Consider the following 57,671-nt stretch of genomic DNA (forward strand, 5'->3'; position numbering starts at 1 on the left):
CCCCCGATGCGGGCGCGTGACGTCAATCACGCTTCACGAGCCGCGCATCGTCTGCTACTCAGTCCAGCGCCTTCCCCGCCTTTTCCTCCATGCAGCGAATCGCGAGCAACGTCATCGCACCACAGCCGATCGCATACCATGCCGGCGCATTCGGATTCCCGGTTGCCGCGATCAACCACGTGACGAAGAACTGCGCGAAGCCGCCGAAGATCGCGACGCCGACGCTATACACGAGCGCACCGCCGGTCGCACGCACGGCCCGCGGAAACAACTCGCCAAGCATCGCGCCGGTCGCACCGATGTTGATCGAATGCACGATCGACAGCGCGGCGATGATCGACAGCAGCGACACGGCGCCCGGCCAGCGGTTCAGCGCGATGAACGCCGGATAGATCGCGGCCATCAGCACGATGCGCGTCCACCAGACGATCCGGTTGCGCCCGAACACGTCGGACAGGTGGCCGCCGATCGGCGTCACGAGCATCAGGATCGCCCCGGCGACGCAGCCGGCCGTCATCGACAGCCAGGTCGGCAGGTGCAGCACCTGCACGCCGTAGATCGCCATGTAGAACACGATGATGTAATGGATCGACGTGCCGCCGATCGTCACGCCGAGGCCCGCGAACACGGCCTTGCCGTGATGGCGCAGCACGTCGGCGAGCGGCAGCGATGCGACCGGCTCGTCGTGCGCGGCGGCGGGCGCGGGCACCGCCGCAGGCACTTCCTCGACGGTGCGGCGCAGCCAGTAGCCGAGCGGCACGAACAGCGTGCCGATGATGAACGGCACGCGCCAGCCCCAGTTTTCGAGTTGCGCGGCACTCAGCGTCGACGTCAGCGCCACGCCGGTGAGCGCGCCCGCGAGCGCGGCGAGCCCCTGGCTCGAGAACTGGAACGACGCATAGAAGCCGCGACGATGCTGCGGCGCCTGTTCGAGCAGCAGCGTCGTCGATGCGCCGACTTCGCCGCCCGACGCGAACCCCTGCAGCAGCCGTGCGAGCACGAGCAGCAGCGGCGCGGCGATGCCGATCTGCGCGAAGGTCGGCGCGACCGCGATCGTCGCAGTGCCGAGCGCCATCAGCAGCAGCGTGAGGATCATCGCCTTCTTGCGGCCGGCGCGGTCCGCATACATCCCGATCACGAGCCCGCCGAGCGGACGCGTGACGAAGCCGACCCCGAAGCTCGCGACCGCGAGCATCAACTGCCCGAACGACGAATGCACGGGAAAGAACAGCTTGCCGATCAGGAGCGCGAAGAAGCTGTAGACCGTGAAGTCGTAGAACTCGAGCGCGTTGCCGACGGCCGCGGCCGCGATCAGCCGGCGCTTCTTCGCGGCGGCGCGGGCATCGACCGGCGTGCCGGCGAACGGAAGAGCGGACGTTTCCATGGGGTTCCCCCGGGTTGAGCGCGAAACTGCGTGGTGAAGGGCCGTCAGGCCGCGAGCCAGGCTTCGGCGACGCGGACCCAGTAGCTCGCGCCGATCGCGAGGATGTCGTCGTTGAAGTCATAGCCGGGGTTGTGCACCATGCAGCCGCCCTTGCTGCCGGTCCCGTTGCCGATGAACGCGTAGCAGCCGGGGCGCGCTTCGAGCATGAACGCGAAATCCTCGCTGCCCATCAGTGGCGCGGCGTCGGTTTCGACGCGTTCGGCGCCGAGCATCTGCTGCGCGATGTCGGCCGCGAACGCGGTCGGTTCCGCGTGATTGACGAGCACCGGGTAGCCGTAGTCGTAGTCGACTTCCGCGGTGACGCCGAAACTTTCCGCCTGGCCTTTCGCGAGCGCTTCGATGCGACGCGCGAGCAGCGCGCGCACGTCGGCGTTCAGCGCGCGCACCGACAGTTTCATCACGACGGTTTCGGGAATGATGTTGAAGGTTTCGCCAGCCTGCACGCTGCCGACCGTGATCACCGCCGCATGCTGCGCGTCGACCTCGCGCGCGACGATCGTCTGCAGCGCGACCATGATGCTGCCCGCGGCGGACATCGGATCGCGCGCGAAATGCGGCATCGCGCCGTGACCGCCGACGCCGCGCAGCGTGATCGTCACGCGGTCGGCCGACGCCATCGCGGCGCCGGTGCGGAACGCCATGTCGCCGGCCGCGCGGCCCGGCATGTTGTGGATTGCGAAGATCGCGTCGCACGGGAAACGGTCGAACAGGCCGTCGTCCATCATCGCCTTCGCGCCGCCGAAATTTTCCTCGGCCGGCTGGAAGATCAGGTTCAGCGTGCCGGAGAACTGACGCGTCGCCGCGAGATGGCGCGCCGCGCACAGCAGCATCGCGGTGTGGCCGTCGTGGCCGCATGCGTGCATCTTGTTCGCGTGGCGGCTCGCGTACGGCAGGCCGGTGGTTTCCGCGAGCGGCAGCGCGTCCATGTCGGCGCGCAGCCCGACCGTGCGCGTGCCTTGCCCTTCGCGCAGCACGCCGACCACGCCCGTCTTGCCGATGCCGCGATGCACGTCGTAGCCCCAGCCGGTGAGCAGCTCGGCGACGAGGTCGCTCGTGAGCGTTTCTTCGAATGCGAGTTCGGGATGGGCGTGGATGCGGCGGCGCACCTCGACGAGCTCGGGGGCGATCGCGGCGATGCCGGGGATGACGGGGTTCACGGCTTGCAGCATGGTGTCTCCTGTGGGGCGGGGGGAGCGTTTGACGCGCATATGACGACCAAGCATATAAATTTCTTTTGGGTACCAGAAGCTGCTAAATTGCTTTGGTGCACACCGTCGGTTGCCGCTCGGGAATACCCTGAGCCACTGCGTCGCGCCGCGCACAGGGTTTCCACGAATCACGCATTGCCCCATGAAATACCATCAGCTGAAAGCGTTCGTCACCGCCGCGGAGGAAGGCAGCATTCGCGCGGCCGCGCGGCGCCTGAACGTGTCGCCGGCCGCGCTGACGAAGGCGGTCAAGGAGCTGGAGATCGCGCTCGGCGTATCGCTCGTCGTGCGTACCGCGCGCGGCGTGCAGCTCACTGCGTTCGGCCAGCAACTGCAGGTGCGCGCGCGGCTGATCGTCGCCGAAATGCAGCGCGCCCGCGACGACATCGAGCAGGCGCAGGGCGCAATGACGGGTTCCGTCGCGGCGGCGATCACGCCCGCGGCGGCGGTGACGATCCTGCCCGACGCATTCCGCGCATTCCGGCGCCGCTTTCCGGTGGCACGCGTCAATCTGGTCGAAGGGTTTCCGGGCGTCGCGCTGCCGCGTCTGCACGACGGTTCGCTCGATTTCGCGGTGGCCGTCGTCGTGCCCGAACTGCTGGCCGCCGAGTTCGATCATGCGGAGCTCTACGCGAGCCGCTCGCTGATCGTCGCGCGCAAAGGGCATCCGCTCGCGTCGGCCACATCGCTCGCCGATCTCGTCGAGGCCGACTGGCTGATGAATCCGTCGCCGGAAAGCTCCACGCAGGTGCTGTTCAACTCGTTCGTCGCGTACGGGTTGCCGGTGCCCGCGCGTGTCGTCGAATGCCCGAGCTTCGGTCTCGCGCACAGCCTGATGACCGGTTGTGACCTGATCGCATCGATGCCCGAGCAATTGCTGCAAGGCGAGTGGGCGCGCGATCAGCTCGCGGTGCTGCCGATTCGCGAGCGCTTGCCGGCCGTATCGGTGCAGGTCGTTACGCGCCGCGACAGCCCGCTGACGCCGGCCGCAGCGATGCTGCTCGATTGCCTGCGCGATTCCGCGCGACGCAAGGGGCTGCGATGAACACATGCCCTGTGCGGATCGCGTAGTGATCCTGATGATTGCGTGCCGGGCATGCGCCGGCCGCGTGCCATTGCGGTGTGCGTCGCGCAAGCCGGTATCATAGCGACCGGCCCGCCGCTCCGGCCGGCCTCCTACTCCATCGCCATCAAGCATCCAGCAATCAGAGGCATCACATGACCAGTGCAACCCAATTCGACAACGTATCGGTCGTCAAGCGCGCGAACGTCTATTTCGACGGCAAGTGCGTGTCGCATACCGTGCTCTTCCCGGACGGCACGCGCAAGACGCTCGGCGTGATCCTGCCGTGCGCGCTCAACTTCGGCACGGATGCGCCCGAATTGATGGAAGTGCAGGCCGGCAAGTGCCGCGTGAAGCTCGACGGCAGCAGCGAATGGCAGACCTACGGCGCCGGCGAATCGTTCTCGGTGCCGGGCAAGAGCCGTTTCGACATCGAAGTGCTCGAAACGCTCGATTACGTCTGCAGCTACCTGTAAGACCCGCGCCCTGCGCGCGCGGTAAAGAAAAAGCCCCGCCGAAGCGGGGCTCGTCGCAAGCGGATGGCGCAAGGCCATCCGAAGCGCCTGTTCTCGTTACATCGTTACAGGCAGGCGTTGATGTCGCCGGCGGACGCTGCATCGCCGCGCACGCCGACCCAGGTCTTCGCACCGGGCTTCCACGACGGACGAACCATCGCGGCGGCGCCGTTCGGCGGCTGCTGGCCCGGCGCGTACACGTCGGTCGCGAGGCCGTTGGCCAGCACGTTCTGCGAGATCACCTGTTGTTGCGACTTGTCGGCCCAGGTCTTGGCGATGCACGCCGAGACATCGGGCGCGTCTTTCTGGCTTTGTCCCACGTTCTGCACGGCAGGTTCAGCGGCATGAGCAGAAATTGCCACGGTCAATGCGATGAGCGGTAAGTATTTCACGTTCACGTTATCTCCCTCGAGTCGTGATTGATTGAGTGGGATGCGCAGCAGTGCTGCGTGCAAGTGAGATCGCATCGGGCAGGCACGGTTCCGGTGATTCCGAAACAAGTTGTTAACGCGCTTGCCAAACGGCGGCTCGGATGCTGCGCATGTTGCTGCGGCGCGGCATGCGTCATGTACGGCTCGACGTCATGCGGCGCGCGGTCGGTGCGCTGCCCGGTCGTGGTGTGGTGAGTGGATGGTCGCGGCGGGCGGCATGTGCGTGCATGCCGTGCCGCGACTCTTTATCTGATGGCGAAGTGGAATGGCTAATGAATGGCCCCGTCGCATGAGCACCATGATGACAAACTTTCGTCTGGCGAATTGTTAACCAACTTTAAACGAAGGACAGCGGCGGGAGGCGATGCAGCGCGCGACGGGCGCGCGGCATCGTGCAGCGAGGAGAGGTGGGGAAGCGATGCGCGGCGGGTGCCGCGCATGCGGGCCGTGTCAGCCGGCCTTGCGCGAACTGAAGTCGCGCAGGTTGACCGGGACGACCGGACGGAAGCGCTCGCGTTTGTGTTCGTCGTCGAAGTGCTGGAGCGCCGGCTTGATCAGGTCGCTGCGCGACACGATGCCGGTGATGCGCAGCGATTGCTCGTCGGCGACCACCGGCAGGCGTTCGAGGCCGAGCATCGCGAGGCGCGACGCGACGACACGGCAGGGTTCGTGCGCCAGCGCGACGGCCGGCGCGCGGTCGGCGAACGCGGCCGAGATCGGTGTGTCGGCGCCGGCCCGCGCGCGCTGTGCATCGAGCGTTGCACGGTCGACCAGGCCGAGCAGGCGGCCGTTCTGCACGACAGGGTATGCGCGGTGCGTCTGCGTCGCGCCGAAGTATTGCGTCTCGACGGTATCGAGCGTCGCCGCGCCGTCGATCGCGACGAGCCGATCGGCCGACGTCATCACTTCGCCGATGTCGTGCCGCTCGAGCGGATCGACGCCGTATTCGCGATAGATGTGATAGCCGCGGCGCGCGATCTTTTCCGTCATGATCGAGCGCTTCATCACGACGGTCGCGAAGCCGTGCGCGACGAGCGTCGCGGCGAGCAGCGGCAGCAGCGCATTGGCGTCGTGCGTGAGGCCGAACGCGAACACGATCGCGGTGAGCGGGGCGCCGAGCGTCGCGCCGAGCGTGGCGGCCATGCACACGAGCGGCCACAGCGCCGGATCGCCGCCCGGCAGCACCGGCGACAGCACGGTGCCGAGGCCGGCGCCGAGCATCAGCAACGGGGCGAGCACCCCGCCCGAGGTGCCGGAGCCAAGCGCGATCACCCACATCACGGCCTTCACGATCAGCAGGGCGAGCGCGATCTTCAGCGCGATGTGCTGGTGCAGCAGGTCGCCGATCACGTCGTAGCCGACCCCGAGCGCGCGCGGTTCGAGCCAGCCGCCGATGCCGATCACGATCGCGCCGAGCGCCGGCCACCACATCCAGTGCACGGGCAGTTTCGCGAAGGTGTCTTCGACGCGGTAGAGCGCCGCCGACAGGCCGCACGCGAGCATGCCGGACAGCAGGCCCGCGACGATGCACGACAGCAGCGCGACGGGCGTCGGCGCGGCGGTCGTCAGCGGAAACAGCGGATCGACGCCGAAGAACACCGTGCGTGCGAAGCCTGCCACCGCGCACGCGAGCGCGACCGGCAGGAAACTGCGCGGACGCCATTCGAACAGCAGCAGCTCGACCGCGAGCAGCACGGCGGCCACCGGCGTGCCGAACACGGCCGTCATGCCCGCGGCCGCACCGGCGACGAGCAGCGTCTTGCGTTCGGCGGCGGTCACGTGCACGCATTGCGCGATCAGCGAGCCGAGCGCGCCGCCCGTCATGATGATCGGGCCTTCGGCGCCGAACGGGCCGCCGCTCCCGATCACGACGCCGGACGACAGCGGCTTGAGGATCGCGACCTTCGGCGACATGCGGCTCTTGCCGAACAGGATCGCCTCGATCGCTTCCGGAATGCCGTGGCCGCGGATCTTCTCCGAGCCGAAACGCGCCATCAAGCCGACGATCAGCCCGCCGATCACCGGGACCGCGATCACCCATGCGCCCAGCGTGTTGGTCGCGGGCGAATGCTCGGCGAACGAGAACTGCCGGAAGAAGAACAGGTTCGTGAACAGGCGGATCAGGCTCAACAGCACGAACGCGGCAAGCGTGCTGAGCAGGCCGATCCCGGCGGCCAGCAACGCGATCCTGGGCAGGCGTGCGTTGGTCGAGAAATCGCGTTTGTGTGGGGCGTTCATCGGAGTGGGAGTGAGAGTGGCAAGGGCAAGGGTCAGGAATCGATCTGGGGAACCTGGAACGCGCCCTTGAGCGACTTCAGCTCGGCGCGATGCATGGCTGCGAGACGGGCGAGCAGCGTTTCGCCGGCCGGTTCGAGGTGGACTTCGACCTGGCGGCGGTCGGCTTCGCTCGGCTTGCGCTTCACGAGCCCGAGCGCTTCGCAGCGCGTCACCAGCGCCACGACGCCGTGGTGCTGCGCCTGCAGGCGTTCCGCGAGCTCGCCGATGGTCGCCCATTCGCGATGCGGATAGCCCTTGATGTGCAGCAGCAGCAGGTATTGCAGCGGCGTCACGCCTTCGCTTTGCGCGGCGCGTTCGGAGAAGCGCTCGAAGCGGCGCATCTGGTAGCGGAACTCGGACAGTTGCTGAAAATCGCTTTTCGCCAGCGCGCGTCGGGTATCGGTCATCGAGGTCGGGCAGTCGGTTACGGTGGCGATTAATATATCACAACATGACATAAATGGACGCAATCGTGCGGAATGGCTGCATTCCGCGTTGCGCGGGCGGGTACGGGGCGTGATGCGCGCTACGCGGCCTCGAGCATTTGGGTCTGCTGATAAAGGCCCGTGACGAGATCCGTCTGCGTGATGATGCCGACGAGCCGGTCCGACGCATCGACGACCGGAATATGGTGGTGGCCCGAATGCGTGAACAGCGGCACGAGCGCCGTGATCGGCAGCGTTTCCGGCACCGACGCGACGTCGCGCGTCATCACGGACGCGACGCTCGCGGGCCGGCCGCCGAACGATTGCGGCAACCGTGCGGACAGGCGCTGCCACAGCGGGGCCGGACGGCGCGGCGGGCGCGTGAGGTCGGCGCGCGTGACGATGCCGATGAGGCGGCCTTCGCCGTCGACCACGGGCAGCGCCTTCACGCGATGGCGGTCGAGCAGCGTGAGCGCGGCCGCGACCGACGTCGACGGCGCGACCTCGATCGCATGTTTCGTCATCAGGTCGGCGCACTTCAACTGGCCGAACGTGCGCGTATAAGCCTGCATTTCGGTTTCGCGCAGCAGCGTTTCGAGATCGTCCGGATCGACGTCGAGCCATTCGCTGCGACGCTTCAGCACTGCATCGAGGTCGCCGCGCGTGAAGCCGCCGCGCGCCGGTGCGGCGGCGCCGGCCTGCGGTTTCGCTTCGGGCCGCACGCCGCCGTGCGGGTAGCGGTGCCCGGTCAGCGTGTGATAGACGAGCGCGGCCGACAGCAGGATCGCCGATTGCAGCGCGATCGGCTGCAGGACGAAGCCGAAGCCGAGCGCATGAATCGCCGGGCCGCCGACCACGGCCGTGAGCGCGACGGCGCCCGACGGCGGGTGCACGCAGCGCAGCGCGAACATGCCGCCGATCGCGCAGGCGATCGCGACCGCGGCGGCCGTGATCGGATCGACGATCCATTGCGCGCACGCGACGCCGACCGTCGCCGCGACGAGATTGCCGCCGATGATCGACCAGGGCTGCGCGAGCGGGCTTGCCGACACCGCGAACAGCAGCACGGCCGATGCCCCCATCGGCGCGACGAGCAGCGGCACGAGGCCCGGCACGCCGGGCAGCAGCCGCATCGTGACGCCGACCGTCGCGATGCCCACGAGCGCACCGGCGCACGAGCGCAGGCGCTCGCGCCAGCCGAGGGTCATCGGATGGGGTATGAAGCTGTGCAGCCATTGCCGCAACGTGCGGCGCGACGGGGAGGAGCCTGACGACATGGACGGTAAGCGGTAAAAATCGACAACGCGGGGGGGCGCGGCGACGAGCGTCGAATTATATCGTGTTGTGATACAAATTGCCGCGCCGCATCATGCCGTTGCACGCGCGCGACGCGCAAGCCTTGCAAATTCCTTTCATCCCATGAGAGCTTGCGCATGCGTAACCGCGCAAATTTGTCTGCAGCGGCGTACAATTCGGCGCACTGAATTCCCCCGTCATGCCAGAACCCCGTCCGCGATGCCCGCTCTCCTGCCTTCCCCCCGGCCCGGTGATCGATTCGACGTGGTTCGCGGCCGTGTTCCGTTGCGCCTCTGACGCGAGCGCCGCCGACGCCTCCCCACTGACTCTCCCCAAGCCAATTCAATGGACATGCTCGAAAACATGCGCCTGTTCGTGCGCGTCGTCGAAGCCGGCAGTTTTACCGCCGTCGCGAAGGAAATCGACGCGACCACCGCGCAGGTGTCGCGCGCGGTCTCGAACCTCGAAGCCCACGTACAGACGCGCCTGCTGCATCGCACGACCCGCCACCTCGGCCTGACCGAAAGCGGCGAGCGCTATTTCGAGCGCGCGAAATCGATCCTCGCGGAACTCGACTACGCGAACGCGGAGGCGCGCAACGCGCTGCTGCGGCCGAGCGGCAAGATGCGCATCCATGCGATGACGGGGCTCGGGCAGAGTCATGTCGTGTCGTCGATCGTGCGTTACCAGGAGGACAACCCCGACGTGTCGGTCGAGCTGACGCTGGCGCAGCGGATGCCGAACCTGGTCGAAGAGGGGTATGACGTGTCGATCGTGACCGCGTCGCAGTTGCCCGATTCGGGCTATGTCGCGCAGACCTGCGGCACGAGCTGCAGCGTACTCGTCGCGTCGCGCGAGTATCTGGCCCGGCACGGCACGCCGCAGACGCCCGACGAACTGCCGAACCACGTCTGCCTGCGCCTCGACACGCCCGCCTCGCCGGCCGGCGAATGGCGGCTCGAGCGCAGTGACGGCGAGGAAGCCGTCTACGAGCTGCAGCCGGCGCCGTTCCAGGTCAACGTGCCGGACGCGCTGTGCGTCGCGGTGCGGGCCGGCCGCGGAATCGCATGCGTGGCGCTGTATACGGTGCTCGACGATATCCGCGAAGGGCGCCTGATCCGCGTGCTGCCCGATTACCGGCTGCAGACGGTGAGCGTCTATGCCGTCTACGCGACGCGCCGCTATCTCGATGCGAAGATCCGCACCTTCCTCGACCACCTGCGCACGACGCTCACGCCCGCGCTGGAGAACGATCTGCGCGAACTCGACCGGCTGACGACCGAGCACGTGCCGAGCAGCCGCCAGCGCGCGTGACGGCGCCTGCGTGCCGCCGCGGCGCTCATGCGGCCGGCGCGATGCGGATGCGCTCGAAGCGGCCCGCGAGCCACACGTACGCCGCAATGCCGATCAGCCCGTGCGCGGCGACGAACCACAACGCACCGGCGAACGAACCCGTGCTCGCGACGAAGTAGCCGATCACGAGCGGCGTGACGATTCCCGCGATGTTGCCGAGGCCGTTGAACACGCCGCCGCTCAGCCCGACCATGCCTTCCGGCGCCGTGTCGGCGAGCACGGCCCAGCCGACCGCCGCAAGCCCCTTGCCGAAGAACGCGATCGTCATCAGCGTGATCACGATCGCGTTTGACGATGCGCCGTTCGCGAGCACGAGCAGCGTCGCCATCGCCATCCCCGCGACGAACGGCGTCTTGCGCGCCCGCGACGGATGCATGCCGCGCCGGATCAGCCAGTCCGACAGCACGCCGCCGAGCACGCCGCCCGTGAAGCCGCAGATCGCCGGCAGCGCGGCGACCCAGCCGGCTTCCATGATCGTCATCCCGCGCCCCTTGATCAGGTAGATCGGGAACCACGTGATGAAGAAGTAGGTGAGCGCCGTGATGCAGTACTGGCCGATGTAGATCGCCCACAGGTTCCGGTGGCGGAACAGTTGCGACACGTCGTGCCACGACACGCGCGGTCGCTCGCGCACGCGGTTCGCCTCGAGATCGACGAGCGCGCCATGGGCGCGCAGGTAGTCGCGCTCCGCGTCGGTCACGCGCGGGTGGCCGTGCGGCTCGCGATACCACGCGAACCACAGCGCGGCGAGCGCGATGCCGAGTAGCCCCATCCACAGGAATACGTGTTCCCAGCCGAGCGCATGCGTGAGCCACGCCATCGCCGGCGTGAACAGCACGACGGCCATGTATTGCGCGGAATTGAACAGCGCCGACGCGGTGCCGCGTTCGGCGGTGGGGAACCAGCAGGCGACGATCCGCGAATTGGCCGGAAACGCCGGCGATTCGACGAGACCGAGCATGAAGCGCATCACGAACAGCGCGAGCGTCGCGGCCGCGCCCTGCAACGCGAACCCGCCGACCGTGCCCTGCAACATCGTGAATACCGACCACAGCAACAGGCTCAGGCCGTACACGCGCCGCGCGCCGAAGCGGTCGAGCAGCCAGCCGCCCGGAATCTGGCCGATCGCATAGGCCCACGCGAACGCCGAAAAGACGACGCCGAGCTGCACGGGCGTGAGTCCGAGGTCGTGCGCGACGCCGGTGCCGGCGATCGACATCGTCGCGCGGTCCGCATAGTTGACGACGGTGACCGCGAAAATCAGCGCGAGGACCGCATAACGGACGCGGCCGATCGTGCGCGACGCGGCGGGCGATGCGGCGAGCGCAGCGCCGCTGGATCGATTGGACATGCATGTCTCCTGGCCTTCGTCGTGCGAAGGCATCGGTGTTGTAACGGGAAGGGACGTGCCGCGCTCAGCGCGTGACGCTGGTCGGCGGGCGCTGGCCCGCGAAGCACGCGGCGAGGTTGGCGAGCACGATGCGGCCCATTTCCTCCCGCGTTTCATGCGTGGCGCTCGCACGGTGCGGCTGCACGACGACGCGATCGAGTTCGAGCAGCGCGGCCGGCACGTGCGGTTCGTTCGCGAACACGTCGAGACCGGCGCCGGCGATCGTGCCGTCGGCCAGCGCGCGCACGAGCGCGGCTTCGTCGACCAGCTTGCCGCGCGCGACGTTGATCAGGAATCCTTGGGGGCCGAGTGCCGCGAGCACGTCGGCCGTCACCAGCACGTTGCCGTGATCGGCCGAGGCCGCGATCACGAGCACGTCGCTGTCGCGCGCGAGCGCGGCGAGGTCGGGTACGAAGCGATAGCCACTGTCGCGCTGCTCGCGCGGGCCGAAGTAGCTGACGGGCATCCGGAACGCCTGCGCGCGTTGCGCGATCGCGCGTCCGACGCGTCCGAGTCCGACGATGCCGAGCCGCTTGCCCGTGACCTGCGTCGCGAGCGGCTGGGCCGCCTTGCCCCAGCGGCCGGCGCGCACGATCCGCTCGCCGGCGCCGAGGTCGCGCAGGGTCATCAGGATCAGCCCCAACGCCATGTCGGCGACGTCGTCGGTCAGCACGTCGGGGGTCGTGGTCACGTGGATGCCGCGCGCCCGGGCGCGCTCGAGATCGACCGCATCGGTGCCGATGCCGTTGATCGCGACGATCTCGAGCGCGTCGAACCGGTCCATCAGCGCGGCGGACAGGCCGTTCGCGCCGCCCGTCACGACGCCGCGAATGCGCGGCGCCACGCGATCGAGCAGCGCGTCCGGTTGCTCGGCCGCATACAGCCGATGCACGGTGTAGCGGGCGGACAGTTCGGCGTCGATGGTGGCGGGCAGCGGCTGGGTCAGCAGGATGTCGATGGTCATGAAGGTCTCGGTCGTCGTGCGCGGCGCGGGCCGTGCATCAGGTGGAACCGAGTATAGAAATCGCATCGATATCGGTCTAACATCAAAAGACTATCGATTGATTCAAGATTTGGATGATTGAACTGCACCAGCTTCGCTGCTTCGTCGCGGTCGCCGAAGAACTGCATTTCGGCCGCGCGGCCAGGCGGCTCTTCATGACCCAGCCGCCGCTCAGCCGGCAAATCCAGTTGCTCGAGCACGCGCTCGGCATCGCGCTGCTCGAGCGCAGCAGCCGGCAGGTGAGCCTGACCGCGGCCGGCGAACGCTTCCTGCGCGACGCGCGGCACATCCTCGAATTCTCCGCGCGCGCCGAGCAGGCCGCGCAGCGCGTCGCGCACGGCGGGGCCGGGCGCATCACGCTCGGTTTCACGGCCGTCAGTGCATACCGGATGATCCCGGTGCTGCTCGCGCACGCGGCGCATGCGTTGCCGGACGTCGACGTCGAATTGCGCGAAATGGTGTCGACCGTGCAGATCGACGCACTCGCGTCGCGGATGCTCGACGCGGGTTTCGTGCGCCAGCGCGCCGCGCGCCAGCCGCTCGAATACCGGCTCGTGCAGCGCGAACCGATGCTCGTCGCGGTCGCGGAAGGCGCGCCGCTCGCGGCCTATGAGCAGATCGGCCCCGACGAGCTCGACCGGCAGCCGTTCATCGCCTATTCGCCGAACGAGGGCAAGTATTTCCACGACATGATCTCGGGGATGTTCGCGGGCGCCGGGCGGCTGCCGAACTACCTGCACTACGTCGGCCAGACGCATACGATCCTCGGTCTCGTGCGCGCGGGGCTCGGCGCGGCGCTGGTGCCGGCGTCGGCGCGCGAGCTTCATGTGGACGGCGTGGTGTTCCGGCCGCTGGCGGGCGTCAACGCGGCGGCCGAGTTGTATCTCGCGTGGCGCGCGGACAACGACAATCCGGCGCTGCCGGTGTTCAACGCGATGGTCGAGCGGTTTCTGACCGAGAGCACGGACGATCCGGGCGTTTAGCGACGCGCTTGCCCGCACGAACGGGCGCTCGCGTACCGCGAAAAGTCGGTCGTCTGATGATTGAAAACATGATCTCGAATTCTTTTCGGCACCTCCGGAATACGTAGAAAAACGGCGATTTTTCATACGAATTTCGCCTGAAACGAGCCGCATACCCTTCAGATTTTCCATCTCGAACACGGGGAAACCCCCATTTTTCTCTTATCGGTCGTCGTATTACTGTATCGATACACTAAATCGATACAGTCGCGTCGCGAGACGCACTCGCACAGGAGACGACTCATGAATACCTACACCCGGCGGCGCTTTCTGCAGACGGTGTCCGCCGCCACGCTCGCGGCCGCGGGCGGCTTGCCGGAAAGCGTGCGCGCGCAGCAGCCGGTCGTCACGCTGCGCTGCTCGTCGTCGATGCCGGCCGACCAGAACGCCGCGCACTACGTGTGGTACGAGCGTCTCGCCGCGAACCTGAAGGCGAGCGTGGGCGACGCGATCCGGGTCGACTACTTTCCGAACAGCCAGCTCGGCAAGGAAAGCGACGTCGTGCAGCAGGTCAAGATCGGCGCGATCGACATGATGATCGCGGGCTCGTCGATCTGGGCCACGGTCGCGCCGGAGCTCGGGATGCTCGATCTCGGCTACCTGTTCGACAGCTACGCGCACGTCGCGAAGGCGCTCGACGGCTCGGTCGGCACGAGCCTGAACGCGCTGCTGCAAAAGCGCGCGGGATGCTCGGTGCTGACCTGGGGCTCGCATTTCGGCGGGCGCTGCGTGTTCACGAAGCAGCCGGTGACGGCGCTGTCCGGCCTGAAGGGGACGAAGCTGCGCGTGCTGCCGACGCCCGCGTTCATGGATACCTTCAAGGCGATGGGCGCGGTGCCGACGCCGATTCCGTTCGGCGAGCTGTACATGGCCGTGCAGACGGGCGTCGTCGACGGTCTCGAACACGATCCCGCCACGGTGCTCGCGAGCCGCTTCGACGAGATCGTGAAGTCGTGCTGGCAATCGCGCCACGTGTTCGCGGCGATGACCGTCGTGATGGGGCGGCGTGCGCTCGACCGGATTCCGGCCAATCTGCGGCCCGCCTTCGACCGCGCGGTGGCCGACGCGACCGTGCAGCAGCGCGCGATTGCCGCGCAGAAGGCCGCGCAGGCGGAGCAGGCGCTGAAGCAGCGCGGCATGGCGTTTTACCCGCTGGCCGATGGCGAGCGCGCGGCGCTGCGGCAGACGATGCAAGACCGCCTGTATGCGGCGTTCGCGAAGCAGTATCCGGCCACCGCGCCGCTGTTTCCGGCGATTGCCGCCGCGCGGGGGTGAGCGATGGACATGCACTCCGTGTCGGGCGCCGCGCCGGCTCCCGCTGCCGGCCAGCCGGCGCATCGCGTCGCCCGCGTGCTGGATGCGGCGCTGCGCCGGCTCGAGTATCTGTCGGCCGTGGTCCTCGCCGTCGACGTGCTGGTCGTGTTCGTGTCGGTCGTGTTCCGCTATTTCCTGCACGACCCGGTCGACTGGGCCGAGGAAGTGGCCAGCGCGCTGATGATCGTGCTGGTGTTCTTCGGCGCGGCGACGGTGCTGGGGCGCAGCCAGCATGTCGGCATCGACGTGTTTCGCGGCCGGCTGCCGGCACGCTGGCAGGGCGCGCTGATCCAGGTCGGCCACTGGATCGTGGCGGCCGTCGCGCTGAACCTGCTGGTGTCGTCGTGCCAGTTGCTCGCGGATTCGTACGACCAGCTGACGACGGGCGGCCTGCCGGGCTGGATCAACGGGTATCCGATGATGTTCGGCGCGCTGTTTATGACCGTATTCGCGCTCGCCAATGCGCTGAACGCGCCGCGCCGCCGGGTGATCGGCACGTTCGTGTGCTGTGCGGCGCTCGCGGGCGCCGTGTACGGCTGGAACGCGCTGTGGCCCGCGCAGGCGGTCGCGCCGGGCACGCTGCTGGTCGCGGGCTTCGTCGGCGGGCTGGTGCTCGGCGTGCCGATCGGGTTCGTGCTGGCGTTTTCGGCGCTGCTGTATTTCCTCGCCGATCCGACGCTGCCGCTGCTCGTCTACTCGCAACAGGTGATGGCCGGGGCCGACCACTTCGTGCTGCTCGCGGTGCCGTTCTTCGTGCTGGCGGGGCTGCTGATGGAGACCAACGGGATGTCCGCGCGGCTCGTCGAGCTGCTGCTGCGGATCTTCGGGCGCGTGCGGGGCGGGCTCGGCCTGATCGTGATCTTCGCGACGGCGTGCTTTTCCGGCGTATCGGGCTCGAAACTGGCCGATATCGCGGCGGTGGGCGGCGTCGTGATGCCGGCGGTGCGCCGCGCGCGGCAGGACCCGAACGAAACCGCCGCGCTGCTCGCGTGCAGCGCGGTGATGGCCGAGACGATTCCGCCGTGCGTGAACATGATCATCATGGGCTTCGTCGCGAACATCTCGATCGCCGGGCTGTTCGTCGCGGGGATCGTCCCGGCGGCCGTGCTGGCCGCGTCGCTCGCGGTCGTGACGGTGATCACCGGGCGCAAGATCGACGTGGCCGAGGTGTTCGGCGAGCGTCGCGCATGGCTGCCGCTGGCGGGCGGCGCGCTCGTCGCGCTGGTCATGGTCGCGATGATCGGCAAGGGCGTGACGTCGGGGATCGCGACGTCGACCGAAGTGTCGGCGTTCGCGGTGGTCTACGCGCTCGTCGTGGGCTGGATCGCGTTTCGCGAACTGACGTGGCGCTCGGTCGGCCGCGTGTTCGTGCGCGCCGCATCGATGGCGAGCGGTATCCTGTTCATCGTCGCGGCGGCGTCGAGCGTGTCGTTCGCGCTGTCGATCGAGCAGATTCCGGCCCTCGTCTCGGGCACAATGACGGCGTTTGCCCATCAATACGGCGCGACGATGTTCCTGCTGCTGGCGGCGCTGCTGATGATCGTGTTCGGCGCCGTGCTCGAAGGCGCGCCCGCGCTGATCATCTTCGGGCCGCTGCTCGCGCCGATCGCACTGCAGCTCGGTATCAATCCGCTGCATTTCGGCACGGTTGTGGTGGTGGCGATGGGGTTCGGGTTGTTCGCGCCGCCGGTCGGGCTCGGGCTGTTCACGACGTGCGCGATCACGGGCACCGAGGTCGGGCGCGTAGCTCGGCCGATGGTGAAATACCTGCTGGTGCTGTTCGCTGCCCTCGTGGCGCTGATCTTCGCACCGGCGTTTTCGTTGTGGCTGCCGGCCCATTTCGGCCTGTAGCCCGTTCCATGCAAGACGACATGAGTACGATTCAGGACGTGGCCCGTCATGCGGCCGTTTCGGTCAGCACGGTTTCGAACGTGCTCAACGGACGCACCGACCAGATGAAGCCGGAAACGCTCGAACGCGTGAAGGCGGCGATGGACGCGCTGCAGTACCGGCCGAGCACGCTCGCGCGCCAGCTCAAGACGGGGCAGACGCCGCTCGTCGGGCTGCTGGTGCCGTCGATGGCGAACCCGATGTACGGCTACATCGCACGCGAGATCGAGGCCTGCGCGCAGGAACGGTATGGCCATCGCGTGCTGATCGGCAACACGTACCGCGATGCGCGCAAGGAGGCGTCGTTCTTCGACGATCTCTATGCGCACGGCGTGCGGCGCGTGATCGTGATCTCGTCGCTCGCCGACGAAAGCCACCTCGAGCGTGCGGCCGAGCGGGGGATGACGGTCGTCAGCTACGACCGTCGCGCGACACCCGGCGAGCAATCGAAGGTCGATCACGTGACGGCCGACAACGAGGCGGCCGCGCGGCTCGCGACGCGCCGGCTCGTCGAAGCGGGCCATACGCGGCTCGCGTTCGCGACGGTGGCCGGCGTCACCGTGAGCCGCAGCGACAAGATCCGCGGCTTTCTCGCCGTGGCGAGCGAGGCGGGCGGCGCCACCCAGGCGCGCGTGCTCGACGGCGGCCCCGCGAACGAATACGGCGACTCGGTGATCGTCGATGTCGGGCGTGCGCTCGGCGTCGAGCTCGCGGCCGATCCGGCGCGGCCGACCGGCATCGTCGCGGTCAACGACCTGTTCGCGCTCGGCCTGATGGCCGGGCTGCGCGACGGCGGCTTGCGGGTGCCGGACGATGTCTCCGTCATCGGGATGGACGGTCATTTCCTGTCGGCGATCTCGTGGCCGGCGCTCACCACGGTGCAACTGCCCGTCACCGAAATGGCCGGCGAGATGGTGCGGCGCGTGATGCGGCAAGAGGGCGACGCGCCGGCCGCATCCGGGCAATGCGTGTTCGCGGACGTGACGCTCGTGGAGCGCGCGTCGGTGGCGTCGCCGCCGACGCAGGCGGCCGGCACGCGGGGGGATTACGCATGACGCGCGTCTACGTCACGCATCCGGCCGGGATGATCGACCACTACTACGGCGCCAGCGCGTTGCGCGCGCTGCGCGCGATCGCGGACGTCACCTGCAACCCGCACGATCGCGAACTCGACACGGACGAGCTGATTGCCGCCGCGCAGGGATGCGACGCGATCATCGCGTACCGGCAGACGCCGGCGCCTCGCGCGCTGTTCGCGGGGCTGCCGGCCCTCGCCGCGTTCCTGCGTTGCGCGGTCGACATCCGGACGGTCGACGTCGCCGCGGCAAGCGCGTTCGGCGTGCTGATCACGCAGGCGAGCCCCGGCTTCGGCCCGGCCGTCGCCGAATGGGTCGTCGGCGCGATGATCGAGCTTGCGCGCGGGATCGGCGGCTACGCGGACGCGTATCACCGCGGCGCGCCGCCGGTGCCCCGGATGGGGCGAGAATTGCGCGGCAGCACGCTCGGCCTGATCGGCTATGGGCAGATCGCGCGCCATCTCGCCCCGGTCGCGACGGCGCTCGGCATGCGCGTGCTCGTCAGCGATCCATACGTACGGGTCGACGCGCCTCCGCTCGAACAGGTCGACTTCGCCACGCTGCTGCGCGACGCGGATTTCGTCGTCTGCCTTGCGCCGGCCACGCCGGCCACCGCGAATCTGATCGATGCGGCGGCATTCGCCGCGATGAAGCCGGGCGCGTGCTTCATCAATGCGTCGCGCGGCGAACTCGTCGACGAACAGGCGCTGGCCGACGCGCTCGCCAGCGGGCGGCTGGCCGGTTGCGCGCTCGACGTCGGCCGCGCGGCGGACCAGATGCCGACGCCCGCGCTGGCCGCGCATCCGCGCGTCATCGCGACCCCGCACATCGGCGGCCTGACGCTGCCGGCGATCGAGCATCAGGCGCTGGAGACGGTCGACCAGCTTGCTGCGTTGCTCGACGGACGCGTGCCGACCGGCGCGGTCAACGCCGCGCAGGCGACGCGGCTCGCGCGCTGGCGCGCATCGCATGCGTCCGTCGCACCGGGCGGGCGATGACGCGCGACGAGGCGGGCGGCACGCGGTTCGCCAACGCGTGCGATTGCCATATCCACATCTACGACGATGCGTATCCGCTCGCGCCGACGGCGACGTTTCGACCGCCCCATGCGCCGGTGGCTGCCTATCGGCGCATGCAGCAGGCGCTCGGCCTCACGCGTGTGGTCGTCGTGCAGCCGACCGGCTATGGCTTCGACAACCGGTGCACGCTCGACGCCTTGGCCGCACTGGGCCCGCAGGCGCGCGGCGTCGCGACGGTACCGGTCGACGTGCCGGAGGCCGAGCTGGAACGTCTGCATGCCGCCGGCATGCGCGGCGTGCGCTTCATGATGCTGGCGGGCGGCACTGCGCAATGGCGCGATCTGGAGCGGATGGCCGCGCGGATCGCGCCGCTCGGCTGGCATATCGACCTGCAGTTCGACGGCCGCACGCTGGGCGAGATCGAGGCGACGCTGTCGCGGCTGCCTGCGCGTATCGTCATCGATCACACGGGCAAGTTCCTGACGCCCGTCGCGCCGGATGCGCCGTCCTTCCTCGCACTGCGACGCCTGCTCGATCGCGGCCACGCATGGGTGAAGCTGTCCGCGCCGTACGAGACGTCGCGATCCGGCGCACCGGGCTACGACGATGTCGGGCGGCTTGCCGCCGTGCTCGCGCGCGGCCATTCGGCGCGCTGCGTGTGGGGCAGCAACTGGCCGCATCCGAACGCGTCGCCGCCGCCCGACGATGCGCGTCTGCTCGGCTGGCTGCACGATTGCGCGGCCGACGACGCGATTGCCGGCGCGATCCTGGTCGACAACGCGGCTGTGCTTTATGGATTTCACGCGGACACGCAGCCCGAAACCGCCACGTCATGCGCCATCGCCCCCGTCCGGTAACGGCGGCGTGAAGCGAGGCAGAGGGAGGAGACTTGAAGACGTGCGCGCGGCCCGGCGGAGAGCATCCGGCGGGCCGCGCGCAGCGGGACGTCAGTGGGTGAACGACAGGAACAGATAGGCGGCGAACAGCGCGACGTGCACGACGCCGTGCAGCACCGTCGTGCGCCCCTGGCTCAGCGTGAGCGTGCTGACCAGCAGCGTGAGCGCGAGCAGCACCGTCTCCATTGCGCCGATCCCGAGCGTGAGCGGCTGGCCGACCCAGATGAACACGGCCGCGACGGTCGGGATCGTGAGCCCGATGCTCGCGAGCGCCGAACCGAGCGCGAGGTTCATGCTGGTCTGCAGGCGGTTCGCGCGCGCGGCGGTGACGGCCGCGAGCCCTTCCGGCAGCAGCACGAGCGCGGCGATCACGATACCGACCGCGGCTTCGGGCGCGCCGAGCTTCAGCACCGCATGCTCGACGGCCGGCGACAGCAGCTTCGCGAGCAGCACGACCGCGACCAGGCTCGCGAACAGCAGCACCATGCTGGTGATCGCGGTGCGGTTGCTCGGCGCCGCCGCGTGCACCGCTTCGTCGGCGGTGTCGTGCGCGGCGAGGAAGTAGTCGCGGTGGCGCACGGTCTGCACGAACACGAACGCGCCATACAGCACGAGCGATGCGACGCCGGCGAACGCGAGCTGCGATTTCGAGAAGAACGGGCCCGGGGCGGCGCTCAGGTAGTTCGGCATCACGAGCGACAGCACCGACAGCGACGCGAGCACCGCGAGCGCCTTGCTCGCGCCGCGCCCCTGGAAGTCCTGTTCGCCGTGCTTCCATGCGCCGACCAGCAGGCAGATGCCGACGATGCCGTTGCAGATGATCATCACGGCGGCGTAGACGGTGTCGCGGGCGAGGCCCGATTTTTCCGGGCCCGCGCCGAGCATCACCGATACGATCAGCGCGACTTCGATGACGGTCACGGCGACCGCGAGCACGAGCGTGCCGAACGGTTCGCCGACACGGTGCGCGACGACTTCCGCATGGTGGACGGCGGCGAACACGGCGCCGGCGAGCGCGGCGGCGAACACCGCGATGACGAGGCCTTCGGCCGGCACGACGCGCGACAGCGCGAGTACCAGCCAGGCGGCAAGCGGGGCCCAGAGGGTCCAGCGCGGGAGCTGGTTGGACGAGAGCGGCATGGAGGGTTTCCTGATGCGAGTGGCGGCGCGCGACGCGCCGTCACGGGTTGACGAAGCCCGGCCGTACTATCCGCCGAACGAGGACGATGAAACCGAGGGGGGCGGCACGCAACGGTGCTGCCCTGGGTTCGCTGCCGCGAGGCGGCGAGGGGCGCGGGCGGGTCGAAGCCCGTCGCGGAATGAAACGGTTCGATGCGGCTGCCCGCGGACGGCGGGACGAGCACACGTGGCAACGCGCGGGCCGGAAGCTTGACTCGACCCCGAAAGGGAGCGATGGACAGCGGTGACGGCGCGACACGCGTTTCCCCCTGGAATCCGGCAATTTGTCGAATTTTATCAGGCGATCGGGGGTCACTATCTCATATTCGAACGCTTACGTTGACCTTTCTGTTTACAAAAAGTGCCCCGGTCTTTCGATTTTTTTGTCTTTGCAGTTTCCGTAACGCTCTCTTGCCCGACACATTCGGGCTCGCCCTGACATAAATCTACCGACCGGTCGGTTTATAATCGCTCGCACTTCCCCTTCATGACGGATCGCAAGCGATGGCTGTTTCCTCTGCACATTCGGTGAACTCGGGCGCGCTCGCGCCGTCGGCCGTCGTCGGCGTGATCGGCGCCGGCGCGATGGGCGCGGGCATTGCGCAGGTCGCGGCGGCGGCCGGCCATGCGGTGCTGCTGTACGACCTGAACGAAGCAGCCTGCGACAAGGCGCTGGCCGGCATCCGCGCGCAGTTCGCGCGGCTGGCGGAGAAGGGCCGGCTCGAACCGGCGCAGGCCGACGCAGCCGGCAACCGGCTCCGCGCGGTGCGCGCGCTGGCCGATTTCGCGGGCGCCGCGCTGATCGTCGAAGCGGCGGCCGAACGGCTCGACGTGAAGCGCGAGATCTTCGCGACCCTCGAACGTCATGTCGACGACGCGTGCGTGCTGGCGACCAACACGTCGTCGATCTCGATCACGTCGATCGCGGCCGGGCTGCGCGTGCCGCAGCGCGTCGCCGGCCTGCATTTCTTCAATCCGGCGCCGCTGATGGCGCTCGTCGAGGTGGTCAGCGGGCTCGCGACCGCGCCCGAGGTCGCCGGGATGCTGCATGCGACCGCCGCCGCGTGGGGCAAGCAACCGGTGATGGCGAAATCGACGCCGGGCTTCATCGTGAACCGCGTCGCACGGCCGTATTACGCGGAGGCGCTACGCGTACTGAACGAGCAGGGCGGCACGCCGGCCACGATCGACGCGGTGATGCGCGAAGCTGGCGGCTTCCGGATGGGGCCGTTCGAGCTGATGGACCTGATCGGCCACGACGTGAATTTCGCGGTGACCGAGTCGGTGTTCCGCGCGTACTTCAACGACCCGCGCTACACGCCGTCGCTGATCCAGCAGGAACTCGTGAACGCGGGCTTCCTCGGGCGCAAGTCCGGGCGCGGCTTCTATTCGTATGCGGACGGCGCGACGCCGCCCGCGCCCGATCTCGAGCCGCCGCGCGCCGCGCCGGCCGACGTCGTGCTGTTTGCGCAGGAAGGCCCGGCCGCCGCGCTGCACACGCGCCTGGCCGAACGGATCGAAGGCGCGCGGCGCAACGGCGCGCATGCGGACGAACTGCTCGCCGTGGCCGGCCGCGCGTCGATCGCGCTGACCGATGGCCGCACCGCGACCGCGCGCGCCGCCCAAACGGGCGTGGCCGACCTCGTGCTCGTCGACCTGGCGCGCGATTACGCGCAGGCCGGGCTCGTCGCGCTGACGCGTGCGCTCCAGTGCAACGACGCCGCGTATGCGGACGCGGTCGGCCTGTTCCAGCAGGCGGGCTTTCGCGTGGTCGGCATCGCGGACGTGCCGGGAATGGTCGCGATGCGCACCGTCGCGATGCTCGCGAACGAGGCGGCCGACACGGTCAACCAGGGCGTGTGCTCGCCGGCCGATCTCGATCTCGCGATGGAGAAGGGCGTGAACTATCCGTGCGGCCCGCTCGCGTGGGCCGATGCGATCGGGATCGGCCGCGTGCATCGCGTGCTGTCGAACCTGGCGGCGAGCTACGGCGAGGACCGCTATCGCGTGTCGCCGCGCGTCGCCGCGCTGCACGCGGCCGGCCGCACGTTCCGGTCGTAGCCGCCCGCGCCGTCACTTCGAACACGACAACGACCACTCCACTGGAGGAGCACCCCGATGACTCACCCGACGCATCCCGCCGCCGCCCTCGAGCCGATCGAGACCGCCAGCCGCGACGAACTGCAGGCGCTGCAGCTCGAACGCCTCAAATGGTCGCTGCGCCACGCATACGACAACGTCCCGCACTATCGGCGCACGTTCGATGCGGCGGGCGTGCATCCGGACGACCTGAAGTCGCTCGCCGATCTCGCGAAATTCCCGTTCTCGACCAAGACCGACCTGCGCGACAACTATCCGTTCGGCCTCTTCGCGGTGCCGCGCGAACAGGTCGTGCGCGTGCATGCATCGAGCGGCACGACCGGCAAGCCGACCGTGGTCGGCTACACCGCGCGCGACATCGACACGTGGGCGAACGTGACCGCGCGCTCGATCCGCGCGGCCGGCGGCCGCCCGGGCGATACGCTGCACAACGCGTTCGGCTATGGTCTCTTCACCGGCGGTCTCGGGATTCACTACGGCGCGGAGCGGCTCGGCTGCATGGTCGTGCCGATGTCGGGCGGGCAGACCGAGAAGCAGGTGCAGCTGATTCGCGATTTCGAGCCGAAGATCATCCTCGTCACGCCGTCGTACATGCTGAACCTGATCGACGAGATGGTGCGGCAGGGAATGGACCCGGCCGAATCGTCGCTGAAGATCGGCATCTTCGGCGCCGAGCCGTGGACGCAGGCGCTGCGCGACGAAGTGGAGACGCGCGTGGGCATCGACGCGCTCGACATCTACGGGCTGTCGGAAGTGATGGGCCCGGGCGTCGCGTGCGAATGCGTCGAGACGAAGGACGGCCCGGTGATCTGGGAAGACCATTTCTACCCGGAGATCATCGACCCCGTCACCGGTGAAGTGCTGCCCGACGGCAGCCAGGGCGAGCTCGTGTTCACGTCGTTGACGAAGGAGGCGATGCCGGTGATCCGCTACCGCACGCGCGACCTCACCGCGCTGCTGCCGCCGACCGCGCGCGCGATGCGCCGGCTCGCGAAGATCACGGGCCGCTCCGACGACATGCTGATCGTGCGCGGCGTGAACGTGTTCCCGAGCCAGATCGAGGAGATCGTCGTCGCGCTGCCGCAGTTGTCGGGCCAGTTCCAGATCACGCTGTCGCGCGACGGTCACATGGACCGGCTCGACCTCGCGGTCGAGTTGCGTTCCGAGGCGGCGGCGTCGGTGAGCGACGGCGATCGCGCGGCACTCGCGCGCGAGCTGCAACACCGGATCAAGACGATGGTCGGCGTGTCGTCCGGCGTGACGGTGCTGGCAGCCGGCGGTATCCCGGCGACCGCGACCGGCAAGGCGCGCCGCGTGATCGATCGCCGCCAGGCGGCGTGATTTCGATATGTGCCGTTCTACCCGAGGAAATGGTTCGATGGATGGATTGAAGACCCTGGCCGTCACGGTCGATGCACGCGGCATCGCGACCGTCGCGCTGCAGCGCGGCGACGTGCTGAACGCGTTCGACGAGACGATGATCGCGGAACTCACCGACGCCTTCACGGCGCTCGGCCGACGCGACGACGTGCGCGCGATCGTGCTGCGTTCGGATGGCCGCGCCTTTTGCGCGGGCGCCGACCTGCAGTGGATGCAGCGCGCGAGCGCGAACGATGCGGCCGCGAACCTGCGCGACGCCGAGCGGTTCGCCGCGATGATGCGCGCGATCCGGCAGTGCCCGAAACCGACGGTCGCGCGCGTGCAGGGTCACGCGTTCGGCGGCGGTGTGGGCCTGTGCGCGGCGTGCGACATCGTGATTGCGAGCGACCACGCGCGCTTTTCGGTCAGCGAGGCGCGCTTCGGCATCCTGCCGGCCGTGATCGGCCCGTATCTGGTCGAGGCGGTCGGCCAGCGCCAGGCGCGCCGGCTCGCGCTGACCGCGACGCAGCTCGCGGCCGCCGAAGCCGTCGCGATCGGCCTGATCCATCAGGCCGTGCCGCTCGATGCGCTCGACGACACGCTCGAGCGCACGCTCGCGGAGTTGGGCCGCAACGGCCCGCACGCGCTGATGGAGATCAAGCGCTTTTTCGACGCGATCGGCGAGTACCCGCCGTCGGACGAACGCGCGGCGTTCACCGCGCAGACGATCTCCCGCGTGCGGGCGACGCCGGAAGCGAAGGAGGGCTTCGCGGCCTTCTTCGCGAAGCGGCCGCCGGCGTGGGAGGCGGGCGCCGGATAAGGCTGCACGACGAACCTCCACGACGATCGACGGCGAAGCCGGGCCGGCGGCATTTTGCGTCTCGGGCGCGAGCGCTTGCACTACAATGCGTGACCCCCGGCGCTGCCGGCCCCGTTCCGACCGATGCTTCGCACGATGATCGTCAACCGCCTTGTCTCCGAGATCCTGTTCGGCTTTACCGGCCTGATCGGCATCATCAATCCGATCGGCATCGCGTTCCTGTTTCTCGAACGGACCGAGACGCTCACCGCGCACGAGCGGGATCTGCTCGCGAGGAAGGTCGCGTTCAATGCGTTCGTCGTGCTGATGGTCGCGTTCTTCGCCGGCACGCCGGTGCTGCATTTCTTCGGGATCTCGATGGAAGCGCTGCGGATCGGCGGCGGCTTCGCGGTCGCCGTGGCCGGCTGGCAGATGCTGAACGAGCCCGACGGGCCGGGCGGCGGCGATACGCCGGTCAAGCCGATCGACGCGAACGCGATCATGACGCGCGCGTTCTTCCCGTTGACCGTGCCGCTGACGGTCGGCCCCGGCTCGATCGCGACCGCGATCGCGCTGAACGCGAACCGCACGCACAAGCTGTCGGAATTCATGCTGTCGAGCATCGTGTCGATCGCCGTGTCCGTGCTCGTCGCGCTCGTGATCTGGCAGGTCTACAGCCGCTCCGCGCTGCTCGCACGCTACCTCGGCAGCGAGGGGACCAAGGTCGCGAAGCGCGTGTCGGCGTTCCTGCTGCTGTGCATCGGCGTGCAGATCATGCTGACCGGCTTCTCCGCGTTCCTGCAGCCGCTCGCCGACCAGGCCAAGTAACCGGGGCGCCCGGTTCATCCTTCGAGGTTCAACCTTTCACGCAGCCTGCACGCGGCGCGCGCTCATACGCGTTCGCGGCGTGCGGGATACCATGCGACGTCTGGCGGATGCCGCGTGCATCCGGCCGCAACCCCAACTTGAGTGGCGAGGCGAGCAATGGAATACGTGAAATTCGGGTCGACCGGGCTGGACGTGTCGAAGCTGGTGCTGGGCTGCATGACGTTCGGCGAGCCGTCGCGCGGCACGCATCCGTGGACGCTGCCGGAAGCGGAAAGCCGCCCGATCATCCAGCGGGCGGTCGAGGCCGGCATCAACTTCTTCGATACGGCGAACATGTATTCGGACGGTACGTCGGAGGAGATCGTCGGCCGCGCGCTGCGCGATTTCGCGAAACGCGACGACGTCGTGATCGCGACCAAGGTGTTCTACCGGATGCGGCCGGGGCCGAACGGCGCGGGCCTGTCGCGCAAGGCGATCATGACCGACGTCGACCAGAGCCTGAAGCGGCTCGGCACCGACTACGTCGATCTCTACCAGATTCACCGCTGGGACTACGGCACGCCGATCGAGGAGACGCTCGAGGCGCTGCACGACGTCGTGAAGGCCGGCAAGGCGCGCTATATCGGCGCATCGTCGATGTTCGCGTGGCAGTTCGCGAAGGCGCTGCACACGTCGAAGCAGAACGGCTGGACCCGCTTCGTCAGCATGCAGAACCACCTGAACCTGCTGTATCGCGAAGAGGAGCGCGAAATGCTGCCGCTGTGCGAGGACGAAGGCATCGCGGTGATCCCGTGGAGCCCGCTTGCACGCGGGCGCCTGACGCGCAACTGGGACGAAACGTCGGAACGGCAGCAGAAGGACGACGTCGGCCAGCGGCTGTACGACGCGACGGCCGATGCCGACAAGGCGGTCGTCGAGGCCGTCGCGGCGATCGCCGCCGCGCGCAACGTGCCGCGGGCGCAGGTCGCGCTGGCGTGGGTCGCGCAAAAGCGCGGCGTGACCGCACCGATCGTCGGCATTTCGAAGCCGCAGCAACTGGACGACGCGCTCGGCGCGCTCGCGCTGAAGCTGACCGACGACGAAATCGCCACGCTCGAACGCCCGTACGTGCCGCACGCGGTGGCCGGGTTCAACTGAGCGGCAGCGCGGGCGACACAGGCGCCGTCGCCGCGATCAGCGCGCGGCGGCGAGCATCGGATAGGTGAACAGGCCGAAGTGGACGACGTTCAGCCCCGCATGCGCGAGCGCGGCAGCGAGCAGGCCGCCGCGCCGCCACGCGAGGCCGTAGCCGACGCCGGCCACCGTGCCGAGCACAATCCATGGCCAGCCGCCCGCTGCGTGCGCGGCGCCGAACAGCAGCGCGCCGGCCGCGAGCGCGAACCACGGGCCCCATGAGCAGGCGCGGAACGCGCGGGTCAGCCCGCCTTGCACGTAGCCGCGGAACAGCGCTTCCTCGGCGAGCGTCACCAGCAACAGGTTGTTCGCGAGCCACAACCAGCCCGACGGCGGCCATTTGGGGGCCCAGCCGACCATCCCGAACGCGAGCGCGCCGGCCAGGCACGCAATAGCCGTTGCGACGGCCGCCACCGCACCGGTGCGCAGCGCGCGCGACAGCGCGACGTCCGGCGCAACCCACGGCAGTGCCCACAACAGCCACAGGCCGACGAGCGGCTTGTCGAAATTCAGGTACATCGTGAACGGCACGGCGTCCGGCGTGAAGCGGATCGGCCCGATCACGCGCGGATTGTGGAAGCCGGGAATCAGATGCAGGCTCAGCGCGATCGCGAGCGCGGCAAAGACGAGGTGCGCGATGATGCGCACCGCGAGCGGGCGCTCGGGCAGCACGCCCCAGCCGGCCGCGATCAGCAGTGCGAGCGGCGCCAGCGTGATCGGCGCAAGCTGGCCGAACGCCAGCGCGCCCCCGTAGCCGAGCGCGGCGAGGCCGATGCTCAGGCCGTGCAGCGGGCGATGCCACGCGCAGGCGGCGGCCGCGAACAGGGCGAGCCAGATCGTGGCACACGGAAGGAGCGAAAGGGACATGACGGAAAACGGATGGGCGGACGAGACGCCGCGCATCATACAGCAGGCGCCGTGACCCGCCGCCGGACAGCCGGCGCGCCGCGCGTCAGCGGCCGGCGGTTTCGGTGACGCCGCCGCGGCCCGGAATGTCGACGCTGTTGCGCACGCGCATCCGCCGCCGGTACCAGAACGTCCACAGCAGCAGGCAGGCAAATACCGTGTAGCCCATGACCGGCGACACGACCAGCACGCGTTCGACCGGCCAGTTGACGACCATCCACCAGCGCAGCAGCATCTCGACCGTCATGATGGCGCCCCACACGAACGTCATCAGCCGCAGCATCTGCCGCAGGCCCGGTTGCGCGTCCCAGACGGCTTCGAAGTGCGCGGCGCCGCCGTCCATCTCGCGGGCCACGGTCGCGCGGGCCAGATAGTAGATCAGCGGGCGTTCGCGGAACAGCGACAGCAGGAACACGATGCCGATCGTGCCCGAGCCGATCGATTCGCGCATCAGCAGCGTGCGCGGACTGCCGCCGAACGCCATGCCGACGATCGACAGCGTGATGCCGAGCAGCACGATGGCCGCTACCGCGTCGACGCGGCGCGAGCGGATGAATTCGACGATCGACCAGATGATCGGCGGAACCGCCGACGCGTACAGCGCGCCGGTTTCGCCGAAATACGGATGCGCGACCCGATAGGCCACCCAGGGCAGCACGAGGTTGACGAAGAGTTCGAGAATCAGTCCGGCTCGCGGTTTCACGATGCGCCATTCCACGCAGGTCGGGGCGAACGTACGCAACGCGTGGTTGCCCCCGGTTGTCCCGAAAAGGGTTCGATTCAGTATATCGAAGAATCGTGCGGGGTTGCGGTGTCGCCTGCCGCGACGGCATCGGCTGTAGCCGGTATGCGAGTGCATGGTCCGCCAGAGGGATCGGCGCACGCGACCGCTGCTGGGCCGGGGCGCGCTGCACGATCGCGTCGTCGCGTCGCGGCAAGGCGCCGATCGGAATGCGTTTGCGGTTGCGTTTGCGGTGCGCGAGCCTGCGCGGCGCGGCGTGAATCGAAGCCGCGGCCGCGCGCGGGCGGTCAGGCGACGGCCGGCTGGACGATGATCTTCACGTTGCGGTCCTTGTGGTTGACCAGCTCCTCGAAGCCGTGCGCGACGATGTCGCCGAGCGCGATGCGCCCGGTGATGAGCGGCTGCACGTCGATGCGGCCGTCGGCGATGAAGCGGATCACGTCCGCGAATTCGCCGTTGTACGCGAGCGAGCCGATCACTTCCTTCTCGGTCGACACGATGTCGAAGAAGTTGAACGGCGCCGGTTCCTCGAAGATGCCGACCATCACCGCCTTGCCGGCCTTGCGGATCACGTCGATCGCGAGCTTCGCGGTGGCCGTGTGCCCGATGCATTCGAACGACACGTCGGCGCCGTAGCCCCCGGTCAGCGCCCTGACTTCGGCGATCGCGTCGGACGTCTTCGGATCGATGACGACGCTCGCGCCCACCTCCAGCGCCTTCTGCTTGCGCGCGGCCGACATCTCCAACGCGATCACGCGCCCGGCGCCCGCCGCCTTCGCGCACATGATCGTGCACAGGCCGATCGTGCCCGCGCCGACCACGACGACGGTCTGCCCGACGATGTTGCCGGCCTTCTTCACCGCGTGCAGCCCGACCGCGAGCGGTTCGATCAGCGCGCCGGCCTCGGTCGGGAAATTGTCCGGCAGCTTGTACAGCAGTTCGGCCGGCACGTTCACGTATTCGGCAAACGCACCGTTGTTCATCAGCCCGGTGAACGCGAGGTTCTCGCAGATGTTGTACAGCCCGTGCCGGCAATACCAGCAGGTGCCGCAATGCTGGCACGCGTCGGCCGTCACGCGGTCGCCGACCGCGTAACCCGACACGCCCGCGCCGAGCTCGGCGATCTCGCCGCTGAACTCGTGGCCGAGGATGCACTGGCCCTTCAGGCCGGTCAGCGGATGCGGCGCGTCGACCGGGATGAACACCGGCCCGGCGACGTATTCGTGCAGGTCGGAGCCGCAGATGCCGCACCAGTGCACGCGGATCGTGACCCAGCCGGCGGGCGGGCGCTCCGGAACGGGAACCTCTTCGACGCGGATGTCGTGGCGGCCATGCCAGACGGCGGCCTTCATGCTGGATGCGATGTTCGGTGCCGGTGTACTCACGTTGCTGTCTCCGTCAGGTTGTCGTCGGGCGCGCGGCAATGCTGCCGGTGCGCCCGTCGCGCGATTGCGCGATCGACGGTATGCAGGAACGGGGCCAGCGCGAAGTGCGGTGGTGCGTGGCGGTCGACGGTGCGCGTGGCGTGCGTTGCACCATGTCACTTTCTGCCGACCGGAGGGGGTTCGGAACGAATGGGGCGCCGAATTTGCTGCGACAGCGAAACAGCGAGGCGAGTGAGACGCCGGGACGTTCGTCTCAGCGCAATGAGACGAATCGCGAGACGAACCGCAACGGGGGGCGTTGCTCGATCCGCGTTCAGGCGAGCACTTCGTCCACGGCAACCGCGGCGAGCGATGTGAATCCGGCGGCACGGTACAGCGGCTGGCCGGCTTCGGTCGAGATGAGCCATACGCGGCGCGCGCCGCGGTGCCGCGCGTGCGCGACGATCGCGGCGAGCAGTTGCGTCGCAAGGCCGCGACGCCGGTAGGCATCCGCCGTTCCGACGCGGTCGACGACGATATCGCGCGGCGACGCGAAGCCGTAGCGCGCGGTGGCCGCGATCTGCCCGTCGAGCCGGTGCGCGAACAGGAACGCGGCCGGATTCCGCTGGAACGGCGGGAAGGCGCCGCTGGCGTTGAACGCGTCGATCGCGTCAGGCGTGTCGCAGGCCAGCGAGAGCGCGAGCGCGTCGTCACCGGACAGCCCGTCGATATCCGCGGCCATGAAATGCTCGTCGGTCAGCCGGCGCGTCCGGCCGTGCAGCGCGGGCGGCAGCGGCGCCGCGCCGTAGCGCGTGATCCAAGCGCCAACCGCAAACGGGCCGGCGGCGGACACGGGCGCCCCCTCGATCGTGAAATGCTCGAAAGGCCGGCCCATCGCGCCGTCGAACTGTACGACATGGCCGTCCGGGCCGTCGTGCAGCGGCGCGTCGCGCCGGTCGCGCGCGGCGCAGTATCCGGCGATGAAGGTGCGCACGGCCGCCTTGCGGCGGGGGAAATCCGTCCAGGCTTCGTCGAGCGGGAACAGCGTGGCCGGTGCAGGGGAGGCGGTCGACATAAGGAGGGGCGCGGCGTTGTCGGACGAAGCGGACAGCTTAGACCAGGATGCCGTCGCGTGTCGCGACGGCCATTGTCACCGTCGCCGAAACGGATCGTTGCGCGCGCTGCCCCTTTACTTGAAGTTAACTTCAATTTGTATCATGTGCGCCAGTCCGATTGCGGCCGCGTGAGACATCCCGTTGCACGCCGCCGCTTCAACGGAGGTGAAGATGACCGAATCGCCTGTCGCGGCCGATGCCGCCACGCTGCCGGCGCGCAGCTACCGGGCCGCCGTCGCGAACGTCGTGCTGGCGAGCATAGTGTCGGCGCTGCACGTCGGCAAGGCGACGATCGGCTTGCCGTCGCTCCAGCACGAGTTCGGCGGCTCGTTCGCGTCGCTGAGCGGGATCATGTCGGTGTTTCCGTTCGTCGGCGTGTTCGGCGGGATCGCCGCCGGCCTGCTGGTGCGGCGCTGGGGCGACCGGCGGCTGCTGGTGACGGGCCTCGTCATCCTCGGCCTGTCGAGCGTGGCCGGCGCCTGGGCCGGCAGCTTCGCGCTGTTGCTGGCCACGCGCTTCGCGGAAGGCCTCGGGTTCGTGATCGTGGTGGTCGCTGCGCCGGCCGTGCTGAACCGCGTGACGCCGCCCGAACGGCGCAATTTCGCGTTCGGCCTGTGGAGCACCTTCATGCCGGCCGGCATGGCGCTGTCGATGCTGGTCGGGCCGCTGCTCGGCGGCTGGCGCAACGGCTGGCTCGCGGCCGCGGCGCTGACGCTCGTCGCGGCGGCCGCGGTGCCGGTCACGACGTCGGCCGACGCGCCGTCGCGGCAGGCGACGACGCGCATCGGCCCCGCGCTGCGCGCCGTGCTCGCGTCGCGCTCGACCACGCTCCTCGCACTGGGCTTCGCGACCTACAACGTGCAGTTCTTCGCGGTGATGACGTTCCTGCCGGTGTTCCTGATGCAGCGCCTCAGCGTCGCGGTCGGCGCGGCGGGGCTGATCAGCGCGGCGATCGTCGCCGCGTGCGTGATCGGCAACCTGACGGCCGGCTGGCTGCTGTCGCGCGGGGCGCGACCGGGGATCGTGATGGCGGCGACGTCGGTCGCGATCGGCGCGGCGGGCGCGGGCCTCTTCAGCGCCGCGACACCCGCGCCGCTCGCGGTCGCGCTCGGGTTCGCGTTTTCGGCGATGGCCGGGATGCTGCCCGCGACCATTCTCGCGTGCGCGCCGGGCTCCGCCCCGTCGCCGTCGCTGGCGCCGCTCAGCATCGGCTGGGTCGTGCAGGGCAACTATCTCGGCCAGGTGATCGGGCCGCTGACGATCGGCGTGATCGTCGGTGCATTCGGCTGGTCGGGCGGCATCGGGCTGATGCTCGCGGCCGCCGCCGTCGGCGCGGCGATCGGCCTGTCCCTGCTGCGCGAACCGATGGGCCGGCGCTGAACGCGCCGGCGTCGTTCAACCTGCACGGAAATTCGTCAAGCATGCTCAACACCATGGAAAGCCCGATCTGCGAAGAAGACCTGTCGTGCGACGCGTCCGCGTTCGACGAAGACGACGCGATGCCGTCGCGCGGCGGCGTGGTCGCGCATCCGCTCGTGACGATCGGCCGTGCGCCGATTCCGGAGCACGCGACGGCCGCGGCATCGCCGTTGCGTCCGCAACTGTTCGTCACGGTGCTGGAGGCGGGCGACGACGCACTGCTGGTGCGCTGGGTCGAGAGCGGCCGGTGTCATTACGGCGAGCAGCGCTGGCGGCTGCGCGTCGCGTTGCAGCCCGGCCGCTGCGCGCTTTCCGGGCAGCCGATCGAGCCGGGCGAGCCGGTGTTCCGGCCGGTGCGGCGGCCCGTGCCGGCCAATGGCGACGAGATGATCCGCCCGGCAGCGCTGCCGGGGATGGACGGTGCGGCGTGCGACGCCACGCCGGAGGACGGCGACGCACGCCATCCGGCCGATGTTCGTGGCTGAACGTCGGCTGGCGGCGGCGCGACGTTACTTCTTCAGATCGTGCCGGTACTGGATGAAACCGGCATTGTTCGCGAGCTTGTCGTACAGCGCCCGCGCGGTCGTGTTGGTCTCGTGCGTGAGCCAGTACACGCGGCTCGCGCCGGCTTCGCGCGCCCGTTCGTACACGGCCTCGATCAGTGCGCCGCCCGCGCCTTGCCCGCGCGCGTCGGGCGCCGTGTACAGATCCTGCAAGTAGCAGTACGGCCCTTCGGTCCAGCACGAACGGTGGTAGATCGCATGGACGATCCCGACCAGTGCGCCCGACGCGTCGAACGCGCCGAGCACGAACATCGGCTCGGCCGGGTCCATCAGGCGCGCCCAGGTCGTCGCGAACACCGCGTCGCTCAGCGCGGTGTCATAGAACTTCTGGTAACCCTGCCACAGCGGACGCCACGCGGCTTCGTCGGCGGCGACCAGCGGGCGCACCGTGACGCGCGTGGCGTCGTTCGCGCGGCCGGCGGCATCGCGCGCGCTGGCCTGCGCGTGGCGGATCGCGGCGAGCGACTGGCGTTGGTTGCCTTGCGCGTCGAAGTTCTCCGGTGCGAGCCATGCTTCGAACGCGGCACGCACATCCGGCCATTCGCCGTCGACGATCGAGAACCACGCGGTGTCGCGATTGCGGCCGCGGTAGATGATCGCCTGCCGGAACGTGCCTTCGTAGCGGAAGCCGAGGCGGGCAGCCGCCTTGCGCGACGGCGCGTTCAGGTCGTCGCACTTCCATTCGTAGCGCCGGTAGCCGAGCGTGTCGAACGCGTACTTCATCAGCAGGAACTGCGCTTCGGTCGACACCGGCGTGCGCTTGAGCAGCGGCGAGAACGTGACCGAGCCGACCTCGATCACGCCGTTGGCCGGATCGATGCGCATCAGCGCGAGCGTGCCGACCGCGCGGCCCGTGGCGCGGTCGATCACCGTGTAGTGCAGCGGATCGGTGCTCGCCTGCGCGCCGCGCGCGTAGTCGCGGTAGCCGGATTCGTCGGCGTACGGGCCGTGTGCGAGATAGGTCCAGTCGCTGCCGTCGGGCGCCTGTGCGTAGGCGGCATACAGATCGGCGGCGTGGCGTTCGGCGTCGAGCGGCTCGAGCCGGCAGTAGCGGCCTTCGAGCACGATGCGCTCCGGGCGCGGACGCGCGGACCAGTCGGGAACGGGGTGGCCGATGGGCTGCTGGAAAGCGTTGGTGAGCGTGGGCAAGGTCGATCTCGCTTCGGTTGGCGGCCGGCGACATGCCGGCATGCAGACGATCGTAGTCCCGCCGAGGTACCATGAGAAGCGCCAGCGAGCGGTAAATTTATGGTGCCACGATCTCGGGCCGCCAGCCGCGCGCCGGTCACCGTGCGACGCTCGCCCGGGCGTCACGTTCCGATCTTTTCACGCTGCGATGTTCCGATGACGACTGCCTTTCCTGCCGGCGACGCACCGTTGCTGCCGCTCGATGCGCCGCTGGCGCGCACGCCCGGCGCACCGTCGCTCCAGCGCCAGTTGCTGCGCCGTGTGCGCGACGCGATTCTCGGCGGCGCGATGCCGGCCGGCACGCGGCTGCCCGGCACGCGCGCGCTGGCCGAAACGCTCGGCGTGTCGCGCAATACGACGGCCGCCGTGTACGAGCAGCTCGTCGCCGAAGGCTTCCTGCAATCGGATCGTCGCGGCACGCGGGTCGTCGGGCTGTCGCGGCCCACGCCGCCGCGCCGGCGTGCCGCGCCGCCGGCCGTCGCGCAGCGGCTCGGCCGGATTCGCCCGAGCCTCGTCGGCACCGGCGAATCGGAGGGCTTTCGTCCGGGCGTGCCGGCGCTGTCGCATTTCCCGGTGGATGCGTGGCGGCATGCGATCGACCGCGCGTTGCGTCGCGCCGGCCGCGAGCTGCTGGCGTACGGCGATCCGCTCGGCGAGCGCGCGTTGCGCGAATCGATCGCGCGCCACCTGGCCGTCACGCGCGGCGTGCGCTGCGATCCCGAGCAGATCGTGATCACCGAAGGCGCACAAGGGGCGATCGCACTGTGCGCGCAACTGCTGACGAATCCGGGCGATACGGTGTGGGTCGAGGAGCCCGGCTATCGCGGCGCGCGCACCGCGATGCAGGCGGCCGACCTCGACGTCGTGCCGATGCCGGTCGACGTCGAAGGGCTGCGCGCGGAACCGGACGACTGGCGCGAGCGGACGCCGCGCCTCGTCTACACGACGCCGTCGAACCAGTTCCCGACCGGCGCCGTGCTGTCGATCTCGCGTCGGCTCGCGCTGATCGACGCGGCGCGCCGCCATCGCGCGTGGATCATCGAGGACGACTACGACAGCGAATTCCGTCACACCGGCGAGCCGATCGGCGCGATGCACGGGCTGGCGCCCGATTCGCCGGTCGTCTATCTCGGCTCGTTCAGCAAGACGATGTTTCCGGCGCTGCGGATCGGTTTTCTCGTGCTGCCCGACGCGTTGCTGGCTGCCGTGCGGCCGGCGCTACCGGAGATGCTGCGCGGCGGGACGCGCCACGTGCAGCTCGCGCTCGCCGACTTCATCGAGACGGGCGAGTACGGCCGGCATCTCGGGCGGATGCGCCGGCTGTATCGCGACCGGCGGCGGTTGCTGCTCGCCGCGCTCGAGCGCAGCCTGAGCGTGCCGCACCAGGTCGAGGGCGGCCCGTGCGGGCTGCATCTCGCGCTGCGGTTGCCGGCGCGGTATCGCGATCGCGCGATCGTCGAAGCGGCGCGCGCGCATGGCATCGGGCCGTTTCCGCTGTCGGGTTTCGCGATCGATGCGGCGCGGGCCGGCAACGGGCTCGTGCTTGGTTTCGGCAATACGTCGGCCGATGCGTTCGAGCCGATGTTGCGGATGGTGTCGGCGATCGCGGAGCGGGTGGGCGCGGGGGATGCGTGACGGGATGGTTTCGCGGTCGGTAATGCGCGACAGGCCAATGATCGGCCGCGATCGCAGATCGCAACGATGCCGGTGACGCGCGCACCGATGCGTGGTGGATATTCGGATTGACGAACCGCGCACTTTGTTCGAAACGAATGCCCTCGCGGTTCCGCCGTCACGACGCGTCCCGGCATACGGGTTTCGATTCGTATGTTCCAACCTGCGCGTGGGCTATAAATGGTGGGGTGTACCGGTGCTTGTCGGGCGCCTGCGCGTCTCGCGCAGGGTGGCGTCGCGGCTGCCGGGGGAGGTGGCACCGTGGTTTGCCAGACGCTTGCTCGCGCCGTGCTTCGCACCGCGTTGATCGGGGGCGTGTTTGCCGGATGTTTGCCGCTGCCCGCCGCCGTCGCCGGCACCCTCGCGCCGCACGCTGCACCGCCGGCGATGAAGGCGCGGCCACCCGCCGCGCCTTACGCGATGCCGGTCGACTTCCCGGCGATCGTCGAACGCTACGGCCCGGCGGTCGTGACCATCCTGGCCGCCACGCCCGATCCGCAAACCGGCGGGCCGGCCTTTGCCGCGCTCGATCCCGACGATCCGCTCGCCGCGTTCTTCCGGCACGGCGCGCCGGTGCCCGCGCAGGGGCCGCAGGCGCCGGCGCCCGATACGGCGGCGCCGCGTGCGGTGTCCGGCAGCGGTTCGGGCTTCATCGTCAGCGCCGATGGCCTGATCCTCACGTCCGCCCATGTGGTCGACGAGGCGACCGACGTGACGGTGCGGCTCACCGACCGCCGCGAATTCAAGGCGACGGTGCTGGCCGTCGATCCGCAAAGCGATGTCGCCGTGCTGCGCGTCGACGCGACGAAGCTGCCGTTCGTGCGCATCGGCGATTCGTCGAAAGTCCGCGCGGGCGAACCGGTGATGACGATCGGCGCGCCGGACGGATCGGGCAACACGGTCACGGCCGGCATCGTCAGCGCGACGTCGCGCCGGTTGCCGGACGGCAGCGCATTCCCGTTCTTCGAGACCGACATCGCACCGAACCCGGACAACTCCGGCGGCCCCGTGTTCAATCGCGCGGGCGACGTGATCGGCATCGCGGTGCAGGTCTATCCGGGCGCCGACCGCTACGCGAGCACGACGTTCGCCATCCCGATCGCATTCGCGGCCAAGGTGCGTGCCCAGTTGCGCGCGCAACAGCAGGCGCAGATGCAGGCGCAGCAGGCTCAGGCGCCCGCGCCGGACGCGCCGTCGGGCAATGCGTTCGGCGTCGACGTGCAGGACGTAGGCGTCGGTCTGGCCGCGGCGTTCGGGCTGCCGCGTCCGGCAGGCGCGCTCGTCAACGGCGTCGCGCCCGGCTCGCCGGCCGCCGCGGCCGGCCTGAAGCCCGGCGACGTGATCGTGAAGATGGGCGGCAAGGCGATCGGCCGTTCGGCCGAACTGAACGACCTTGCCGCCGCGCTGCCGCCCGGCAGCAAGGCGCCGCTGCGCGTGATCCGCAACCGTGCGCCGGTAACGCTGACGATCACCGGCGCCGACGACGCGGGCGGCGGCGCGCCCGCGACGGTCGGCATGGCCGCGCCGAAGGCCGCTGGACGGCCGGGGCCGGCCGCCGGAGAGCCCGGCGACACAGGTGGCGGTGACCGCGGCGATCGCCTCGGCCTGACGATGCACGCGCTGAGCGACAACGAGCGCCGCTCGACGGGGCTCGCGGTCGGGATGATGGTGGACGCGGTACATGGCCCCGCCGCGCGCGCCGGCATCCAGCCGGGCGACGTCGTGCTGGAACTCAACGACACGCTGCTCGAGACGCCGGACGACGTGCCGATGCTCGAAGCGAGCGGCGGCAACGTGATCGCCGTGCTGATCCAGCGCAACAACGCGCGGAAGTTCGTGTCGGTGCGCACGCGGTAGCGCGTTGACGCGGCGGCTGTCGTCCGCCTAACATCGTCGGGTACCGCGAGCGGTCCGCCACGTATTCAGGAGCCATTCGGCAGAGCCATTCGACATGAAAACCACTTGCTTCATCGTAGTCGTCCACAGGCGCAGGGTCCGGTAGCGGCACCGCGCCGGCACCCATGCGCCCCCGACTCGTTCGGGGGCTTTTTTTTGTTGCGCACGGCCGAGAGGCCCGTGCGCGGGAGGGCATCCGCTTGCGATCGAACCTGTCGACTACTTCCGACCCGGCGTCGCCCCGGCACGCCACGCTGATCGTGCTGTGCGCGTTGTCGGTGCTGCCGTTGAGCCTGTTCCTGCCGTCGCTGCCGGCGATCGTGCGCGACCTGCATACCGACTATGCGCTCGTCGCGCTGTCGCTCGGCGGCTATGCGGCGGTGGCCGCGTCGCTCGAATGCGTGACGGGGCCGCTGTCCGACCGGTTCGGGCGGCGGCCGATCGTGCTGACGAGCGTCGCGCTGTTCGCGCTCGGTTCGCTCGGTTGTGCGATGGCGACCGATATCCACGTGTTTCTCGGCTGCCGGCTGATGCAGGCGGCGATCACGTCGGTCTATCCGGTGTCGATGGCGGCGATCCGCGATACCGACGGCGGCGCGCGCGCGGCGAGCCGGATCGGCTACGCGGCGATGGCGGCCGCGTTCGCGCCGATGCTCGGCCCGACACTCGGCGGTGCGCTCGACCAGACGGTCGGCTGGCGCGCGAGCTTCTGGCTGCTGGCCGTAGTCGGCACCGCGCTGTTTGCCTGGTGCGTGCGCGATCTCGCCGAAACCCATACGCGCCGGCCGTCGAGCTTCGGGCAGCAGCTTCGCGCGTATCCGGCGCTGCTGCGTGCGCGCCGTTTCTGGGCCTATGCGCTGTGCATGGCGTTCTCGACGGGCGCGTTCTATGCGTTCCTGGCCGGTGCGCCGCTCGCCGCGACAACGCTGTTCGGCATCCCGCCCGCGGAGATCGGCTTCTACATGGGGACGATCACGGCCGGTTTCGTCTGCGGCAGCTTTCTGGCCGCGCGGGTCGCGCGCCGCCATGCGCTGGCCACGACGATCCTGTGCGGGCGGCTCGTCGCGTGTGCGGGGCCATTGATCGGGCTTGCGCTGCTGTTCGGCGGCGTGACCCATGCGCTCGCGTGGTTCGGGCCGTGCGTGCTGGTCGGCATCGGCAACGGGCTGAGCAATCCCGGCGCCCATGCGGGCGCGGTGTCCGTACGCCCGGAACTGGCTGGCAGCGCATCGGGGCTGGCCGGCGCGATGACGATCGGCGGCGGCGCCGCGCTGTCGTCGCTGACGGGCGCGCTGCTGACCCCGCGCAACGCAGGCTACCTGCCGCTCGCGATGATGCTGCTGTCGGCGGCGATCGCACTGGCGGCCGCCGGGTGCGTGCGGGCGTTCGACGGCCGGGACGCCGGACGGTGAGCGCGGGTGCGCCCCGGTACCGGCGCGCGGCGGAATGACGGACAATCCGCCGCATGCCGGGACACGACGCACGATTCGCGCGCCGCGTGCCCCGACGAGCGCGCAGGGCGACTGGACGAGGATGCGATGAGCGACTTTTCTGATTTCCAGCGGGATATTGCCGATGCCGCGAGGGCGACCTTCAGGGCGCTGCGGGCGCTGCACCCGGACGAACATTTCTATGCGTTCGCGTTGTACACCGACAGCGGCGCGATGACGGTGGTGCCGGCCGCCAATTCGGTCGAAGGGCTGCGCCGGGTCCGCGCGCAACAGGCGGTGGCGGACGACGATCCGTGGTTCGTGTGGGGCGTGGCCGAGTGGGCGTACGCGGCGGCCGAGGCCTCGCCGTTCAACGCGATCTGCGGCCGGCTGGCCGACGAGGTGCTGAGCCCGCAGTTCGTCCGGTCGCGATTCGCGGAATTTTCCCGGCAACTGCATACCGACATGATCGAGGCGTTGCGGCTGCTCGATCGCGACGGCGTGTTCGGCACGGGCGACGACCGGGCGGCCATCACGCTGTTCGTGTCGATCAGCGACGACGACGCGGCTGAGGCGCTGGAAAACGCGTCGGCGAAAGCGCTGAATCCGCCAGCCGTCGCCGAGGCCTTCCTGCGCCGCTACGACTGACCGGCAACGCGGTATCGCCTGGGCGGCCCGGGCACGCGGCCGCCCTGCATGGCATGTTACGGCTTCGCGCCGACCACGAATTCGAACGTCGCGACGCCGTCGACGCCGCCCGTCACGCGGTCGCCCGGCTGCAGCGCGCCGACGCCGGCCGGCGTGCCGGTGAAGATCAGGTCGCCGGCCTTCAGCTCGACCGAGCGCGACACGTACGCGATGACGTCGGGCACGGGCCAGATCATGTCGGCGAGGTCGCCTTGCTGGCGCGTGTCGCCGTTGACCGCGAGCCAGATGCGGCCGGCGGCCGGATGGCCGGTGGCCGTCGCGGGGCGCAGCGCGGTCACGGGGCCCGACGCGTCGAAACCCTTCGCCCAGTCCCACGGCCGGCTCAGCTTCTTCGCTTCGGCTTGCAGGTCGCGGCGCGTGAGGTCGACGCCGACGCCGTAGCCCCACACGTGCGACAGCGCGTCGGCCGGGTCGATCGACCGGCCGTCCTTGCCGATCGCGACGACCAGCTCGATTTCATGATGGAGATCGTTCGTCAGCGGCGGATAGGCGACCGTGCCGCTGGCCGGGACGATCGCGTCGGCCGGCTTCGTGAAGAAGAACGGCGGTTCGCGGTCGGGGTCGGCGCCCATTTCGCGGGCGTGGTCGGCGTAGTTGCGGCCGACGCAGAATACGCGGCGCACCGGAAAGCGCGCGGACGACTGTTCGACTTCGACGGAAGGACGCTCGGCGGCGTCGATGACATAGGCGGACATCGGATGGGCCTCGTTCGGTAGGAAGACGGATGGCCGGCGCACCGGCCGGCATGCGTGCAACGATACCCGACGCGCGTGCGCCGGGATGCGACGCAACTGCGTTTTACCGGGACAAAACTACGCGTCGGCGGCCGCTTGCGTGTCGTCGGCGGCGGGCAATGCGGCGTTCGCGTCGCGGTACGCCTTCGGCGACACGCCGACCCGCGCGCGGAAGCGCCGCGCGAAATACCCTTCGTCGCGGAAGCCGACCGAGCGGGCGATGTCCGCGATGCGCCGGCTGGTGTGGGCCAGCAGCGACTGCGCGAGCGCGATCCGCCGCTCGGTGACGAGATCGGTGAAGGTGCTGCCGGTTTCCTTGCGCACCAGGTGCGCAAGGTAGTTCGGCGACAGAAACGCGGCTTCGGCGGTCGCGGCGAGCGTCAGGTCCTCGCGGGTCAGGTTCGCCCGCACGTGGCGCAGCACGCGGGCCAGCGCGTCGCGCCGGCCGGCACGCTGGGCGCCGCGCTGCGCGAGCTTGTCGAGCGCGCCCGCGTACTGCGTGCAGACGAGCCCGATCAACTGCAGCAGGTAGCCGCGCAGCAGCGTGGTCGAGCCGAACGTGCGCACGCGATCGACGTCGAGCATGCACAGCGCGAGGCGGCGCGCTTCGTCGTACGTATCGCCGGTCAGGATGAAATCGAGGTGCTCCTGGAAGCGGAACGGCGTCAGCTCGGGGAAACGGTGTGCGGGCACGTCCTCGAGATCGAGTGGATCGACGTCGAGATCGGCGCGCAGGAACGCCTGGCTGAAGTTGATCACGATGAAGTGTGCGCCTTCCGGATGCGGAATCAGGTGCTCGCGGTGCGGCAGCACGAACGCGAGCGCGCCGCGCGGAAACGGCCGCGTGACGCCGCCGATGCGCTGCTCGGTGTCGCCGCCGAGGTTGAACTGGATCTGGAAATACGCGTGCCGGTGCGGCTCGGTGATTGCCTGGCGCGACGCCTGGTCGCGGATGTAGAAGTCGAGCCGGTCGCTGCGTTCGGGCATCCCGTACAGGCGCGGCGGGGCGGTGGAGGGCATGAAGGATCGTGTTGTTCGTGACGCGGTTGAGCCGCGATGGTACAGCGAACCGGGCGCGACGGGGACGGGCGCGGCCCCGCGTCCCCGGTCAGCCTGCCGCGAGCGATGCGATCCGGCGCCGCAGCTCGGGCACGACCTCGGCGTCGAACCACGGATGGTGCTTGAACCATGCCTGGTTGCGCGGCGACGGATGCGGCAGCGGCAGGATCGCGGGGCCGTAGTCGCGCCAAGCCTGCACGGTGTCGGTCAGCGTCGCCTTGCGCGCGCCGCGCAGGAAATGCCGCTGCGCGTACTGGCCGATCAGCAGCGTGAGCCGGACCGACGGCAGTTCGGCCAGCAGCCGGTCCATCCACAGTGGCGCGCATTCGGGGCGCGGCGGGTTGTCGCCGCTCGCGCCGCGGCCCGGGTAGCAGAAGCCCATCGGCACGATCGCGAAGCGCGTCTCGTCGTAGAAGGTGTCGGCGTCGACGCCGAGCCAGCCGCGCAGCCGCTTGCCGCTCGCGTCGTCCCACGGGATGCCGCTGGCATGGACGCGTGCGCCCGGCGCTTGCCCGACGATCAGGATGCGTGCGTCGCGATGCGCGCGCACGACCGGGCGCGGGCCGAGCGGCAGGTCTGCTTCGCATGCACGGCACGCGCGGATTTCGGTGAGCAGCACGTCGAGCGGCGCGCGCGTTCGTTTCGGCATCGATTCGGAGCGGGGACGGAGTGGCAAGGCGGTGCCGTGCGAGCGGCATGGGCGGCACAGGCGGGCAGCGGCAAGGCCGCCGGCTCGGCGTGACCCCGACGCGCACCGGCTGCACTGCGCGGTGCGCCTACGGCTACGCCCTACGCCTGCGACGGGCCCGCTGCGCCGCCTTCGGCGACCGCAGCATCATACAACGCGGTCTGCGCGATCGCCGCGGCGATGCCCGCGTCGTCGTGCGAGCCGTCGAGCATGCCCCAGCGCCGGTATTGCGACAGGAACCACAGGCCCTCGCGCGGATCGGGCCGGTTCACCGCGCCGCCGTCGTGAAAGCGGATCGGCAGCGGCGGCGTGGCGAACGGCCCCGCGCCGTAGTCGCCGAGCAGGCGCGGCGCGATCAGCCGGGCCGGCACGCCGAGCGCGTCGGGCGACGCGAGCCAGTCGGCCGCCTCGCGACGGTGCGCGGGGCTGTCGAGCCACGCGCACGCATCGACGAGCGTGCGGACCAGCGCACGCGCGGTGGCCGGATACAGCGCGACGAAATCGCGCCGCGTCGCGAGCACCTTCTCCGGATGATCGGGCCAGACCTCGCTCGTGACGGCGACGGTGCGGCCGGCGCCGCACGCTTCGGCCACCGCGTGCCACGGCTCGCCCGCGCAGAAGCCGTCGAGCTCGCCGCCCGCGAGCGCGGCGACCATTTCGGGCGGCGGGATCACGACGCTGCGCACGTCGCGCAGCGGATCGACGTCGTGCGACGCGAGCCACGCGTTCAGCCACATCGCGTGCGTGCCGGTCGGAAAGGTCTGCGCGAGCAGCGGCTTGCGGCCGAGCGTCGCGAACGCGGCGCGCACGTTGGCGGTTTCGCGGTACGCGTCGGCGAGGCCGCGCGACAGCGTGATCGCCTGGCCGTTACGGTTCAGCACCATCAGCGCGGCCATGTCGGCCTGCGGGCCGCCGATGCCGAGCTGCAGCCCGCAGACGAGCCCGTACAGCGCGTGCGCGGCATCGAGCTCGCCGCTGAGCAGCTTGTCGCGCACGGCCGCCCACGACGGCTGGCGACTCAATTCGAGCGTGAGGCCATGACGCGCGCCGAGGTTCAGGCGCTGCGCGACGATCAGCGGGGCCGCGTCGCTGAGCGCGACGAACCCGAGGCGAAGATGCGCGCGTTCCGGCGCGGCGGGAGGAGAGGTATGCATGGCACTCATGGCTGGGGTGACGCGTCGAGCAATTGTCGCGCGACGTCGACGATGCGCAGGCCCTGATCCATCGCGCGCTTGCGCAGCGCCGCATACGCATCGTGTTCGGAGAGCTTGCGCTGGTCCATCAGCACGCGTTTCGCACGGTCGATCAGCTTGCGTTCCGCGAGTTCGCGCTCGACGTCGGCCAGCCGGCGGCGCAGCGCATCGTCGTGCGAGAAGCGCGCGAGCGCGACTTCGAGAATCGGCGCGAGACGCTCGGCCGACAACCCTTCGACGAGATACGCACTGACACCCGCGCCGACCGCCGCTCGGATCAGTTCCTGGTCGGCGTCGTGGCTGAACATCAGCACGGGGCGCGGGGCGGTCGCATGCATGACGGCGAGCTGTTCGAGCGTGTCGCGCGACGGCGAATCGGTATCGATGATCACGACGTCGGGGCGTTGCTCCTCGACGGCCGCCGGCAGGCGCGCGGGCGTCGCGACGTCGTTCAGCATCTCGTAGCCGAGGCGCGCGAGCGCGTCGCCGAGTTCGCCGATCGGCTTGTCGGTGTCGGTGACGAGCAGCACGCGCAGGCGGGTGGGCAGGGCGGACGAACTCATGAGGCGGGCAACAGGGGCAGGGACGCGTCGATGCAGGGGGCGGACGATGCACGCAGGCCGCATGCGCGGCCGGAGGGGCAGGAACCGGGAAGCGGCCGAAGCCGTGCGATACCGCGCATGTCAGGCGGCCCGCGCAAGCGCCGCGCCGGTTGCCGTGCTCGCGCCTTGCGCGGCTGCTGCGCCGATCGCGCCGCCGACGAGGATCACGGCCGGGCTGCCCAGCCGCTCGGCTTCGATGCCGCACGCGAGCGTGCCCAGCGTGCCGGTCCAGCGACGTTCGTCGGGCGTGCCGGCCCATTGCACGGCCGCCGCCGGCGTCGACGCGGGCAGCGCGGCGAGCAGGCCCGCCGCGATGCTGTCGACGCGGCTCATCCCCATGTAGATCGCGAGCGTCGTGCCGGTCGCCGCGAGCCGTGCCCAGTCGGGTTCGCCATGATCCTGGCGGTGCGCGGTGACGAACGTGACGCCCTGGCAGTGCTCGCGGTGCGTGAGCGAGATGCCGAGGCTCGCGGCGGCGGCGAATCCCGACGAGATGCCGTTGACGATCTCGACCGGAATCGCGGCCGCGCGCAGCGTCGCGAGTTCCTCGCCGGCGCGCCCGAACAGCAGCGCGTCGCCGCCTTTCACGCGCACCACGTGCGCGCCGCGCAGCGCGTAGCGGCGCATCAGTTTCTCGATGAACGCCTGCGGCGTGGAGCGGCAGCCGCCGCGCTTGCCGACGCGGATCACGCGCGCCCGCGGCGCGAGTTCGACGATGCCGGGCGCGACGAGATCGTCGAGCAGCAGCACGTCGGCGGCGGCCAGTGCCTTCACCGCCTTCAGCGTAAGGAGATCGGGATCGCCGGGGCCGGCGCCCAGCAGCGTGACTTTGCCTGTCGTCATGTCGTGTTCCTGTGCCGCATCGCATCGCTGCGGCGGTCTGATGTCGCGTTGTTGCTCGGCGGCGGCGGGCGGTCGAAACGCACCGGCATCCGGCCGTGCCGTGCACGGAGGGACGCCGTTGTCCTGAAGGGCTCGCGGTGACGGGCGAGCAGGGTTTGCGGGGACTGCCCACCGGCGCCGTTGCCGGTGTGACGAAGGTTCAGCAATATCCGGGCCAACCGGCGCGACGACGCGGCCTGGGCGCGGCGCCGCGCACCGTGCGATGGCCGCGAGCGCGCATGTGCTCGCCACGCGCGCGCGGTCGCCATGCCGCATCGGTGTGCATCGTGCCCCGTCCGCGCGCACCGCGATGCCGCACGACGACAGTGCTGCAGCGCACCACATCTGTGCCCCGGTGCATCGCGACGGAGAGCGCACCGCGCGCCGCGGTGACGTGCCCGATGCCCGCTGCGCCTTGTGCGGTGGGGCGCGCGGCGTGATCGACGCGGACATGGCACGTCGCTTGCGTTAGCTCGTTCGGACGGGTCAATGGCGATCCGTCCGCAGTACCGAATACCGACGCGCCCGGCAACGGGCTTCATGGGCAACGGCGTCCTACGTATCAGGTCTCGACGAGACCGGGTGCGCAGGACGCCGTTTTTCGTTTGGCGGATGACATGACCGACAAAGCTACCCGTATCGATCTCTTCAGCCTCCGCACCGCGCCGATGCGCGCGTTCCATCTGACGTGGATGGCGTTCTTCGTTTGCTTCTTCGCGTGGTTCGCGTGCGCGCCGCTGATGCCGCTGATCGCGCGCGAATTCCATCTCACGGCGGCGCAAGTCGCCAACATCAACATCGCCGCGGTGGCCGCGACGATCGCCGTGCGGCTGCTGGTCGGCCCGCTGTGCGACCGCTTCGGCCCGCGCCGCGTGTACGCGGGCCTGCTGCTGCTCGGCGCGATCCCCGTGTTCGCCGTGTCGTTCACGCACGACTACCTGTGGTTCCTGATCTGCCGGCTCGGCATCGGCGCGATCGGTGCGGGCTTCGTGATCACGCAATACCACACGTCGGTGATGTTCGCGCCGAATGTGGTCGGCACCGCGAACGCGACGACGGCCGGCTGGGGCAATGCCGGCGCGGGCGCGACGCAGGCGCTGATGCCGTTGCTCGTCGCCGCCGGGCTGATGCTCGGCTTCGGCGAGGATTCGTCGTGGCGCATCGCGCTGGTCGTGCCGGGCGTGGCGATGCTCGCGATGGCATGGGCGTACTGGTGCTTCACGCAGGACTGCCCGCAAGGCGATTTCGTCGCGTTGCGCAAGCAGGGCGTGACGGTCGACAGCGGCAAGAAGGGCGGCTGGGCGAGCTTCTTCAGGGCCTGCGGCAACTACCGCGTATGGATGCTGTTCGTCACGTACGGCGCGTGCTTCGGCGTCGAGGTGTTCATCCACAACATCGCCGCGCTGTACTACGTCGATCACTTCAAGCTGTCGCTGAAGGACGCCGGTTTCGCGGTCGGGATGTTCGGGCTGCTCGCCCTGTTCGCGCGCGCGCTCGGCGGCTGGCTGTCCGACAAGATCGCTGCCCGCCGCAGCCTCGACGTGCGCGCGACGCTGCTGTGCGCGCTGATCATCGGCGAAGGGCTCGGGCTGATCTGGTTCTCGCACGCGCAAGGCATCGGCATGGCCCTCGTCGCGATGCTGACCTTCGGCCTGTTCACGCACATGGCGTGCGGCGCGACCTACGCGCTCGTGCCGTTCATCGACCGCAAGGCGCTCGGCGGCGTCGCGGGGATCGTCGGCGCGGGCGGCAACGTCGGCGCGGTGGCCGCGGCTTTCCTGCTGAAGGGTGTCGGCGACGTGCAGCAGACGCTGAGCCTGCTCGGCCTCGCGGTGACCGCGACCGCGTTGTGCGCGATGGCCGTGCGCTTCAGCGAAGAACACAAGGCGCGCGAAGCCGAGCTGCGCGATCGCGCGCTGGCCGCCGCCGGCGCCGCGAACTGATCGACCGAAGGAACCGTCATCATGAAACTCATCGTCATCGGCCACGGCATGGTCGGCCACAAGCTCCTCGAATGCGTCGCGACGCAAGCCGGCGAGGCAGGCGCGCTGCAGGTCACCGTGCTCGGCGAGGAACCGCGCCCCGCCTACGATCGCGTGCACCTGTCGGAATTCTTCGCGGGCAAGTCGGCGGACGACCTGTCGCTCGTCGAACCGGGCTTCTTCGAGCGTCATCCGCAGTTCGACCTGCGCCTGAACGCGCAGGTCGCATCGATCGACCGCGCCGCGCATACGGTCACGCTCGCATCGGGCGAAACGCTCGCGTACGACAAGCTGGTGCTCGCCACCGGCTCGCGGCCGTTCGTGCCGCCGGTGCCGGGCCGCGAGCGCGCGGGCTGCTTCGTGTACCGGACGATCGAGGATCTCGAGGCGATGCAGGCGTGCGGCGCGCACGCGAAGCGCGGCGTCGTGATCGGCGGCGGGTTGCTCGGCCTCGAATGCGCGAAGGCGCTGCGCGACATGGGGCTCGATACGCACGTGGTCGAATTCGCGCCGCGCCTGATGGCCGTGCAGGTCGACGACGGCGGCGGCCGGATGCTGCGTTCGAAGATCGAGGCGCTCGGCGTGACCGTGCATACCGGCAAGAACACGCTCGAAATCGTCGACGGTGAGGAAGGCGCGCACCGGATGGCGTTCGCCGACGGCACGCATCTCGACACGGACATGATCGTGTTCTCGGCCGGCATCCGCGCGCGCGACGAACTGGCCCGCGCGTGCGGGCTCGACATCGGTCCGCGCGGCGGCGTCGCGATCGACGACGCGTGCCGCACGAGCGACGCCGACATCTATGCGATCGGCGAATGCGCGGCCTGGAACGGCACGGTGTACGGCCTCGTCGCGCCCGGCTACGACATGGCGCGCGTGGTCGCGAAGCAGCTCGCGGGCGACGCCGACGAAGCGGCGGCGGCCGCGTTCGCCGGCGCCGACATGAGCACGAAGCTGAAGCTGATGGGCGTCGACGTCGCGAGCATCGGCGACGCGCACGGCACGACGGCCGGCAGCCGCACCTACCAGTACGCGGATGAGCGCCGCCAGGTCTACAAGAAGCTCGTGGTGTCCGACTGCGGCAAGTTCCTGCACGGCGCGGTGATGGTCGGCGACGCCGCCGAGTACGGCACGCTGCTGCAGATGATGCTGAACCGCATCGAGCTGCCCGAGTCGCCGGAATTCCTGATCCTGCCGTCGTCGGACGGCGCCGCGAAGCCGGCGATCGGTGTCGACGCGCTGCCGGAAGGCGCGCAAATCTGCTCGTGCAACAACGTGTCGAAGTCGCAGATCTGCGCGGCCGTGGCCGACGGCGCGACGAGCCTCGGCGCGCTGAAGACCTGCACGGGCGCCGGCACGTCGTGCGGCGGCTGCGTGCCGCTCGTCACGCAGATCATGAAGGCCGAGATGAAGAAGCAGGGCCTCGCGGTCAACAACCATCTGTGCGAGCACTTCCCGTATTCGCGTCAGGAGCTGTTCCACCTGATCCGCGTCGAGCGCATCACGACGTTCGACGCACTGCTGCACAAGCACGGCCGCGGTCTCGGCTGCGACGTGTGCAAGCCGGCCGTCGCGGGCATCCTCGCGTCGTGTTTCAACGAGTTCGTGCTGAAGAAGGAGCACGCGGGGCTGCAGGATTCGAACGACTACTACCTCGCGAACATCCAGCGCGACGGCACGTATTCGGTCGTGCCGCGCATGCCGGGCGGCGAAGTCACGCCGGAAGGGCTGATCGCGGTCGGCCAGGTCGCGAAAAAATACGGCCTGTACACGAAGATCACGGGCGGCCAGCGCGTCGACCTGTTCGGTGCGCGCGTCGAGCAGCTGCCGTCGATCTGGGAGGAACTGATCGCGGCCGGCTTCGAATCGGGGCACGCGTACGGCAAGGCGCTGCGCACCGTGAAGTCGTGCGTCGGGTCGACGTGGTGCCGCTACGGCGTCGACGATTCGGTCGGCCTCGCGATCGACCTGGAGAACCGCTACAAGGGGCTGCGCGCGCCGCACAAGATCAAGTTCGGCGTGTCCGGCTGCACGCGCGAGTGCGCGGAAGCGCAGGGCAAGGACGTCGGCATCATCGCGACCGAGAAGGGCTGGAACCTGTACGTGTGCGGCAACGGCGGGATGAAGCCGCGCCACGCGGAACTGCTCGCGTCCGATCTCGATCGCGACACGCTGATCCGCTATATCGACCGCTTCCTGATGTTCTACGTGCGCACGGCCGACCGGCTGCAACGCACCAGCGTGTGGCGCGACAACCTCGAAGGCGGGCTCGACTACCTGATCGACGTCGTCGTGCACGACAAGCTCGCGATCGCGGCCGAGCTCGAAGCCGACATGCAGCACGTGGTCGACACCTACGAGTGCGAATGGAAGCGCGCCGTCACCGATCCGGAAACGCGCAAGCGCTTCCGCCACTTCGTGAACAGCGACGCGCCGGACACGACCATCGAGTTCGTCGAGACGCGCGGCCAGATCCGGCCGGCGACGCCCGCCGAGCGCGCGGGCGGCAAGCCCGTGGCGATTCCGGTCGTCGCCGAACCCGCGACCGTTTGACCCCCGACCGACACCCCCGTCTTTCAAAGGAGCCCATCATGAACGATCGTCTTCCGCTGTCCTGGACCCGCGTGTGCCCGCTCGACGACATCGTGCCGAACACCGGCGTGTGCGCGCTCGTCAACGGCGAGCAGGTCGCCGTGTTTCACGTCGCGCATGCCGACGGCGGCGTGTTCGCGATCGACAACGTCGATCCCGTGTCGCAGGCCGCGGTGATGTCGCGCGGGCTGATCGGCAGCCTCGGCGAGCGCGTCGTGGTCGCGTCGCCGCTGTACAAGCAGCACTTCGACCTGCGGACCGGCGAATGCCTGGAAGCGCCCGAGCAATCGGTGAACGCGTATCCGTCGCGGGTCGAGGACGGCTTCGTGTGGATCGCGGCCTGAGCGCCCGGGAGCACGCATGACCGCCACCCCCGTCAAGAGCGTGTGCCCGTACTGCGGCGTCGGCTGCGGGATGGTGCTGCACGTCGAGGACGGCGAAGTCGTCAAGGTATCCGGCGACGCCGACCATCCGGCCAACTTCGGGCGGCTCTGCACGAAGGGTTCGTCGGCGCACGTCGCGCTGCGCCGCTCGGGGCGGCTCGACCGCGCGTTCGTGCGCCGCGCGCGCGAGGACGACCTCGTGCCGCTGCCGGCGCGCGACGCGATCGCCGAGACCGCGCGGCGGCTGCGCGCGGTGCTCGATACGCACGGGCCCGATGCGCTGTCGTTCTACGTGTCGGGGCAGATGTCGATCGAGGCGCAGTATCTCGTCAACAAGCTCGCGAAGGGGTTCGTCGGCACCAACAACATCGAGTCGAACTCGCGGCTGTGCATGGCGAGCGCGAGCACCGGCTACAAGCAGTCGCTCGGCGCGGACGGGCCGCCCGGGTCGTACCAGGACTTCGATCGCGCGAACCTGTTCTTCGTGATCGGCGCGAACATGGCCGACTGTCACCCGATCCTGTTCCTGCGGATGATGGACCGCGTGAAGGCCGGCGCGAAGCTGATCGTCGTCGATCCGCGCCGCACCGGTACCGCCGACAAGGCCGACCTGTTCCTGCAGATCCGGCCGGGCACCGATCTCGCGCTGGCCAACGGGCTGCTGCACCTGCTGCATGCGAACGGCCGCACCGACGCCGCGTTCATCGCCGCGTACACCGAAGGCTGGGACGCGATGCCCGCGTTTCTCGCCGATTACACGCCCGAGCGGGTCGCTGAAATCACGGGGCTCGCGGAAGCCGACATCCGCACGGCCGCGCAATGGATCGGCGACGCGCAGGAATGGATGAGCTGCTGGACGATGGGACTCAACCAGAGCACGCACGGCGTATGGAACACCAACGCGATCTGCAACTTGCATCTCGCGACCGGCGCGATCTGCCGCCCGGGCAGCGGGCCGTTCTCGCTGACCGGCCAGCCGAACGCGATGGGCGGGCGCGAGATGGGCTACATGGGGCCGGGGCTGCCGGGTCAGCGCTCGGTGGCGTCCGACGACGACCGCCGCTTCGTCGAGAACCTGTGGCGCGTGCCGGCCGGCACGCTGCGCAAGGACACCGGCAACGGCACGGTCGACCTGTTCGAGCGGATGGCGGCCGGCGACATCAAGGCGTGCTGGATCGTCTGCACGAACCCGGTCGCGACCGTGCCGAACCGGCGCAACGTGATCGCCGGGCTGCAGGCGGCGGAACTCGTGATCGCGCAGGACGCGTTCCTCGACACCGAGACCAACCGCTACGCCGACATCCTGTTGCCCGGCGCGCTGTGGGCCGAAGGCGACGGCGTGATGATCAATTCCGAGCGCAACATGACGCTGATGCGCGCGGCGGTCGCGCCACCCGGCGACGCGCTGCCCGACTGGCGCATCGTCGCGGAAGTCGCGCGTGCGATGGGGTTCGGCGACGCGTTCGACTATGCGTCGGCGGCCGACGTGTTCGACGAGATCGTGCGCTTCTCGAATCCGGCGACCGGCTACGACCTGCGCGGCGCGAGCCACGCGGCGCTGCGCGACGGGCCCGTGCAGTGGCCGGTCGCGCCGGGCGCCGCGCGCGAGCGGCACCCGATCCGCTACCTGAACGACGGCGTGAGCCAGCCACTGCGTACGGCAGCCGACGACGGTGCCGCGCCGCGCATCGCGTTCCCGACGCCGTCGGGCAAGGCGCGCTTTTTCGCGCGGCCGCACGTCGATCCGGCCGAGCTGCCCGACGACACGTTCCCGATCGTGCTGAACACCGGGCGGTTGCAGCATCAGTGGCACACGATGACGAAGACGGGCAAGGTCGCGATGCTGAACAAGCTCAACCCGCGCCCGTTCGTCGAACTGCACCCGGACGATGCGAGCGCGCTGGGCATCGCCGCGAAGGACAGCGTCGAGATCCGTTCGGCGCGCGGCCGCGCGGTGCTGCCGGCCGTCGTGACGGACCGCGTGCGGCGCGGCAACTGCTTCGCGCCGATGCACTGGAACGACGTGTACGGCGACGACCTGTGCATCAACGCGGTGACGAACGACGCGATCGACCCGGAATCGCAGCAACCCGAACTGAAATACTGCGCGGTCGCGCTGACGCGGGTCGACACGGACGCGTTCGCGTCGACCGACGACGACACGGCGCGCGCCGACGCACGCGCGGACGATGCACCGCCCGCGCCCGCGATCTCGCCGATCACGGCTTCACAGGAATCCGACATGGCAGACATCGACACTTTCGCGGCCGCGCTCGGCGTCGCCGATCTCGCGCCGCCGCCGCTGACCGACACCGAGCGGCTGTACGTGGCCGGTCTCGTCACAGGACTGAAGGCGAGCGCCGGCCGTCGCGACGGCAGCGTGCCCGTGCTGCCGGCCGGCGCGCCGTTGACGCCGCCCGTGCGGCTCTGGCTCGACGGCATGCTCGCGGGCCTGTTCAGCCGCTCGCTGCCGGCAGGTGCGCAGACCGCCGCCGCGCCCGCGCTGCCGGCCGACGCCGCCGCGGCCGGCGGCGTGCGCATCGTGCGCCCGCGCCCGAAGGTCACGTTGTTGTGGGCGTCGCAGACCGGCAACATCGAATCGTTGACCGAGGATTACGCGACGAAGCTGATGAACGCGGGCTTCGAGATCCGCACCGCGTGCATGTCCGACTATCCGGTCGCGTCGCTGGCCGGCGCGCAATACGTGCTGCTGATGACGAGCACGTTCGGCGACGGCGATGCGCCGGACAACGGCAGCGAATTCTGGGATGCGTTGCAGGCCGGCAGCGCCGCGCGCCTCGACGGCGTGCATTTCGCGGTGCTCGCGTTCGGCGACCGCAACTACGACCAGTTCTGCGGCCACGGCCGCCGGCTCGACGCACGGCTCGCGGAACTCGGCGCGGCGCGCCTGTGCGCACGCGTCGATTGCGACGTCGAATTCCAGCACGATGCCGATCAGTGGCTCGAGCGCGTCGTCGCGCGCATCAAGGAGGCCGATGCCGCGCTGCACGCGGTGCCGTCCGGTGGATTGAGCCCGTCGGGGCTGTTGCCGACGAAAGCGCATCCGGCGCCGTCGAAGCTCGTCGCGAACCTGCGGCTGAACCGGCCGGGCGCCGCGAAAGACACGCGCTACGTGTCGCTGTCGACCCAGGGCGCGAACCTCGAATACGAAACCGGCGACGCGCTCGGCGTATGGCCGACCAACTGCCCGGAACTGGTCGACGAACTGCTGTCCGTCACCGCGCTGAAGGCCGATGCGCCCGTGTCGGTCGCGGGTGTCGGCGAGATCCGGCTCGGCGATGCGCTCGCGCGCCATTTCGACATCACGCGCCCGCATCCCGACACGCTGGCCTTCATCGCGTCGCGCAGCGCGAACGGCGCGCTGAAGTCGCTGCTTGGCGAAGATCGCAAGGGCGACCTCAAGCAATGGCTGTGGGGGCAGCAACTGGCGGACGTGCTGCACGAATACCCGGTCGAGCTGTCGGGCGCGGAACTGGTCGGCATGCTCAAGCGCATGCAGCCGCGCCTCTATTCGATCGCGTCGAGCCCGAGCGCGCACGAGGGCGAGATTCACCTGACCGTGTCGGCCGTGCGCTATCACAATGGCCGGCGCGCGCGCAAAGGCGTCGCGTCGACGTTCCTCGCCGATCGCGCGGACGACGGCCGCGTGCCCGTGTTCGTGCAGAAGTCCGCGCATTTCCGGCCGCCGGTGAACGGCGACGTGCCGATCGTGATGGTCGGCCCGGGCACCGGCGTCGCGCCGTTCCGCGGCTTCCTGCACGAGCGGCGGGCGCGCGGCGCGCGCGGGCGCAACTGGCTGTTCTTCGGCGAGCAGCACGCGCAGACCGACTTCTACTACGGCGACGAGTTGAGCGAGATGCGCGACAGCGGCTTCCTGACGCGGCTCGACCTCGCGTTCTCGCGCGACCAGGCCGACAAGGTCTACGTGCAGGACCGGATGCGCGAGCAGGGCGCCGAGCTGTTCGCGTGGCTGGAAGAGGGCGCGCACTTCTACGTGTGCGGCGACGCCGCGCGGATGGCCAAGGACGTCGATACGGCGCTGAAGGCGATCGTCGCCCGGCACGGCGGCATGTCGGACGAAGCCGCGAACGACTACGTCGCGCGGCTTTCGAAGGCGCGGCGCTACATGCGGGACGTGTACTGAATCGCGTGAGCGGCGGGCCGTTGCGTTGGCCCGCCGCTTCGCCGCCGGCTTACTGTTGCCGCTCCCACGCACGCGCCTGCTCGGTGCGCACGAACGCTTCCGATGAAGCCGGCAGCAGGTTGCGGAACGCGCCGCCGTCGCTGTCGATCACGTCGACCATCTTCGCGATCATTTCCTCCGGGTCGTGCTGTTCGAGCGGGAACGCCAGCCGCTCGGGCGTCACGGTATGCACGGCCGGATCGTGCCAGCGCCGCGTCGTTTCCATCATCCGGTCGTTGAAGCCGGTGCGGTACGGGCCCGGGTTCACGACCGCGACGCGGATGCCGTGCGGCGCCAGCTCCGCGTGCATCGCCTCGGCCACCGATTCGATTGCGTGCTTCGACGCGCAGTACGCGCCGGTGAACGGCCCCGTGATCAACCCCGCGATCGACGACACGAACACGATCTTGCCGTGCTTGCGCGCGAGCATCCCGCGTGCGATCTGCTGCGTGAGTTCGAGCGGCCCGAACACGTTCACGTCGAACAGCTCGCGGACGATCTCGACCGGCAGGTCGACGAGCGCGCCGGCTTCGCCGACGCCTGCGTTGTTCACGAGCACGTCGACGTCGAGTTCGGCGGCGCGCGCGCGATCGTAGGCCGACGTGACGTCGAGCTTCACCGCGCGCAACGCGGTGCCGCGCTGCGCGGCGGCGTCCGTCAGTGCGTCGATCTCGACGGCCGTGCGTACGCCGGCCGTCACGTCGTGGCCGCGTTCGGCGAGCCGCAGCGCGACTTCGCGGCCGAAGCCGGTGCCCGCGCCGGTGATGAGGATGCGTTTCCGTGTCATGTGCTTACCTTGTGGAGTGAAGGGTTGCCTGAAAAAGGTCGCGGCAGTGCCGCGCGATCGCGGTGTCTTCGTCGACGCTGCCGCCCGAGACGCCGATCGCGCCGACGCAGCGCCCGTCGCCGTCGACGAGCGGCTCGCCGCCGCCGAACGTGACGAGCCCGCCGTGACTGTGTTCGATGCCGCGCAGCGGACCGTCGCCCGACATCGCGCCGAGCGCACCGGTCGACGCGCGAAAGCGCACCGCCGTCAGCGCCTTGCGCTGCGCGAGATCGATCGCGCCGAGAAAACAGTCGTCGGTACGCACGAACGCGAGCAGGTTCGCGCCGGCATCGACGACGGCGATCGCGACGCCGGCCACTTGCAGCGATGCGGCCTGCGCGAGCGCCGCGTCGACCGTGCGGCGGGCGACGGCGAGCGGCAGCGGGAGTGCGGCGGTGAGCGGGTTCATGCGAGGCTCCGAGGGGACGACAGCGCCAGTGTAGGCAGTTGCGGTATATGGGAGAATCCGCATTCCGCTCGAAGCAGTTTCAAGTTTTTTTAATGATGGACAGACGATGAGCAGACGCGATCCGATGGCCGGGCTGCACGTGTTCATGACCGTCGCGACGGCCGGCAACTTCACGCGGGCCGCGGCCGCGCTGGGCCTGACGCCGGCGGCCGTTAGCCTGGCGATCGGGCAACTCGAGGGCGAACTCAACGTGAAGCTGTTCAACCGCAGCACGCGCGGCGTGAGCCTCACCGAGGCCGGCCAGCGCTACTGGCGGCAGACCGAACCCGCTTACCGGCAGGTCATGCAGGCACGCGACGAACTGAAGGATGCGCGCAGCGAGCCGAACGGGCTGCTGCGCGTGACCGCGCTGCCGCTCGCGCGCTTGCTCGTGATCGCGCCGGTGCTCGCCACGTTCCGCGAGCGCTATCCGAAAGTCCGGCTCGAAATCCGCTACGACAACGAACTCGTCGACATCGCGAAGGATGGCTTCGACGCGGGGATTCGCCTGGCCGACCGATTGCAGCCTGGCATGATCGGCGTGCGGATCGCGCCGGCGCTGACGTGTGCGCTGGTCGCGTCGCCGGCCTATCTTGCGCGGCACGGCACGCCCGAGTCGATCGCCGCGCTCGGGCGGCATGCGTGCATCCGTTTCCGGTTTGCGGAGAGCGGACGCCTGCATAAATGGCTGCTGCACGACGGGCGCCGCGACGTCGATCTCGATCCGGACGGCGTGTTCGTGACGAACGACGACGATGCGGTGATCGACGCAGCGCGCGTCGGTGTCGGCATCGCGTTCGCGTTCGTGCGCGAGCGGATCGAGCAGGATCTGCACGACGGCACGCTCGTCGAAGTGCTGCCCGGCGCGTGCCGGACCCTGCCGCCGATGTGGCTGTATTACGTGAACCGCAAGCACGTGCCGGCCAAGCTGCGCGCGTTCATCGACGTGCTGCGCGAGCGCGAAGGCGCGGGCGCGGACGTCGCGTAATCGCATCGGCTCGGGTCACTGCAGCAATGGATTGGGCGGTGCATGATGGCGGCTCCAGCCACGAAGCCATGGAGTTGCGTGATGACGGCATTCCCGTATTTCCCGATTCGAACCCTTTTGATTGCCACGGCGCTGGGTGCTGTCGCGATCGGTAGCGCGCCCGCCGTCGGCCAGACGTCGACGTCGACCGTGCCGGCCGGCTCGGCGGCGGCGACTCCCGACAACGCGATACTGCTGACGGTTTTCCTGAAACACGACCAGTCCCGCCCGCTCGCCGAGCTGAACGCGCAACTCGCGAAGCAGGGTTTCTACAAGGCGTTTCCGCCGCCGGGCGTCGAGGTCGTGAGCTGGACCGTGACGATGGGGATCGGGCAGATCGTCGTGCTGCGACTGCCGGCGTCGCGGCTGCGCGAGGTCAATCGCGTGCTCGAGGATACGGCGTGGGGCGCGTACCGGACAGAGTTCTATCCGAATTACGACTACAAGGCGATCGGTTTGGGGGAGCATGAACGGGCGAAGTGACGCGTAGTGGCGTATTTCCGTACCGGTGGCGCGCCGGAATGAACGCGCCGAATCAACTCGCGGCCATTCCGAAATGCGCCGCGCCGTCGCGTTTTCGTCCTCGCCCGCCGGGCCCGGCGCGGCAAATTCCGCCCAAATGCATCACAAGTCATTCATCCGATGAAAAAAACGCCCCGGTTCCCGGTATGATGCGCACCTTGCGTTCGTGGGACGCCCTGTTTCTTTATGCGTTTTTGATGCGCGAGAAACCACAAATCCGCACAAAGGCGACGTGAAAGATTCTGTAATATAAGTTCCGTATACTCGTAAGTTCTGATCCAGGCGCCTCGAGTCCGTCTTCGGCCGGCCGCCCATGCAGAACAACCAGATACGTCGCCGCCCGGCCAGCCCGCGCCGCGACACGCTATGCACCACCACTGAACACGTTATGTCTTCCCGCCACCCTGGTTCGCCCGGCCGTGCCGAGGCGGTGATCGTCCGTGCCCGGGCGCTGATCCGCA

At 69.5% G+C, this 57,671-nt stretch carries 50 protein-coding genes (1 of these 50 running past the window's edge); 28 read left to right on the plus strand and 22 right to left on the minus strand.

All coding sequences use genetic code 11. From position 1 onward, the window contains the following. Positions 1–58: 58 nt before the first annotated feature. Together AP428_RS19505 and AP428_RS19510 are read right to left on the minus strand one after the other, a co-directional pair. Complete coding sequence (locus AP428_RS19505) at positions 59–1,384, minus strand: MFS transporter (protein WP_011694744.1); 1,326 nt, start codon at positions 1,382–1,384, stop codon at positions 59–61. 44 nt (positions 1,385–1,428) lie between these two features. Then, a complete protein-coding gene (locus AP428_RS19510; protein ID WP_011547568.1) occupies positions 1,429–2,613 on the minus strand; it encodes a M20 aminoacylase family protein in 1,185 nt (394 codons plus the stop codon). Positions 2,614–2,794: 181 nt separating this feature from the next. On the opposite strand from AP428_RS19510, the gene AP428_RS19515 reads away from it, so the two are divergent. Together AP428_RS19515 and AP428_RS19520 are read left to right on the plus strand one after the other, a co-directional pair. Beyond that, positions 2,795–3,697 carry a LysR substrate-binding domain-containing protein gene (locus AP428_RS19515; RefSeq protein WP_011547569.1) on the plus strand — a complete coding sequence of 301 codons (903 nt, stop codon included), beginning with the start codon at positions 2,795–2,797 and terminating at the stop codon, positions 3,695–3,697. Positions 3,698–3,870: 173 nt separating this feature from the next. Then, positions 3,871–4,191 (plus strand): pyrimidine/purine nucleoside phosphorylase, encoded by a 321-nt coding sequence (locus AP428_RS19520; protein WP_006478890.1) that lies wholly within the window; start codon positions 3,871–3,873, stop codon positions 4,189–4,191. A gap of 104 nt (positions 4,192–4,295) precedes the next feature. Here the strand turns inward: AP428_RS19520 and AP428_RS19525 are convergent, their stop codons facing one another. The 4 genes from AP428_RS19525 to AP428_RS19540 form a co-directional block, all read right to left on the minus strand. Beyond that, positions 4,296–4,628: a hypothetical protein gene (locus tag AP428_RS19525; RefSeq protein ID WP_006482964.1), complete on the minus strand. Its 333-nt coding sequence runs from the start codon at positions 4,626–4,628 to the stop codon at positions 4,296–4,298. A gap of 483 nt (positions 4,629–5,111) precedes the next feature. Beyond that, entirely contained in the window at positions 5,112–6,899 is a 1,788-nt protein-coding gene (locus AP428_RS19530; protein WP_011547571.1) for a chloride channel protein, read from the minus strand. 32 nt (positions 6,900–6,931) lie between these two features. Continuing rightward, on the minus strand, positions 6,932–7,345 hold the full coding sequence (locus tag AP428_RS19535) for a MarR family winged helix-turn-helix transcriptional regulator (RefSeq protein ID WP_012339858.1): 414 nt from the start codon (positions 7,343–7,345) through the stop codon (positions 6,932–6,934). A 119-nt stretch (positions 7,346–7,464) separates the two neighbouring features. Next, positions 7,465–8,640 carry an HPP family protein gene (locus tag AP428_RS19540; protein ID WP_011547573.1) on the minus strand — a complete coding sequence of 392 codons (1,176 nt, stop codon included), beginning with the start codon at positions 8,638–8,640 and terminating at the stop codon, positions 7,465–7,467. Between the two features lie 364 nt (positions 8,641–9,004). Between AP428_RS19540 and AP428_RS19545 the strand changes: the two genes are divergently transcribed. After that, complete coding sequence (locus AP428_RS19545; RefSeq protein ID WP_011694767.1) at positions 9,005–9,973, plus strand: LysR family transcriptional regulator; 969 nt, start codon at positions 9,005–9,007, stop codon at positions 9,971–9,973. 25 nt (positions 9,974–9,998) lie between these two features. On the opposite strand, the gene AP428_RS19550 is transcribed toward AP428_RS19545, so the two are convergent. Continuing rightward, entirely contained in the window at positions 9,999–11,363 is a 1,365-nt protein-coding gene (locus tag AP428_RS19550; protein WP_011547575.1) for an MFS transporter, read from the minus strand. Between the two features lie 64 nt (positions 11,364–11,427). Then, positions 11,428–12,366, minus strand: coding sequence for a 2-hydroxyacid dehydrogenase (locus AP428_RS19555; RefSeq protein WP_041489385.1), 939 nt, complete (start codon positions 12,364–12,366; stop codon positions 11,428–11,430). Between the two features lie 113 nt (positions 12,367–12,479). Between AP428_RS19555 and AP428_RS19560 the strand changes: the two genes are divergently transcribed. The 6 genes from AP428_RS19560 to AP428_RS19585 all read left to right on the plus strand — a co-directional run bounded on the left by AP428_RS19560 (position 12,480) and on the right by AP428_RS19585 (position 19,583). Further along, on the plus strand, positions 12,480–13,388 hold the full coding sequence (locus AP428_RS19560) for a LysR substrate-binding domain-containing protein (RefSeq protein WP_011547577.1): 909 nt from the start codon (positions 12,480–12,482) through the stop codon (positions 13,386–13,388). Positions 13,389–13,670: 282 nt separating this feature from the next. Further along, the gene (locus AP428_RS19565; RefSeq protein ID WP_011547578.1) at positions 13,671–14,702 is read left to right on the plus strand and encodes a TRAP transporter substrate-binding protein; all 1,032 of its coding nucleotides are present in this window, start codon (positions 13,671–13,673) and stop codon (positions 14,700–14,702) included. Between the two features lie 3 nt (positions 14,703–14,705). Then, positions 14,706–16,592 (plus strand): TRAP transporter large permease subunit, encoded by a 1,887-nt coding sequence (locus AP428_RS19570; protein WP_011694766.1) that lies wholly within the window; start codon positions 14,706–14,708, stop codon positions 16,590–16,592. A gap of 8 nt (positions 16,593–16,600) precedes the next feature. Next, positions 16,601–17,686, plus strand: a complete 1,086-nt coding sequence (locus AP428_RS19575) for a LacI family DNA-binding transcriptional regulator (RefSeq protein WP_041489641.1) — start codon at positions 16,601–16,603, stop codon at positions 17,684–17,686. Next, positions 17,683–18,705, plus strand: a complete 1,023-nt coding sequence (locus AP428_RS19580; RefSeq protein WP_011547581.1) for a D-isomer specific 2-hydroxyacid dehydrogenase family protein — start codon at positions 17,683–17,685, stop codon at positions 18,703–18,705. The genes AP428_RS19575 and AP428_RS19580 overlap by 4 nt, the downstream gene beginning before the upstream one ends. Then, positions 18,702–19,583, plus strand: a complete 882-nt coding sequence (locus tag AP428_RS19585) for an amidohydrolase (protein ID WP_011547582.1) — start codon at positions 18,702–18,704, stop codon at positions 19,581–19,583. The genes AP428_RS19580 and AP428_RS19585 overlap by 4 nt, the downstream gene beginning before the upstream one ends. Before the next feature lie 90 nt (positions 19,584–19,673). On the opposite strand, the gene AP428_RS19590 is transcribed toward AP428_RS19585, so the two are convergent. Further along, positions 19,674–20,762 (minus strand): calcium:proton antiporter, encoded by a 1,089-nt coding sequence (locus tag AP428_RS19590; RefSeq protein ID WP_011547583.1) that lies wholly within the window; start codon positions 20,760–20,762, stop codon positions 19,674–19,676. Between the two features lie 543 nt (positions 20,763–21,305). Between AP428_RS19590 and AP428_RS19595 the strand changes: the two genes are divergently transcribed. The 5 genes from AP428_RS19595 to AP428_RS19615 all read left to right on the plus strand — a co-directional run bounded on the left by AP428_RS19595 (position 21,306) and on the right by AP428_RS19615 (position 27,024). Then, positions 21,306–22,862, plus strand: a complete 1,557-nt coding sequence (locus tag AP428_RS19595; protein WP_011547584.1) for a 3-hydroxyacyl-CoA dehydrogenase — start codon at positions 21,306–21,308, stop codon at positions 22,860–22,862. Positions 22,863–22,919: 57 nt separating this feature from the next. Next, positions 22,920–24,242 (plus strand): phenylacetate--CoA ligase PaaK, encoded by a 1,323-nt coding sequence (paaK, locus tag AP428_RS19600; protein ID WP_011547585.1) that lies wholly within the window; start codon positions 22,920–22,922, stop codon positions 24,240–24,242. A gap of 37 nt (positions 24,243–24,279) precedes the next feature. Next, positions 24,280–25,080, plus strand: a complete 801-nt coding sequence (locus AP428_RS19605; protein ID WP_011547586.1) for an enoyl-CoA hydratase-related protein — start codon at positions 24,280–24,282, stop codon at positions 25,078–25,080. Positions 25,081–25,215: 135 nt separating this feature from the next. Continuing rightward, a complete protein-coding gene (locus tag AP428_RS19610) occupies positions 25,216–25,887 on the plus strand; it encodes a MarC family protein (protein ID WP_027806145.1) in 672 nt (223 codons plus the stop codon). A 156-nt stretch (positions 25,888–26,043) separates the two neighbouring features. Next, on the plus strand, positions 26,044–27,024 hold the full coding sequence (locus AP428_RS19615) for an aldo/keto reductase (RefSeq protein ID WP_011547587.1): 981 nt from the start codon (positions 26,044–26,046) through the stop codon (positions 27,022–27,024). Positions 27,025–27,060: 36 nt separating this feature from the next. On the opposite strand, the gene AP428_RS19620 is transcribed toward AP428_RS19615, so the two are convergent. From AP428_RS19620 to AP428_RS19635, 4 genes are all read right to left on the minus strand, one after another. After that, the gene (locus tag AP428_RS19620) at positions 27,061–27,927 is read right to left on the minus strand and encodes a type II CAAX prenyl endopeptidase Rce1 family protein (protein WP_041489478.1); all 867 of its coding nucleotides are present in this window, start codon (positions 27,925–27,927) and stop codon (positions 27,061–27,063) included. 85 nt (positions 27,928–28,012) lie between these two features. Next, positions 28,013–28,669: a VC0807 family protein gene (locus AP428_RS19625; RefSeq protein WP_011547589.1), complete on the minus strand. Its 657-nt coding sequence runs from the start codon at positions 28,667–28,669 to the stop codon at positions 28,013–28,015. A gap of 326 nt (positions 28,670–28,995) precedes the next feature. Then, positions 28,996–30,060 (minus strand): 2,3-butanediol dehydrogenase, encoded by a 1,065-nt coding sequence (locus AP428_RS19630; protein WP_011547590.1) that lies wholly within the window; start codon positions 30,058–30,060, stop codon positions 28,996–28,998. A gap of 346 nt (positions 30,061–30,406) precedes the next feature. Beyond that, positions 30,407–31,147: a GNAT family N-acetyltransferase gene (locus AP428_RS19635; RefSeq protein WP_011547591.1), complete on the minus strand. Its 741-nt coding sequence runs from the start codon at positions 31,145–31,147 to the stop codon at positions 30,407–30,409. 211 nt (positions 31,148–31,358) lie between these two features. Here AP428_RS19635 and AP428_RS19640 point away from each other — a divergent pair, with 211 nt between their 5' ends. Further along, positions 31,359–32,567: a CynX/NimT family MFS transporter gene (locus AP428_RS19640; protein WP_041489386.1), complete on the plus strand. Its 1,209-nt coding sequence runs from the start codon at positions 31,359–31,361 to the stop codon at positions 32,565–32,567. 41 nt (positions 32,568–32,608) lie between these two features. Next, complete coding sequence (locus AP428_RS19645) at positions 32,609–33,091, plus strand: DUF3331 domain-containing protein (RefSeq protein ID WP_011547593.1); 483 nt, start codon at positions 32,609–32,611, stop codon at positions 33,089–33,091. 24 nt (positions 33,092–33,115) lie between these two features. Here AP428_RS19645 and AP428_RS19650 read toward each other — a convergent pair whose 3' ends face one another. Next, complete coding sequence (locus AP428_RS19650; RefSeq protein ID WP_041489387.1) at positions 33,116–34,318, minus strand: GNAT family N-acetyltransferase; 1,203 nt, start codon at positions 34,316–34,318, stop codon at positions 33,116–33,118. Positions 34,319–34,513: 195 nt separating this feature from the next. Between AP428_RS19650 and AP428_RS19655 the strand changes: the two genes are divergently transcribed. The 4 genes from AP428_RS19655 (at position 34,514) to AP428_RS19670 (ending at position 40,005) form a co-directional block, all read left to right on the plus strand. After that, the gene (locus tag AP428_RS19655) at positions 34,514–35,992 is read left to right on the plus strand and encodes a PLP-dependent aminotransferase family protein (protein WP_011694762.1); all 1,479 of its coding nucleotides are present in this window, start codon (positions 34,514–34,516) and stop codon (positions 35,990–35,992) included. A gap of 300 nt (positions 35,993–36,292) precedes the next feature. Further along, entirely contained in the window at positions 36,293–37,888 is a 1,596-nt protein-coding gene (locus AP428_RS19660) for a trypsin-like peptidase domain-containing protein (protein WP_171984319.1), read from the plus strand. A 239-nt stretch (positions 37,889–38,127) separates the two neighbouring features. Next, positions 38,128–39,339: a multidrug effflux MFS transporter gene (locus AP428_RS19665; RefSeq protein ID WP_011547597.1), complete on the plus strand. Its 1,212-nt coding sequence runs from the start codon at positions 38,128–38,130 to the stop codon at positions 39,337–39,339. A gap of 126 nt (positions 39,340–39,465) precedes the next feature. After that, the gene (locus AP428_RS19670; RefSeq protein WP_011547598.1) at positions 39,466–40,005 is read left to right on the plus strand and encodes a DUF4303 domain-containing protein; all 540 of its coding nucleotides are present in this window, start codon (positions 39,466–39,468) and stop codon (positions 40,003–40,005) included. A 56-nt stretch (positions 40,006–40,061) separates the two neighbouring features. On the opposite strand, the gene AP428_RS19675 is transcribed toward AP428_RS19670, so the two are convergent. The 6 genes from AP428_RS19675 to cobA all read right to left on the minus strand — a co-directional run bounded on the left by AP428_RS19675 (position 40,062) and on the right by cobA (position 45,184). Continuing rightward, positions 40,062–40,760 carry a fumarylacetoacetate hydrolase family protein gene (locus tag AP428_RS19675; protein WP_011547599.1) on the minus strand — a complete coding sequence of 233 codons (699 nt, stop codon included), beginning with the start codon at positions 40,758–40,760 and terminating at the stop codon, positions 40,062–40,064. Between the two features lie 117 nt (positions 40,761–40,877). Beyond that, complete coding sequence (locus tag AP428_RS19680; RefSeq protein WP_011547600.1) at positions 40,878–41,819, minus strand: helix-turn-helix transcriptional regulator; 942 nt, start codon at positions 41,817–41,819, stop codon at positions 40,878–40,880. An 88-nt stretch (positions 41,820–41,907) separates the two neighbouring features. Continuing rightward, the gene (locus tag AP428_RS19685) at positions 41,908–42,507 is read right to left on the minus strand and encodes a uracil-DNA glycosylase family protein (protein WP_006478925.1); all 600 of its coding nucleotides are present in this window, start codon (positions 42,505–42,507) and stop codon (positions 41,908–41,910) included. Positions 42,508–42,647: 140 nt separating this feature from the next. Further along, on the minus strand, positions 42,648–43,700 hold the full coding sequence (locus AP428_RS19690; protein WP_011547601.1) for a CmpA/NrtA family ABC transporter substrate-binding protein: 1,053 nt from the start codon (positions 43,698–43,700) through the stop codon (positions 42,648–42,650). 5 nt (positions 43,701–43,705) lie between these two features. After that, positions 43,706–44,302, minus strand: coding sequence for an ANTAR domain-containing response regulator (locus tag AP428_RS19695; RefSeq protein ID WP_012339886.1), 597 nt, complete (start codon positions 44,300–44,302; stop codon positions 43,706–43,708). A 120-nt stretch (positions 44,303–44,422) separates the two neighbouring features. Continuing rightward, positions 44,423–45,184: a uroporphyrinogen-III C-methyltransferase gene (gene cobA, locus AP428_RS19700; RefSeq protein ID WP_011547602.1), complete on the minus strand. Its 762-nt coding sequence runs from the start codon at positions 45,182–45,184 to the stop codon at positions 44,423–44,425. Positions 45,185–45,840: 656 nt separating this feature from the next. Between cobA and AP428_RS19705 the strand changes: the two genes are divergently transcribed. The 4 genes from AP428_RS19705 to AP428_RS19720 are packed head-to-tail and all read left to right on the plus strand — an operon-like array spanning position 45,841 to position 54,348. Further along, entirely contained in the window at positions 45,841–47,166 is a 1,326-nt protein-coding gene (locus tag AP428_RS19705; RefSeq protein WP_054928349.1) for an MFS transporter, read from the plus strand. A 21-nt stretch (positions 47,167–47,187) separates the two neighbouring features. Then, complete coding sequence (nirB, locus tag AP428_RS19710) at positions 47,188–49,761, plus strand: nitrite reductase large subunit NirB (protein WP_011694759.1); 2,574 nt, start codon at positions 47,188–47,190, stop codon at positions 49,759–49,761. Between the two features lie 38 nt (positions 49,762–49,799). Next, positions 49,800–50,144 carry a nitrite reductase small subunit NirD gene (gene nirD / locus AP428_RS19715; RefSeq protein WP_006478931.1) on the plus strand — a complete coding sequence of 115 codons (345 nt, stop codon included), beginning with the start codon at positions 49,800–49,802 and terminating at the stop codon, positions 50,142–50,144. Between the two features lie 16 nt (positions 50,145–50,160). Then, a complete protein-coding gene (locus tag AP428_RS19720) occupies positions 50,161–54,348 on the plus strand; it encodes a bifunctional nitrate reductase/sulfite reductase flavoprotein subunit alpha (protein ID WP_011547605.1) in 4,188 nt (1,395 codons plus the stop codon). A gap of 49 nt (positions 54,349–54,397) precedes the next feature. Here AP428_RS19720 and AP428_RS19725 read toward each other — a convergent pair whose 3' ends face one another. Both AP428_RS19725 and AP428_RS19730 read right to left on the minus strand, forming a co-directional pair. Beyond that, positions 54,398–55,174, minus strand: coding sequence for an SDR family oxidoreductase (locus tag AP428_RS19725; RefSeq protein WP_011547606.1), 777 nt, complete (start codon positions 55,172–55,174; stop codon positions 54,398–54,400). A 4-nt stretch (positions 55,175–55,178) separates the two neighbouring features. Continuing rightward, positions 55,179–55,622, minus strand: coding sequence for a heme-binding protein (locus tag AP428_RS19730; RefSeq protein WP_011547607.1), 444 nt, complete (start codon positions 55,620–55,622; stop codon positions 55,179–55,181). A 106-nt stretch (positions 55,623–55,728) separates the two neighbouring features. Here AP428_RS19730 and AP428_RS19735 point away from each other — a divergent pair, with 106 nt between their 5' ends. From AP428_RS19735 to mprF, 4 genes are all read left to right on the plus strand, one after another. Then, positions 55,729–56,649, plus strand: a complete 921-nt coding sequence (locus tag AP428_RS19735; protein WP_011547608.1) for a LysR family transcriptional regulator — start codon at positions 55,729–55,731, stop codon at positions 56,647–56,649. Positions 56,650–56,730: 81 nt separating this feature from the next. Then, on the plus strand, positions 56,731–57,171 hold the full coding sequence (locus AP428_RS19740) for a hypothetical protein (protein ID WP_011547609.1): 441 nt from the start codon (positions 56,731–56,733) through the stop codon (positions 57,169–57,171). Between the two features lie 38 nt (positions 57,172–57,209). Beyond that, positions 57,210–57,446: a hypothetical protein gene (locus AP428_RS19745; RefSeq protein WP_226292054.1), complete on the plus strand. Its 237-nt coding sequence runs from the start codon at positions 57,210–57,212 to the stop codon at positions 57,444–57,446. A 152-nt stretch (positions 57,447–57,598) separates the two neighbouring features. Then, a protein-coding gene (mprF, locus tag AP428_RS19750) for a bifunctional lysylphosphatidylglycerol flippase/synthetase MprF (protein WP_041489388.1) crosses the window boundary here: on the plus strand, positions 57,599–57,671 show its start. The gene runs 2,522 nt beyond the window's last position; 73 of the gene's 2,595 nt are visible here — the first part of the coding sequence; it begins with the start codon at positions 57,599–57,601; the stop codon falls past the right edge of the window.

Origin of the sequence: Burkholderia sp. E168m22, assembly GCF_001319805.1 — a bacterium.
GTDB classification, from domain to species: domain Bacteria; phylum Pseudomonadota; class Gammaproteobacteria; order Burkholderiales; family Burkholderiaceae; genus Burkholderia; species Burkholderia orbicola.

Coding starts and splice junctions, on each gene's coding strand:
- AP428_RS19695 (WP_012339886.1), bottom strand. CDS start 44,302: ATGAGTTCGTCCGCCCTGCCCACCCGCCTGCGCGTGCTGCTCGTCACC.
- AP428_RS19745 (WP_226292054.1), top strand. CDS start 57,210: ATGAACGCGCCGAATCAACTCGCGGCCATTCCGAAATGCGCCGCGCCG.
- AP428_RS19530 (WP_011547571.1), bottom strand. CDS start 6,899: ATGAACGCCCCACACAAACGCGATTTCTCGACCAACGCACGCCTGCCC.
- AP428_RS19670 (WP_011547598.1), top strand. CDS start 39,466: ATGAGCGACTTTTCTGATTTCCAGCGGGATATTGCCGATGCCGCGAGG.
- AP428_RS19595 (WP_011547584.1), top strand. CDS start 21,306: ATGGCTGTTTCCTCTGCACATTCGGTGAACTCGGGCGCGCTCGCGCCG.
- AP428_RS19705 (WP_054928349.1), top strand. CDS start 45,841: ATGACCGACAAAGCTACCCGTATCGATCTCTTCAGCCTCCGCACCGCG.
- AP428_RS19610 (WP_027806145.1), top strand. CDS start 25,216: ATGATCGTCAACCGCCTTGTCTCCGAGATCCTGTTCGGCTTTACCGGC.
- AP428_RS19540 (WP_011547573.1), bottom strand. CDS start 8,640: ATGTCGTCAGGCTCCTCCCCGTCGCGCCGCACGTTGCGGCAATGGCTG.
- AP428_RS19575 (WP_041489641.1), top strand. CDS start 16,601: ATGCAAGACGACATGAGTACGATTCAGGACGTGGCCCGTCATGCGGCC.
- nirB (WP_011694759.1), top strand. CDS start 47,188: ATGAAACTCATCGTCATCGGCCACGGCATGGTCGGCCACAAGCTCCTC.
- AP428_RS19560 (WP_011547577.1), top strand. CDS start 12,480: ATGATTGAACTGCACCAGCTTCGCTGCTTCGTCGCGGTCGCCGAAGAA.
- AP428_RS19555 (WP_041489385.1), bottom strand. CDS start 12,366: ATGACCATCGACATCCTGCTGACCCAGCCGCTGCCCGCCACCATCGAC.
- AP428_RS19655 (WP_011694762.1), top strand. CDS start 34,514: ATGACGACTGCCTTTCCTGCCGGCGACGCACCGTTGCTGCCGCTCGAT.
- AP428_RS19505 (WP_011694744.1), bottom strand. CDS start 1,384: ATGGAAACGTCCGCTCTTCCGTTCGCCGGCACGCCGGTCGATGCCCGC.
- AP428_RS19690 (WP_011547601.1), bottom strand. CDS start 43,700: ATGCATACCTCTCCTCCCGCCGCGCCGGAACGCGCGCATCTTCGCCTC.
- AP428_RS19685 (WP_006478925.1), bottom strand. CDS start 42,507: ATGCCGAAACGAACGCGCGCGCCGCTCGACGTGCTGCTCACCGAAATC.
- AP428_RS19510 (WP_011547568.1), bottom strand. CDS start 2,613: ATGCTGCAAGCCGTGAACCCCGTCATCCCCGGCATCGCCGCGATCGCC.
- AP428_RS19615 (WP_011547587.1), top strand. CDS start 26,044: ATGGAATACGTGAAATTCGGGTCGACCGGGCTGGACGTGTCGAAGCTG.
- paaK (WP_011547585.1), top strand. CDS start 22,920: ATGACTCACCCGACGCATCCCGCCGCCGCCCTCGAGCCGATCGAGACC.
- AP428_RS19720 (WP_011547605.1), top strand. CDS start 50,161: ATGACCGCCACCCCCGTCAAGAGCGTGTGCCCGTACTGCGGCGTCGGC.
- AP428_RS19535 (WP_012339858.1), bottom strand. CDS start 7,345: ATGACCGATACCCGACGCGCGCTGGCGAAAAGCGATTTTCAGCAACTG.
- AP428_RS19585 (WP_011547582.1), top strand. CDS start 18,702: ATGACGCGCGACGAGGCGGGCGGCACGCGGTTCGCCAACGCGTGCGAT.
- AP428_RS19730 (WP_011547607.1), bottom strand. CDS start 55,622: ATGAACCCGCTCACCGCCGCACTCCCGCTGCCGCTCGCCGTCGCCCGC.
- cobA (WP_011547602.1), bottom strand. CDS start 45,184: ATGACGACAGGCAAAGTCACGCTGCTGGGCGCCGGCCCCGGCGATCCC.
- AP428_RS19635 (WP_011547591.1), bottom strand. CDS start 31,147: ATGTCGACCGCCTCCCCTGCACCGGCCACGCTGTTCCCGCTCGACGAA.
- AP428_RS19515 (WP_011547569.1), top strand. CDS start 2,795: ATGAAATACCATCAGCTGAAAGCGTTCGTCACCGCCGCGGAGGAAGGC.
- AP428_RS19570 (WP_011694766.1), top strand. CDS start 14,706: ATGGACATGCACTCCGTGTCGGGCGCCGCGCCGGCTCCCGCTGCCGGC.
- nirD (WP_006478931.1), top strand. CDS start 49,800: ATGAACGATCGTCTTCCGCTGTCCTGGACCCGCGTGTGCCCGCTCGAC.
- AP428_RS19645 (WP_011547593.1), top strand. CDS start 32,609: ATGCTCAACACCATGGAAAGCCCGATCTGCGAAGAAGACCTGTCGTGC.
- AP428_RS19725 (WP_011547606.1), bottom strand. CDS start 55,174: ATGACACGGAAACGCATCCTCATCACCGGCGCGGGCACCGGCTTCGGC.
- AP428_RS19545 (WP_011694767.1), top strand. CDS start 9,005: ATGGACATGCTCGAAAACATGCGCCTGTTCGTGCGCGTCGTCGAAGCC.
- AP428_RS19565 (WP_011547578.1), top strand. CDS start 13,671: ATGAATACCTACACCCGGCGGCGCTTTCTGCAGACGGTGTCCGCCGCC.
- AP428_RS19740 (WP_011547609.1), top strand. CDS start 56,731: ATGACGGCATTCCCGTATTTCCCGATTCGAACCCTTTTGATTGCCACG.
- AP428_RS19580 (WP_011547581.1), top strand. CDS start 17,683: ATGACGCGCGTCTACGTCACGCATCCGGCCGGGATGATCGACCACTAC.
- AP428_RS19735 (WP_011547608.1), top strand. CDS start 55,729: ATGAGCAGACGCGATCCGATGGCCGGGCTGCACGTGTTCATGACCGTC.
- AP428_RS19550 (WP_011547575.1), bottom strand. CDS start 11,363: ATGTCCAATCGATCCAGCGGCGCTGCGCTCGCCGCATCGCCCGCCGCG.
- AP428_RS19675 (WP_011547599.1), bottom strand. CDS start 40,760: ATGTCCGCCTATGTCATCGACGCCGCCGAGCGTCCTTCCGTCGAAGTC.
- AP428_RS19520 (WP_006478890.1), top strand. CDS start 3,871: ATGACCAGTGCAACCCAATTCGACAACGTATCGGTCGTCAAGCGCGCG.
- AP428_RS19605 (WP_011547586.1), top strand. CDS start 24,280: ATGGATGGATTGAAGACCCTGGCCGTCACGGTCGATGCACGCGGCATC.
- AP428_RS19680 (WP_011547600.1), bottom strand. CDS start 41,819: ATGCCCTCCACCGCCCCGCCGCGCCTGTACGGGATGCCCGAACGCAGC.
- AP428_RS19630 (WP_011547590.1), bottom strand. CDS start 30,060: ATGAAGGCCGCCGTCTGGCATGGCCGCCACGACATCCGCGTCGAAGAG.
- AP428_RS19640 (WP_041489386.1), top strand. CDS start 31,359: ATGACCGAATCGCCTGTCGCGGCCGATGCCGCCACGCTGCCGGCGCGC.
- AP428_RS19590 (WP_011547583.1), bottom strand. CDS start 20,762: ATGCCGCTCTCGTCCAACCAGCTCCCGCGCTGGACCCTCTGGGCCCCG.
- AP428_RS19620 (WP_041489478.1), bottom strand. CDS start 27,927: ATGTCCCTTTCGCTCCTTCCGTGTGCCACGATCTGGCTCGCCCTGTTC.